This window comes from Bacillus sp. Root131, assembly GCF_001429475.1.
Taxonomy (GTDB): domain Bacteria; phylum Bacillota; class Bacilli; order Bacillales; family Bacillaceae_G; genus Bacillus_A; species Bacillus_A thuringiensis_S.
In genome coordinates, this window is record NZ_LMJQ01000006.1 from 115,824 (window position 1) to 173,494 (window position 57,671).

Here is a 57,671-nt window from a genome sequence, read left to right on the forward strand (position 1 = left end):
GAGAAGTTGCTCGTTCTATGTTCATGTCTTCTTATTGTATTTGTTTGTTCGGTGGGGCAATAGTGTTTATTCTGTTGATATGAAATTTCTTAAGAGAAACGATACGAAAATGAAAACTTCTCTAATGAGAGGGGGTTCCAGGTTAGGGAGAAAGTCTTCTTCCTAGCCTGTTTTTGTGTCAATACGGATAGAGAAAGATCTTTGGAACGAACGATAATTGCAACTATATTAATTTTATATTACATTAAAAATTAGAGAATACTCTTATACTAATATAGTGCTAAATAGTAGGTGGGAAAATGGAATTTTACGATTTGGGTATTACCATTAAAGAGCTTAGAATTAAAAAAAATATATCACAATCCGAATTATGTCATGGAATATGTTCGCAAAGTCAAATTAGCAAAATAGAAAAAGGTATGATTTATCCATCTAGTATATTGTTATATCAATTATCAGAAAGACTTGGTATTGACCCGAATAATATATTTGCATTAACTCAAAACAAAAAATTTAAATATGTAGAAAATGTAAAATACGTAATAAAAGATTGCTTAAAGCAAAAACAATATAAAGAACTTTATGAAATAGTGAAAAAAGAGAAAGATGAAAAAAATTTCCAAGCAAAAGAAGATAAACAATTTCTCCTATGGCATGAAGCAATTGCTGTATTTGAGGTGAACAGATCCATAAAAACTGCTTTAAAACTTTTAAATAATGCATTAAAACTAACTTTAACCAATGTTGATTTTTTATCAGAAAGAGAAATAGATATTATGCAGACAATGTCTATATTTTATGCGGAAAATAAAGAATATGATAAAAGTATTACTATATTAGGAAGATGTTTAACTAATTTTAATAAGTTAGATTTTCCGAGAGATAAAGCGATTAAATTAAAAATCATTTTTAATTTAGCGAAATGTTTAGGTATGACCTATCAATATGAAGAAGCGGTAAAATACGTTGATAAGGGCATCAAATTAGCTATTAATCTAAATACTTTATACTTATTAGGTGAACTGTACTATTTAAAAGGATGGAATTTATTAAGATTTAAACAACAGAATGAAGAAGATATTGCAAATAACATGAAAAAAGCATTATTTATATTTGAACTAACAGAAAAAGAAACTCTGATAAAAATGGTTAAAGAAAAATATTTTGAAAATCAAACTGAAAAAAGCCACTCATAATTCATTTGGAAATCACTTGAAATATAATAAAACCTACAGGGGAAATCCCTGTAGGTTTTATACTTATAAACTTGCTTCTAAAATATTAGTGTTTAATATAAGAGTGTCCTTAACGTACTTTTTTATTTTGAAGTCTGCATCTTTATTAACAATTTATGCTTCTTTTTAACTCCATCCAAATATGATTAAAATTAAGATGGTTCAAGTCGGAGGAAGGCACTTTGATGTGTCTTTTCTTATGACTTTTATCATTAACTATTTAATGTTTTTTAAATGATTACATGACATAGTTTTTTTGTACCAAGCTTTGTTGATACAGTTAGACTTATCCGTTAGTGTATTCGTATTATTAGAACATCCTACAGTATTTAGGGAGAATGTGGCCAATAAAAACCATAATATTAATTTCTTCATATAACCACTTCTAACTCTTTTTTAATTAACATTTTTTAAGATCCTTATTAATTTTACATTATATTAAAGGTTGGGAAATATTCTTATACTCATAAATTGTTACGTTTTGGCGGGAAGAGGAATTATAAGTTACAGCGATTTTTAAGATGACTTTGGCCTAGGATGTAATTACTAAGAAAAGTAATTCAAATCGAAGGGGAAACGTCTTAAATTGTCTTTTTTTTTATTTTCAATAAGGTCTGCTAAATGCATGTATGAAACAAATTCTACAATAAGGCCTAGTTTAATCATGCATTCACTTGTGAAGTATTCGTATAGTTAGACTCTGTTCACTTAGCAATTTTCACCGCAGATGCCTTTTTTCTATGGCTTGTTCTTGTAATATTGTCTCTACAAAACTAAAAAGAAAACTCCTCTAATTAAGAGGAGTTTTCTTTTTAGCGGTAGTTAATGAACTGTACGTCGATTGGTAAATCAGCGCTACGAACAGCTGCAATTACTGCTTGTAAGTCATCACGGCTTTTCGCTGTAACACGTACTTGATCGTCTTGTACTTGTGTTTTTACTTTTAATTTCATTTCTTTAATGATGTTGTTAATTTTTTTAGCGTTATCTTTATCGATACCTTGTTGAAGTGTTGCGCGTTGGCGAACAGTGTTGCCAGTTGCAGCTTCAACTTTTCCGTAATCTAAGTTCTTAATTGGAACGTTACGTTTTACAAGTTTAGAAATTAAAACGTCTTTTACTTGGTCTAATTTGAACTCGTCGTCAGAAGTTAAAACTAGTACTTCTTTTTCTAATTTAATATCACTTTTACTTCCTTTAAAGTCATATCGGTTTTGGATTTCTTTTAATGCGATATTAATTGCGTTTGTTACTTCAGGTAATTCTACTTTCGAAACGATGTCAAAAGAACTATCTTTTGCCATAGTTAGCACCTCCAAATAAATTTCTAATCTTGTTATGTACTGTACATACTAAAGTATAGCTGAAAACGAGTCTAGACTTAAGTGTTTTCATACTTATATTCATGTAACCTCACTTTATTATAGTGAATTTTGGGCAGTTGGACAAATACAGGAAAAATCATGTTATAATTAACTTTTGTTTGGAATGATAAAAAAGATAATTTTATATATATAGAAGGGAATTAAAAAATATGTATTTGCAAATAGGATCGATTGAACAGGTAACTGTTTTACGCGAAACGGAAATTGGATATATGGTTGGGAATGAAGAAGAAGAAATTTTCCTACATAAAAACGAAGTAGCTGGAGAAATTGAAGAAGGCGATACGATTGATGTATTCTTATACCTTGATCACCAAAATCGTATTTCAGCAACAATGAAGGAGCCAATTATTACAACGTATGATTGGAACTGGGTAAAGGTTGTAGAAGTCATTCCTAGTTTAGGTGTGTTTGTTGATATTGGTGTATCAAAAGATATACTAATTCCAGCTGATGAGTTCCCGATTTATATGCCGGTATGGCCAGAAGTAGGCGACGAATTATATTGTACGTTAAAATTAACGAATCGTGATCGTTTAATTGCTCTTCCGGCAAGAGACAGTGATATGCAAGAAATTATCGTAGATGCAACGCCATCTATGCGTAATAAAAACGTAAATGGACGTGTATATCGTTCTCTTCAAGTTGGTTCATTCGTACTAACTGATGAGCATTTCCGTGCTTTCTTACACCATACAGAAAGAAAAGAACAAGTCCGCATCGGGGAGCGTGTAACGGGCCGTATTATTGACGTGAAAGATGATGGTACAATTAACATTTCACTTCTTCCTCGTAAAGAAGAAGGAATGGAAGACGATGCGGCAGTAATTTATGCATATATGGAAGAACGAGGCGGAGCAATGCCGTTTTGGGATAAGAGCCATCCAGAAGATATTAAAGAACGCTTTAACATGAGTAAAGCTGCATTTAAGCGCGCACTTGGTAAGTTGATGAAAGAAGAAAAAGTTTACCAAGAAGAAGGTTGGACTTACTTTAAGAAATAAAGTAAATGAAAAAAGAACTATTCTTTCTCTGAATTTTTAAGAGAAGGGATAGTTCTTTTTTATTATAAAGTAGATAAAAAGTAAATAAGGTGTAATAAAACGTTTAATCTACAAATATTTTACTGTATTTATAAGGAAAAAGGAATATAAAATGGTAAATAGTCGGAAAATATACATTTTTAGAAAAAATGCCACAATATTGTCATTTTTATGTTGAAGCCCCTCGGAAAATTCTTTAAATTGTTAATTGTAAGAATAAAACCGATGCGAATTAGGGGTGAATGTATGGAAAAGAGGCAAGTTAAGAAAAAATGGTATAGGCAATTAATCCAACTTATCGTAGTTGCATTAATTGTTACTTCTATACCACTGAATGGGTTGGCAGAAACGGCACCACCGTTTACACCATCTCCAAATTCAGAACAAACTCCAGAAGTGGAAAAGAAAGAGGAGCAGGAATTACCAGCTCCACATCCAGATCAATTAAAGAAGGATAAGGCTAAAGCGCAGGCGAGTCCGACTGAGATTGTAGAAGAAAGAACGGAAACTGAAAAGGTTTTTGATAACAATGATGGTACTTTTACAAAGAGGGTATATACGGAACCGATTCATGCAGAGAAAGATGGAAAGCTAGAAGAGGTTTCACCAAAATTAGTAGAAGCACCAAATGAAAAAATTGTAACGGAAAATACAACATTAGAACCAGAGTTCGAGAAAGCGACACAAGATGGAAAGTACGTTCAATTTAAAGTAAAAGATCATACTATTCAGTATAAACTAATAAGTGCAAATGGTGAAAAAGGTGAAATAAAGCCATCGCCAGTAACCGCAACACATGAAAATAATACAGTATGGTATAAAGGAGTCTTCCCAAATATTGATTTAAAGAGTACGACATTCAATGAAAATGTAAAAGAAGATTTTGTATTACGTGAGTATACAGGGCACCACATTTTTACATTTGCATTAGAAACAGATTTAACACCTAGCTTACAGGAAGATGGTTCAATCGACTTCCAAGATGAGAAAAAAGAAAAAGTATTCACATTGCCGAAACCATATATGAATGATTCCAATGTGGACCAACAATCAGGTGAGGCTGTAACGTCAGATGCGGTTCGCTACAATATTGAGAAGAAAGATGAAAAAACATATACATTAACTGTTACTGCAGACCCGCAGTGGTTACAAGCACCAGAGCGAAAATATCCGGTATATGTAGACCCTTCGGTTCAGTTGAAGGATTTTGATAATGCATATGCTTCAAGTGCATATCCAACTGTCAATTATTCAGGAGGAAAGCTTTGGGATGCTGGTCAAAATGCTTATACGTTAAAAGTAGGATATTATGATGGATCATCTGGGACAAACTTTGCATTTATTAAACCAGACGTTTCGAGTTTTAAAGGTGCAAATATTGAAAGTGCAACATTCAATGTACATACCATTTGGCATTATTATGCGAATCAACCAAATGGTGTTTGGTTAGATGAAGTAACGAGTGCCTGGAATGAAGGCAGTTTAAATTGGAATAATAAACCTGGTTCAAATAATATTGCACATGCTGATGTAACAAGAGGACAATTGGCGAAGTTTAATGTAACTAACACAGTAAAAGCATGGGTAGAAGGCGCGAGACAAAACAATGGCTTTAAGCTACATGCAAATGGTAATGGTCAAAACCATTGGAAGAAATTCATTGCAGCTGAAAATGGAACGAATGCACCATTCTTGGAAGTGAAATATTCCTACGCAAAACCGAATAAGCCAAGAGTACAAGCTTACTCAAATGGCAGTGGGAGTGGTTCAGGTCACTTCAATGTACAATGGGACGCAGTTCCAGGAGCAACAGGTTATAAAGTTGCCATTTTTAATGGATATGACTATGAATATATTCCTGTTGGGAATGTGACAAGCTGGACGACGAAAGATAAAAAAATATTCCCGACGCCAGAAGAAATTGCACAAGGGCGTTACTGGATACATGATGATGGAAAAGGTGCAGAAGCGCCTACTAACCCAGGACAAATATATAAAAATGCTTACGAGTCAGGAGGTCCGTACGGGGATTATAGCGGAAGAAGTAGCTACTGGATTCGTATTGTAGCAGAGTATCCGTTTGAGGATAGTCCACTTTCAGATGAAATAGTTCCATTTATTCCATTAGAACAAGTGAAAAAGCCAGACGGATCGGCCTATATTAATGCGACAGATAAGGAAACGGGATATGTCACATTAAAGTGGGATGCAGTTCCAGCGGCTGCAGGCTATAAAGTTTGGATTTATAACGGAAAAGATTACGAAGCGTTCGATGTAGGAAATAAAACAAATTGGACAACGCAAAATGAGAAAATTTGGCCAACGAAAGATGAAATTGCAAAAGGCCAATATTTACTTCATCATGATAAAAAAGGTGCAGAATTAGCAGTTGATCCATCACCTGTGTATAAAAATTCTGGCGGAATCTATGCTGGCTTTAAAAATTATTGGTTCCGTGTAACAGCGTATAGTAAAGCCGGACATGCTGAAAGTGAAATTTCGCATGAGTTTGTACCTAAATTTGCTCAAGACTTTGGGTTTATAGGGATGTTTGATTACTGGGCATCAGTTCCGGTACTAAATGGTACAGTGAATGCTACAAATGGTAACTTTATCATGAGTGAAAAAGATATTACGTTATCAGGGCGCGGACCGGATGTATCAGTGGAAAGAACGTATAATAGCCAAAGTAAAAAAGTAGGTTTATTTGGTACAGGTTGGTCTAGTGGATTAGAAGAAAGAATTTTGGCTGAAGGAAATGGAAACTTACTATTAATTTCTGCCGATGGCGCAAATATTACTTTTACTAGAACGGGAGATAATACGTATCAAGCCCCTACTGGTATATATTTAGAAATTAAACAAGTATCAGGCGGATATGAAATAAAAGATAAAGACCAAACGGTTACTTTCTATAAATCTGGAGATGCACAAGGTCGTATCCAGTATACAAAAGATAAATACGGAAATACGACGACATATGAGTATGATGGGGAATCACGTTTATCAAAAGTAAAGAACGCTTCTGGTAAAGAGTTAGTCGTACAATATGATGGAAATAATAAAAAAGCAGCAAGAGTAATCGGCCCAGATAGCAAGACGATTACATTTAAATATGATGGAGATTTACTCGTTTCTTCTACAACTCCAGAAGGAAAAGTATATAAATACGGATATGATAATGGATTACTAACATCTATTTATGATCCGCAACATACAGATGCCAAACCATATAAAACATCGTATGCATACGAGAATAATAGGTTAGTAAAAGTAACGGACCCATTAGGAAAAGCTACGACATTAGCATATAATACAGATGCGAAAGAAGTTACGTTAACGAATCCTAAAGGACGTAAAACTGTTTATACGTATAACGATGCTGGAAACCCAGTCAAAACAGTTGAAGATTCCGGACGTCTAAATTTAACAACAACATATGAATATAATGCAAATAACCTAGTAAAAACAACAACTCCTAAAAATCAAACAGAAACAGCGACCTATGATGGTAATGGGAATGTAACTTCTGTTACTGATGAAATGGGAACAGAAAAGTTCGAGTACAATAAAGACAACGGGCTTATAAAAGCGACAGATAACGAAAATCGTGAAACAACAGTTGCTTATAAAGCAGCAAATACAGAAGTGTCTGAAACTGACCAAGAAGCAAATACATCATCTTTCATGCAGTATGATCAGTTTGGAAATCCAATTGCAACAACTAGAGAGCTAGGAACAGGAGAAAACCTGATTCAAAATCCAAGCTTTGAAATGAATAACACTGAGAGATGGAATGAAGAGAAGACTAATAGTCATGGATCATTGAAAAAAGATGCAACATTCGCGCCAGGTGGATTGGGTGGATCTTCATCTTTACAAATGATAGTAAAGGCGCAAAACGCTGGTTGGGGATACCATAGTGCGATTCAAGATGTGGTAGTAGAACCAAATACAACATACACATTAAGTGGGATGATGAAAACATCATTAACTCACGCTGGTGCATTTTTTAATGTTCAGTTATTAAAAGAAGATGGAACCCCTCTTGGAAGTGGGAATAACTGGTTTGATACACGTCATAATAGGATAGAGGGCGAGAAAGATTGGACGAATCGTCAAGTAACCTTTAAGACAACAGATCAAACAAAAAAAGTTAGAATATATCTACAAGTTGATTATAATCGAGCAGATTCAAGTGGTTCCGCATGGTTTGATAAGATTCAATTGGAAAGAGGAGAAGTGTCTTCCAGCTTTAACCCAATTGAAAATAGTAGTTTAGAAAATATGGCGGGAAATGGCTGTATGCCAGGTTGGATTCGAGGAGATGGAACAAGCTGTGATCCGAAAGATGTTTCTCAGCAAGAGAGCTTTACGGGACATTCATCTATTGTATTAGAGCGTAGTCAATATGGTGGTTCAAATGTAGGCTATGGTAAGCATGTAACTGTAAATCAGAAAAAAGCAGAGCCAATTACACTAACAGGAATGTCTAAATCTGAAAATGTAGAGAATGATGCGCCAGATAAACTTTCTCGAGACTATGCGATTTGGGCGGATGTGCATTATCAAGATGGTAGTGGTACCAATTACCAAGCGAAATTCCCAAGCGGTACAAATGATTGGAATCGTAGTGCGGTTGTAATCCCAGCAACGAAACCAATTAAACGTATGGAAATCTATCTTCTTTTCAGACATAACAACAAAGGGAAAGTTTGGTTTGATGATATACGTCTATTAGAAGGGAACGCTCTTATAAAAAATGAGTACGACAACGATGGAAATGTTGTTGCTGCGTATGATGAAGAAGGACAGAAAAATACTTTCACATATGATGCATCAGGAAATAAAAAGAGCGAAACAGATGAAAAAGGAAATACAAAACTATATGATTACAACAAAGATAATCTATTAACAAAGGTTACATTGAAAAATGGTACCTCTGTCAATTATCGTTATGATCATAATGGAAATACAACAGAGAAATCTGTCATGTTTGGTGGGAAAACACAAACACACAAATATGAATATGATGTAGATAATAAAAATACAGTGTATATCGATGCGTTAAACCGTCGTATTGAACATACGTATGATGAAAATGCAAACAAGATTAAAACAAAAATGCCAAACGGTTCTATTTTAGAATCTGTATATGATACAGCAGATCGTGTCGTCGGTGAAAAGCGTAACGGAAAAGATTCATTTACATTCGAACGTGATCAAAATGGACAAGTTACGAAAGTGAAAGATCTTGTCAACGGCGTAGAACGCACGAAAACATACGACAAGGCTGACCGCGTTACAAGTGCAACGGATAGCCGAGGCGGAAAAGTTGACTGGGCATACCATGACAAAGCAAACAGTAAGACAGAAAAACTAAAAGAACAAACAATTACGCAAGGTGGATACACAAATAAAGTATCGTATGACTACAACACGTTAGATCAAAACATACGTGTAACAGATGGTTCGCAAACATATCGATTTGATTATGATGATCAAGGAAATGTTCGTACGTATACAGCTGGAAATGGTTCAGGTTCTACTTTCAACTATGATCATGCGAACAAAATTAAAGATTTAGTAGTAGGTACGTCAAATAGTATTCTACTTTCTGAACGATATGAATATGACCAAGCAGGCAACCGTACGAAGATTAAACATGAAGGTGCGGGCGGAAAAGTAACAGAAACAAACTTTGTCTATGACCCGATTAACCAATTATTAAATGAAGCACTACCAAACGGAACAACTAAATCATACACATATGATGGATTTGGAAACCGTACAAGTGTGAAAGTTGTAGAGAATGGAAAAGAAACAAAATCTATAGCGGCAACATTCAATGAAGGAAATCAGCTTGTANTATGATGGATTTGGAAACCGTACAAGTGTGAAAGTTGTAGAGAATGGAAAAGAAACAAAATCTATAGCGGCAACATTCAATGAAGGAAATCAGCTTGTCAAATTCGGAAATGAATCATTAACATATGATGCGAATGGAAATCGTACATCTGATGGAAAGTACAAGTATACATGGAATGAAGATGACCAACTTGTAGCTATCACAAAACAAGGTGAGAGCAATGCATTCGCAACTTATAAGTATGACGAGGATAATCGTCGTATTGAAAAGAGTGTAAATGGTCAAGTAACACGTTATTTCTATGATGGAGACAGNAGCAATGCATTCGCAACTTATAAGTATGACGAGGATAATCGTCGTATTGAAAAGAGTGTAAATGGTCAAGTAACACGTTATTTCTATGATGGAGACAGCATTAACCCATTATATGAGACAGATGGTAGTGGAAATGTTCTTCGTCAATATGTATATTCCACAAGTGGTACACGCTTAGCTATGAAATCAAAAGGGCAAACGCTATACTATCACTATAACCCACGTGGTGATGTAGTCGCGATGACAGATCAAAATAGAGAAGTTGTAGCAACGTATGAATATGATTCGTGGGGTAACATATTAAAGACTGACGCAAAAGGTATCGCAGCAGATAATCCATTTGGATATGCGGGATACATGTATGATAAAGAGATTGGTATGTATTATCTAATTGCGCGTTATTATAATCCGGAGCATGGTGTGTTCTTATCGATTGATCCGGATCCGGGTGATGCAGATGATCCTGTGACGCAGAATGGGTATACCTATGTAGATAACAATCCAGTATTAAAAATAGATCCTGATGGAAAAATCCCTATTTTTGCAGTTGCAGCTGCACCTTTACTTTGGCTAGGTGTAGCAGCCGCAGGAGCTGGTGCTGCCTATTATGGATATAAAGCTTATAAATCAGTAAGTCGAATAGAGGCTAATGCTAAACAACAGGCTCGTAATACTGCCTTCAGGTTAGCGATTAGGACTGCAGGATGGGGGAAAAATAATTATAATAATTACAAATCGAAAAAACAGTATTATTATAACCCAGGATCAAGACATCCATATGGACAACAAAGTCGACAGGTTCGCCCTACTTGGGAAACCAGAAGTTTTGCTAATAAGGGAGGATCTGGTGTAAGAGTTGCTCAAGATAAATGGGGGCATAAATTTGCAGATGGCAGAACTGTTAAACCACATTTTAATGTATACGTTAAAGTGAAAGGAACTGTAGTTGTAAATAAACATATTTTCTACCGCAGTAATTGGGATCCAAGACGGAATAAATAAAAAATTGCTTTTAAGGAGAAAATATGGACAAATATATTGAAATACACAAACCTGCAACAGAAAAAAACGAATATTTTCTAGTGTTGGATGAACATGATAATTTTGAAAATGATAAAATCTTGAATTTGTTATCAAAAATTAATAGATATATAGTTGATGTTGATACAAGCATGGAACAATTTATGAAAACAATGATGTCGAAATTTCATTTATATATTTTAGTGAATTGTGAAGGGATTCAAGAGGAGTTAACAAAGGTGCAAAATTACATTTTGGAAAAAGAATTAAAAGAGTTAAACTGGAAAAAGTCGATTGTGAAGAGCACAATTTTAATAAACCAGTATGATCCTGCAACTGATATTTTCGATGTGATCTCTCCTGTATGTATGGAAGGGAGCCTCATGTTCCTTTTCTCTGAAAAAGAAGCAAACGATAATGAGTTAGAGAGTATCATAAAACATATAAATTTTGATCGGACAAGAGTATATTTTAATAAAGAAACAATTGAACTGGCGGGGGAGATGGGGTATATAGTAGGGCATTTTGAAGATGAGTATTATTTAGTATCTTTACGTTCGGAAAAGCAAGTATTTGTTTGTTATGCGGAAGAACGTATTATGGATTAGAATGAAGCCGCAAAACATGAAGTTTCTATATTGAGAATGAAAATGCACCTGAATTTTTGGGTGCATTTTTTACAACCTTTATGTGTAGAATCAATGAGAGGGTTTTATTATTAGAAGAAAATGGTTTCAATGAAAAACAGTTAGGGTGTTATAGGGGAGAATAGATGAAATCAGTACTGTTTAATAAATTAAATTATATGTTACAGGTCGGGAAAAGTCGTATGTTTATACCGGATTTTAGTTCAAAAGAATATATCATTTTTGAGGATTTAGCTGGGCTTTTAGATTTAGAGACAAATCAAAGGCGATCTTACATACAGTTAGGTCAGGTAAAAGAGGGCTATACAAAAAGATCGTGGAACTATTAAATATACTAGTAAACAAGCTGTAGTCGTTTTAAATAAGAAGGGAAAAGTCGTAACGACATTTGCTAGAGGAACGAAATATACACGGAAAGGAAAAAAATAAGCGTGGGTAAATTTAATAGTGATGTGAAAGGGGTATTATTGCAAAGGATATTAAAGGAAAATTGGCCTGAGTTATTGTGGATTGCAAATTGTAAGGACTTTAGTCTATCAGAAATTGAAACAATACATGAGTTGAGAGATATATTAGCAGATGAATTAATTGAAAAAGGCTTTGATGAACAGGATAATATTAATGATTTTGGTAGGAATTTAGAGAAATTGATTGATGTATTTGGGGATTTACTTCCTTAATAGTTCGGGTGCATAATAAATTTGTAGGAGGAAGGGCCGATATCGGTTCTTCTTTCTTTTTGGATCTTAATCCAATGAATTCAATTTTAAATGAGATATTACCAAACGGAACAAGTAAATCATACACATATGATGGATTTGGAAACCGTACGAGTGTGAAAGTTGTAGAGAATGGAAAAGAAACAAAATCTATAGCGGCAACATTTAATGACGGAAATCAGCTTGTGAAATTCGGAAACGAATCGTTAACGTATGATGCGAATGGAAATCGTACGTCTGATGGAAAGTACAAGTATACATGGAATGAAAATGACCAAATTGTAGCGATTACAAAACAAGGTGAAAGCAATGCATTCGCAACGTATAAATATGATGAGGATAATCGTCGTATTGAAAAGAATGTCAATGGTCAAGTAACACGTTACTTCTATGATGGAGATAGTATCAATCCATTGTATGAAACAGATGGAAGTGGAACTGTACTTCGTCAATATGTATACTCAACAAGTGGCGCGCGTCTAGCGACGAAATCAAAAGGACAAACGTTATACTACCATTACAACCCTCGTGGTAATGTCGTTGCGATGACAGATCAAAATAGAGAAGTTGTAGCAACGTATGAATATGATTCGTGGGGTAACGTACTAAAGAGCGACGTAAAAGGTATCGCCGCAGACAATCCATTTGGATATGCGGGATACATGTATGATAAAGAAATTGGGATGTATTATCTGATTGCGCGTTATTATAATCCAGAGCATGGTGTGTTCTTATCGGTGGATCCAGATCCGGGTGATGAAGATGATCCGATTACCATGAATGGGTATACGTATGGTGATAATAATCCGGTGATGAAGATTGATCCAGATGGGCATGTCGCTTGGTGGATAGCTGGTGCGTTAGGTGGAGCTGCTTGGGATGTTGGTACTTACTTATGGAATAATCGGAAAAAAGGGTATTCTTGGAAAGGAGTAGGGAAATCAGCACTAAGAGGAGCGGTGGCAGGAGTTGCACTAGGTGGAGTTGGAAGAGTTGGCTATTTCGCAGCAAAATTAAAATATAGTATTCATGCGACAGAGCACTTAGCGAACCCAGCGCGTCAAATGTCTAAATCTGCTACAGTATTAGTTCGAAGTTTTGGTAGAAAGCATATAGATAAAAGAAATCCACATGACCGATTTGTGCAAACGTTAGGTAAAAAACATATTGTTGTATCAAAAACTAAAAAAAATAACATTATTAGTCTAGGGCATCGCTCGAAGAAGGATAAAAATTGGAAGAAGGTGGAATGGTGGAAATAAAAAAAGAAATTGAGTTGGTGTTTTTAGGGGATGAAAAAAAGATAACCATTGTATCATTTGGGTCTATGTATCCAAATGATGATGAGCTGTATTTACGTGATTTACAACTGAATTTCTTAGCTGTATCCTCGAATAATATTCATTATGAGTGTAAAGGGCCAATGTTTTTGAGGAGTGAAATAATTAAATTTGGGGAAGAACTAGAAGCATTACTACGAAAAGATATTAAGGAAGCTGTATTAAGTGCTGATGAAGAGGAAATAGAATTTAAAGTGAAGCTAAAAAAAAATCGATTTTTAGTATACTTTACTTTTGTTAAAAATGATTTGATTAATGAAAAATGGGAGTATGAAACATCATTCGGGATGGAAGTAAAAGTTGTAGAAGAGATGTGTTGTAAAATAAAAAAAATATATAGTTAATTAGGAGGTCATTGAAAAAGTCCACTTAAAAAGAAAAAGAAAAAGGAGTTCATCACCTACTATTTACAGGGGATGAACTCCTTTTTTCGAAATAATCACTTTTTTGGTGGAGGGTTTGATAAAATGATTTCTTATGTTATTTATTACAAAGGCTATGAATCTAATAAAAGGGTATAGTTATTAAAGACTGCTTGTATTTATTGATAGCAAGGAGGGGATGATAATGAAATTCCTAAAATATGAAGATGGACAAGTATTAAATATGTTATATAAACAAGGTATAGACTTTAATAAAACACACATAGTGGATTTCTTTATTGTAATTCCTGATCAAGACAATAGGGAAAAGTAATTGGCAGATTACAAGCATTGGATTTAAAGTGTGAATTAGTTTTAATGAAGAATTTGAAGATAGGGATTGCGCGTTATTATAATCCAGATCATGGTGTGTTCTTATCGGTGGATCCTGATCCAGGTGATGAAGATGATCCTGTGACGCAGAATGGGTATACTTATGGATGGAAATCATCTAGAAGTAACTCGAAAAAACAAATCGCAAATTTATCGCCGGGACAGCGCGTTCAAACGCAGCAAATACTAAAAAATGCAGTGAAGTCAGCGACTAAAGGAGCGTTATTCACTGGTAGTAAAGCTGTTGGAGGGATAGGGCTGATTCCGGACGCGGCGGTTTTTATAGATGGAGATTATAAGGGATATAAAAAAGGATATAAAGATTATAAGCCGAAAAAAACTAATTCTAAGAAAAGAAGAAGATAGATTAGTAAAATGGAGACGACACATACAATGATTGGTATATATAATGTTGTTTTTATTGTAGCATTATTGGTGATTATGTTAAAAAGGAAAAACTATCGAGCTACAATGGTGTTAGTAGTAAGTCTCATATATACAATTCTAGTAAGTTTTACTTCGTATATGTCGTTCTTGGGTTATACAATTAACGTGATAATTGTAATTTTTCTGGGGAGTAGTTTTATCTTGGCTGGTATTTTTGAAAAAGAAAAGTAAAGTCTATTCGGTGTATTTCAAACCCTAAACAAATAGTTTGATTTTGAGATACACTTTTTTATTTTAAATTACTTATTCTTCTATGACGGTAATAGAACCAATCCATGAGGAGAAGGGAGTTATGATAATGCAAGATAATGTACTGGAACAATTAATAAAGAGTCTCTCAGTATTATCCTCTGAAAAAGAACGTGAAATAGCAGCAGTTGATTTACATGATATATATGAGAGCACTGAAAGATTCGAACGATTGCTTGAAAATATTATAAACTCTCAGCAATCTAAAGAAGACTTAATAGATGCGCTAATTGAAGTGGAGATAGAATTAAATCACATCAATTGGCATTATAAAAGCTTGAAGAAAAAGTTGAAAATATTGATGAAAGATTAAAAAGCACAACCTTATTTTTTAAAAAATAAGGTTGTGCTTTTTTAATTTCCTTGTGGAGAAACAAGAGTAAATGTATCTTTCAAATCACTATCGTTTATTTTAATATTTGCCTTTTTTAATTCCTCTTGTAACAATTTTTTGCTGAATATAGGGTCAGCGATACGTTCTTCTTCTAAGTTTTTGCGAATAGATTTTTTTACTTCATCGTAAGGTTTTAAATCTTTTTTATCAGTTAATTTAATAACGTGATAACCGTTTGATGATTTTACGGGGTTGCTAATTTGTCCAACATTTAGTTTGTAGGCAGCCGTTTCAAATTCAGGAGCCATTGTACCTGAATTGAAGTATCCAAGGTCTCCGCCTTTATCTTTTGATAGTAGATCTTGTGATTCTTGTTTTGCTAATTCTTCAAATGAAGCACCAGCATCTAGTTTACTCTTTATTTCTTTCGCTTCATTTTCGTCACTTACTAAAATGTGACTCGCTTTAATTTCTGGCTTATAGTGGTCTTTTACGTCTTTCTCTGTAATGCTTTTCTTAATCGCTTCATTCATAGCAAGTTTGAACTTAATTTGATTTTTGAAATCCTCTTCATCTTTTAAACCATTATTTTCTAATACTTTTTTGAATTGATCTCCATATTGTTTTTTTACTTTTTCTACTTCTTTATTTACCTCTTCATCAGATACTTTATATTTTTTTGTGATGACGTCTTGTGCCATCATTTCGTATAGCATGTCTTTTCCGTAACGATCTTTCAACTGTTTTTCGAAGTCGTCCTTCGTAACGGTTGAGTCTGTTGCTGTGGCGACTGTAGCTGATTCGTTTTTTTGTCCGCAAGCAGATAGCATCAATATACTTATTAGTGCAGTAATAATGAAAATTTGTTTCCCTCTCATGCCAACACCTCATCCGAATATGTTATCGCTATTGTAGAATATAGAAGTGAACATGAAGTGAATTTTTAATGTTTTTTCCTGTGAAATGTAAAAAAAGTACATCAACATAATTGCTGATGTACGGTGGAATCAAAGGTGATCGGTCTTTTTAGAGTATGCACGTTTACCTTGCTCTATATTTTTTTGTTCTTGCTCATTTTTTTGTGCGCGTTTTGCATTATTATCGCGTGCTTTTTTGTCGTTATCACTCGTATGTGGCATATGTATCAACTCCATTCCTAAACGTTGTACGTTTATCATTTCCTTTTTCGTAAAGACTATGTATAGCGGTGCATTTATGAAGGGTAAAGGTGGATTCGAAATGGATTTGAAGTTGAATTATACTGAACTTATAAAGAAGTTAATCGTTGTAATCATCGCAGGTTTATTAAACGCGATTGGGATGAATTTATTTTTAACACCAGCAAAAGTGTATGCGAGCGGCTTTGCTGGATTGTCTCAATTATTATCACAAATATTAGGTGATTTTTTATCGATTCACATATCTACGGGAGTATTGTTTAGCTTATTTAATATTCCTGTCGTTATTTTAGCGTGGAAAAAGGTTGGAAAGGCCTTCACCTTTTTTAGTTTTCTTTGTGTTATATTTATGACTCTGTTTCTAGAAATCATCCCTGTTAGAGCGGTTTCGAATGATATTATATTAAATGCGATTTTTGGCGGGATTATTTCGGCAATTGGAGTAGGGATTGCTTTAAAGTGGGGTGCTTCTACAGGTGGATTAGATATTATCGCCATGATTTTATCAAAAATAAAAGATAAGCCTGTCGGTACATACTTTTTCTTTTTTAATGCAATTATCATTATCGCTGCTGGCTATGTATATGGATGGGAAAAAGCGTTATATACGTTAGTGACTTTATATGTATCAACGAGAATTATTGATGCAATTCATACTCGTCATGTAAAGATTACAGCATTAATTGTTACGAAGAATGGGGCGGACGTAAGAAAGGCGATTCACTCGCGATTAGTAAGAGGAATTACAACGATACCAGCAACAGGTGCTTATACGAATGAAAATAAAGAAATGTTAATGATGGTTATTACCCGTTACGAGTTATACGAATTGGAGAGGATTATTAAACAAGTGGACCCAGGTGCATTTACAAATATACTGCAAACAGTTGGGGTGTTCGGATTGTTTCGGAAAGATTAAAGAGGACCAAAGTTGGTCCTCTTTTTTAATGTACATTCGTAATGTTTTGCAATTGCTCTTGCATTTCACGGAGCTGAACTTTTTCAGCAGTTGAAGAGTTTGCGTAAGCGGATTGCAAAGCATTTTTTGCTCTATATACGAGATCTCGTTGCTCAGTACCGCTTGAACAAGATACGGCATTTTCAACAGCATCTCTAGCTTGTTGGAATAGTAAGTTCCCCATTTAAACCCCTCCAAAAGAAGAGTTACTTCTTGCCTTTTCTGCCTCAGCTAATGTACCTCTGTACGGGAATCTTGCATCATGCTTCATAACAGCATCGGCTCCTTGTTGGATAAAACGTTTTGATTTGTTCTTTTTACCCATTCGAAAAACCCCCTTTATTTAGCTGAAAACAATCGACGCGATGTCTTATGCGCCTACTTATAGTATGGGCATTTGGCAGGAAACTATAAGTAGGGAATTTTTAGATTACAACCCAAGAACCTCTTCTAAATATAAAGCAATACCATCTTCTTCGTTCGTTAACGTAGTATGGTTTGCGAGTGATTTTAATTCAGGGATGGCATTACCCATTGCGATGCCGTGACCAGCAAATTCAATCATTTCAAAATCATTATCTTCGTCACCGAAAGCGATAATTCGCTCTTGTGGAATGTTGTAATGACTAGAAATTTTTTGTAATCCGACCGCTTTATTTAATCCGCTTTTTACAATTTCAATAATCGGCCAAGGTGCACCCCATTTTCTATGGTCGATTACTTCCGCATGCATATCAGTTAAATGTTGACGAATTGCAGTAGAATGCTCGTCATGTGCGTCAATTAATAAGCAAGTTGGATGGTCATTTAAAATATTTAATAAGTCTCCTGTAAAAATCTTAGGAGAACCGAATTCGAAAATGTGTTTTTTATCTTCATCAATTTCACGAACATACACATCATCCATAACTTCAGCGTATATATTTTTTACGCCGAAATCAAAACAAGCTCGTACAATTTCTTGCGCTGTTGCTAGCTCAAGAGGAGAGTGATGTATACCCCAGTTTGAATCAAGAGGATGGTGCACGTACGCACCGTTAAAGTTTACGATAGGTGTATTCAGACCTAGTTCTTTATAGTAATCATAACTAGCGCGGAATGGACGTCCTGTTGAAATAACGACAACGTGTCCTTGTTCCTTTGCTTTTGCAATTGTATGTTTCGTTCGAGTGGAAATTATTTTGTTGTCTGTTAATAAAGTGCCGTCTAAGTCTAATGCGATTAAATGTTGTTTGTTCATAATTTCACCTCTTATAATAATTTTTTTGTTTCTATCTGTATTTCCGTTTTTAATATGCAGAAATAAGAGGTTAGACTGGGTGAGACCACCATAGATGGAGGTTTCACTATATATCCATCTTACGTCGCGAAGTACTATGGTGTCTACTATTTCTCGTTGGAAATTAAGAAAAGTCAACATCTTTTTAGAAAGTTCAAATAATGTTTCTTTCATTATGTACAAAATGTGAAAAGGGTTACATTGCTCGTATGATGAGGCATATAATGAACATGTAATCTTCTCGTATATGTTTGACTCTCCTTTGAAACTAGCCTAGAGTAGGTTGGTTTCTTTTTTTCTACAGATAGGAAAGGAATTCCTTCCTAAGCTTGTGTCATTCATGTATATGTACAAGAATGAGATGTAGTACTTGTTTCCTAAACATGACAGAAAACCTTTCTTTTAAAATGGATATACTAATGAGGCAAGACGTCATGGAAGGAGAATGAAGATGGGACAAAATCGCAGGTTTCGTTCTGGACAAAAAGCGCCAAATGATGGCATTTACGTAGAAATTGGTGAAACGGGAAGTATGGTAAAAAATCCGCAAATGGTACAATTAACTGCCGGTGAAAAGTTTCCAGATAACACGAATCATAACCGCCAGTGGACATATAAAAGAAAACCGTAACAGAAGCCGCAATCTTTATTGCGGCTTTTTTGTTGTTACATAATGTAGTTTCATTTATCGTACTTTTTTTAATAGCATAATGAATGCTCCTTTTTTCTTTTTCCAATAATAAGTTTGAAAATGCATAGGCGAATTTATTGTATAAAAAAGTCAGTTGGCGTATAATTAAATCAAAGGTCAAAGAAAGTCAAACGTTTGGAGGGCTGTAAAGATGGACTTAAATCAAATGACAACAAAAACACAAGAGGCGATTATGAGTGCCCAATCTTTAGCGGTATCTCATCATCATCAAGAAGTAGATACTGTTCATCTCTTGTTTACATTATTAGAAGAGCAAGATGGGTTAGCAGTGCGTATTTTTCAAAAAATGAATGTCGATATAGAAGCGTTAAAGCAAGGCGCCGAAAGTTTAATTAAGAAAAAGCCTTCTGTAACGGGAAGCGGTGCAGAAGTAGGCAAATTATATATAACAGGTGCTCTGCAACAACTATTTGTAAGAGCAGGAAAAGAAGCAGAGAAATTGCAAGATGACTACATTTCAGTGGAACATGTATTGCTTGCTTTTTCTGAAGAAAAAGGCGATATCAATCAATTATTTACAAGATTTCATATTACGAAAGATAACTTATTACAGTCTTTAATGACAGTTCGGGGGAATCAAAGAGTGACTAGTCAAAATCCAGAAGCAACTTATGAAGCGTTAGAAAAATATGGCCGTGATTTAGTGGCAGAAGTGAGAGCAGGGAAAATTGATCCTGTTATTGGCCGGGATAGTGAAATTCGACGTGTCATTCGCATTCTTTCACGTAAAACGAAAAACAACCCTGTTTTAATTGGTGAGCCAGGTGTTGGTAAAACAGCAATCGTTGAAGGGTTAGCGCAGCGTATTGTGAAAAAAGATGTACCTGAAGGGCTAAAAGATAGAACGATCTTCGCGTTAGATATGAGTGCGCTCGTAGCTGGTGCGAAATTCCGTGGTGAGTTCGAAGAGCGTCTGCAAGCTGTATTAAATGAAATTAAAAAGAGTGAAGGGCGTATTTTATTATTTATTGATGAACTTCATACAATCGTTGGCGCCGGTAAAACAGAAGGTGCGATGGATGCAGGGAATATGTTAAAACCGATGCTTGCTCGCGGTGAACTACACTGTATTGGGGCGACGACATTAGATGAATATCGTAAATATATTGAGAAAGACCCGGCGTTAGAAAGACGTTTCCAACAAGTATTAGCAGAAGAACCAACTGTTGAAGATACAATTTCCATTTTACGTGGTTTAAAAGAGCGTTTTGAAATTTATCATGGTGTAAATATTCATGACCGCGCGATTGTAGCAGCATCAGTTTTATCAGATCGATATATTTCGGACCGTTTCTTACCAGATAAAGCAATTGATCTTGTCGATGAAGCGTGTGCAACAATTCGTACAGAAATCGATTCTATGCCGACAGAATTAGATGAAGTAACGCGTCGTATTATGCAGTTAGAAATTGAGGAAGCAGCTCTTGGAAAAGAAACAGATCGTGGTAGCCAAGAACGTCTTAAAACGTTGCAACGTGAACTATCAGATTTAAAAGAAGTTGCAAGTGGTATGAGAGCGAAATGGGAGAAAGAAAAAGAAGACATTCACAAAGTTCGTGACTTACGTGAACATTTAGAACGTCTGCGCCGTGAATTAGAAGAAGCAGAAGGTAATTACGATTTAAATAAAGCAGCCGAACTTCGTCACGGGAAAATTCCAGCAATTGAAAAAGAGTTAAAAGAAGCGGAAGAAATGGGCGCGCATAATAAACAAGAAAATCGTTTATTACGTGAGGAAGTAAGTGAAGAAGAAATTGCAGATATTGTTTCACGCTGGACTGGTATTCCTGTTGCTAAACTCGTTGAAGGTGAACGCGAGAAATTACTACGCTTAGAGCAAATCTTATCAGAGCGTGTCATCGGACAAGAGGAAGCAGTAAGCTTAGTATCAGACGCGGTTCTTCGTGCTCGCGCCGGTATTAAAGATCCGAACCGCCCGATTGGTTCCTTCATTTTCTTAGGCCCTACGGGTGTTGGTAAAACAGAACTTGCAAAAACGTTAGCGCAGTCTTTATTCGATAGTGAAGAGCAAATGATTCGTATTGATATGTCTGAGTATATGGAGAAACACGCAGTGTCACGCTTAATTGGTGCACCTCCTGGATATGTAGGATATGAAGAAGGCGGTCAATTAACAGAAGCGGTAAGACGTAAACCATATTCCGTTATTTTATTAGATGAAATTGAAAAAGCACATCCAGAAGTATTCAACATTTTATTACAAATGTTAGATGATGGACGCATTACAGATTCGCAAGGACGTACAGTGGACTTTAAAAACACAGTTATTATTATGACTTCAAATATTGGATCTGCTCATTTACTAGATGGATTAGAAGAAGATGGCTCGATTAAAGAGGAATCAAGAGACCTTGTAATGGGGCAATTAAGAGGACATTTCCGCCCTGAATTTTTAAACCGTGTTGATGAAATTATTTTATTTAAACCTCTTACAACGAATGAAATTAAAGGTATTGTTGATAAAATTGTAAAAGAATTACAAGGGCGTTTAGCTGACCGTCACATTACAGTAGAATTAACAGACGCAGCAAAAGAATTTGTTGTAGAAGCTGGCTTTGATCCGATGTATGGAGCTCGTCCATTAAAACGATACGTACAACGTCAAGTGGAAACGAAATTAGCGCGAGAATTAATTGCAGGAACAATTACTGACAATAGTCACGTAGTTGTCGATGTAGAAAATAACGAATTAGTTGTTCATGTGAAATAAAAATAAAAAAGAGTTCGGATAAAATCCGGACTCTTTTTTTAGTGTTGTTCTACTGGCTCGTTTGGAATTGCAGCTGAAATCGCTAGTACTAATACAGCAAGAACAACTGAGAAAATAGACGCTTGGTTAAAGTCGTATGTACCGCCAGTCATAGAGCCGATTACATAGCTCATCATATGTACAAGTAAGAACGACCAAATTAATGCCCACATGAAACGCATATTTTACACCTCTATTCGTTCAATCTGTCCTTATTGTAACACAATTGAAAAAAGAATATAGAAAAATATTTGTAGATTTTTCAACGCAAATTTGCATTCCGTTCATACATTATAAAAGAGTGGTTTTATATGTTTAGAAAATAAGGCGGGGGAAAAATGAGTATTACGGAACGTTTTTTTTACTTAGAAAAAGAACCATGTGTCATTTATTTACCGGAGAAGCCAAATGGATTTTCGGTTATGCTCCTCGGTGATTACAACTACTTTATTGAGAATGGTACAAGTTTATGGACACAGCATGCGGGAAGATCTTATTTTTTACATGGCCTTATTGAGGAAGGCTACACAGTCTTTTCTTCTAATTTATACGGAAGGCACTGGGGAAACGACCAATCTGTTCGTCTAGCAAAACGTTTATATGATGTTGTTTTGAGAAAAGAGACGTTAAATGCGAAAATGCACATAATGGCAGATGGTATGGGTGCGCTTGTAGCACTTGAAATGATGAACAAATACCCTGAATGTATTCGTTCTGTCATTATGTTGAATCCATGTTTAGATTTACCAGAATATGTGGAATTTGAGAAAGAGCATAAGTTTTTTTACAAAAGATTAGTGAAGGAATTAAGTTTGGCGTATGATGCCAAAGAAGAAGAGTTAGATTTAAAAATAAATAAGAAATCATTTACGCTTCTGCCATCTTGTGTACCTGTCAAAGTTTTCGTATCAACACAAGAAAAAAGAGGAAGAAAACAACAGTTGCGTAAATATGAGAAAATGAGGCAATTAAATCAATGCGATACTTCTGTCTTGTTCCATCTGCAAGATGTGAAATATAAAATGGTTAGGCAAACGACTGATTTCTTTAAAAAATATGAAGAAGAATTGTGAAGCTCCCATATACATAAATGAGGAGCTATTTGTTTCAAGGAGAAAGGGTTGGTGGTATGGAACGCGTGCTGATAATAGGTGCACTTACGTTTGTAGGTTATCACCTTGTGAATAAAATGATCGCAGAAGAAGTAGAAGTGTATGGTCTTGATTTTGATGAATTCAATAGTATGACCAAAATTAATGAAGAGAAGTTATTGTTAATTGGGCGAAATGCGTTATTTACGTATTATTCGATAAGAGATGAAGATGGATGGAGATTAGTAGAGGAAGAGAGATTCGATACTGTTTACTTTTGCTTATATGAGCCAAATCAGCAATGTGGATTTCGGAATGAAAGAGTCATATTACAATATTTAAAGCGAATTATAAGAATGTGTGAAGAACAAAAATTGAAGTTAAATTTAATTTCTTCTATTGAAGTAGGTAGTACAGATGAATCGGAAAATAAGCGCATATTTTTGAAAGTAGAAGAAGGATTGAAAAAAGGGGATTTACAATATAGTGTATTTCGAGTTCCTACATTATATGGACCGTGGCAACCGTCTTTTATGATGTATCATCAGCTCATTTTATCAGAACTGGATGAGAAAGAGTGCTATTATGCGAGTGAGGAAAACGGAAGTGATCTACTGTACGTGGAAGATGTATGTGAATACTTATGGGAAAATGGAATGAACGAGCAGCATCTCGGTATATACAATTTGCTTAGTGGTAAAAAGTCATTATGGAAAAAAGGTATGAACCTTTTACGCGCGGATGATAAAGTAAATAAAAATAATAACGAAGTAAGAGATGAGGCTATCGAGGTAATTTCGATAAAAAGAAATACTCCGTTAGAATACGGTTTAAATAAGCAACTGGCACACATGAAAAAATATAAAGAGTTATACGAAGGGTAGCACGCGTGTTACACTATTGTATGTGAAAGTTTTAATGGAGAGGAAGAGTATAATATGAACGAAAAAAGCATGCAGTTTTTACAAATCGCAATGAAGCATTTACCAGAAGCAAAGGCCATTTTAGATGATAATGGAATTGCGCTTGATATGGAGAAAGCACAACCAGTATTAGAGTTATTGATGAAAGTTATGAACGAAGCATATGAGCTTGGGAAAGCAGATCAACAATAAAACCCTTTCTTTTTGAGGAGAAAGAGGCTCGAACCGTCGAGAGAAGCGGTTCGAGCCTTTTTATATTTCAAAAGAAACAGGGAAGGTATGTTTCTGTTTCTTTTAATAAACAATAAAGTGAATAATGCCTAGCTTTATGTTTTAGCTGAAATATATTCTAGACAAAAATACATTTATGTTTTAAAATTAGTACCAAGTCATAATAATTGATATAAAACGGAGGGCTGCGATGTGAACGTGGGCATTTTAGGGATCGGAAGATATGTGCCGGAAAAAGTAGTCACAAATCACGATTTAGAGAAGATAATGGATACATCCGATGAATGGATTCGTACGAGAACGGGAATTGCCGAAAGACGCATTGCCGATGATACAATAGATACTTCGTATATGGCCGTAGAGGCTGCTAAAAAAGCACTTGAAGATGCAGGGGTTAGCGGAGAAGATATCGATCTTATTTTGGTGGCGACAGTAACACCAGATCGTGCGTTTCCAGCAGTAGCTTGTGTCATTCAAGAAGCGATTGGAGCGAAACATGCAGCTGCAATGGATGTAGGTGCAGCATGTGCTGGTTTTATGTACGGAATGATTACAGCGCAGCAATTTATTCAAACGGGAACTTATAAAAATGTATTAGTAGTTGGTAGTGATAAACTATCTAAAATTGTAGACTGGAATGATCGAAATACAGCGGTACTATTTGGAGACGGAGCCGGTGCTATCGTAATGGGAGCTGTTTCAGAAGGAAGAGGCGTTCTATCTTTCGAATTAGGAGCAGACGGAAGTGGCGGTAAGCATCTTTATCAAGACGAGTATGTTATGATGAATGGCAGAGAAGTGTTTAAATTTGCCGTTCGTCAACTTGGTGAATCTTGTCTTCGCGTGCTGGATAAAGCTGGTCTTACGAAAGAGGATGTGGATTTCTTAGTACCGCATCAAGCGAACATTCGTATTATGGAATCTGCAAGAGAGAGATTAAATTTACCACAAGAAAAAATGAGTATGACAATTGAAAAGTTTGGTAATACATCAGCTTCTTCAATTCCAATTGCAATGGTAGAGGAATTGCAAAATGGACGTATTCAAGATGGTGATTTAATTATACTTGTTGGTTTTGGCGGCGGATTAACATGGGGAGCAGTTGCTCTTCGTTGGGGTAAATAAGGACTGAGAGAAAAAAAGGAGTGTATTTTGTATGGAAAAAAAGAGGGTCGTAATTACAGGGCTAGGAGCTGTTACACCGATCGGTACAGATGTTGAAACAGCGTGGGAAAACATTAAAAAAGGTGTATCTGGAATCGGACGACTTACAAGAATTGATCCGGAACTATTTCCAGCAAAAGTAGCAGCAGAAATTAACGACTTTGAAGTCGAGAAATATATTGATAAAAAAGAAGCGCGCCGTATGGATCGCTTTACACAATATGCAGTAGCAGCAGCGAAAATGGCAGTTGCAGATGCAAAGCTTGAAATTACAGAAGAAAACGGACCTCGAATTGGTGTATGGATTGGATCTGGTATTGGCGGTATGGAGACATACGAAGAACAATTTAAGATTTTTACTGAGAAAGGTCCGCGCCGTGTGAGCCCATTCTTCGTGCCGATGATGATCCCAGATATGGCAGCAGGTCAAGTATCAATCGCAACAGGAGCGAAAGGAATTAACACTTGCTCTGTAACGGCTTGTGCATCTGGTGCAAACTCAATTGGTGATGCATTTAAAGCAATTCAGCGTGGTGATGCTGATGCAATGATAACAGGCGGAGCTGAAGCGCCGTTAACAAGTATGGCATTCGCAGGATTTAGCTCAGCGAAAGCATTAACATTTAATGAAGACCCAGCAACGGCTTGCCGTCCATTTGATAAAAACCGTAGCGGTTTCGTAATGGGTGAAGGTTCAGGTATTTTAATTCTTGAAGAATTAGAGCACGCATTAGCTCGTGGTGCTCACATTTATGCGGAAATCGCTGGTTACGGTGCAACTGGTGATGCATTCCATATTACAATGCCGGCTCCTGGTGGTGAAGGCGGCGTGCGTGCAATGCGTCAAGCTTTAGCAGATGCAGGTCTACAGCCAGAAGATATTGATTACATTAATGCGCACGGTACAAGTACGGATGCGAATGAAAAGTATGAAACGATGGCAATTAAAGAAACGTTCGGTGAGCACGCGTACAAAGTAGCAATTAGCTCAACGAAATCAATGACAGGTCACTTATTAGGAGCAGCTGGTGCTGTTGAAGCGATCTTCTCAATTAAATCAATTACAGACGGAGTAATCCCTCCAACAATTAACTATGAAACACCAGATCCAGAATGTGACTTAGATTACGTACCGAATCAAGCGAGACAACAAGAAGTAAATGCAGTATTAAGTAACTCACTAGGATTCGGTGGTCATAACGCAGTATTAGTATTTAAATCGTATAAATAATAGATGAAATAAGGAGTTTTTTCGTAGCATATTACGAAAAAACTCCTTATTTATTTTTACGTCTTTTTCTCTTGTAGCATATACATAAGAAAAAAGGAGGGATAAAGATGGGGGTTATTGAAACAGCTGAATGGCTACATTTATATTATGGACGGCCAGAAAAACTTTGTGAGAAATTTACGAAGTATATTCCGTTGCCAAAAGAAAGGTTGTATCGCTTTTTAATTTCAAAAGGGATGTATCGTCCGGTCATGCATGGGGAAAAGGAAATTAAAGAATTAGAGGAAAAGGAAATTTGGAAAGAGTTGAGCTTGGAGTATGATAAATTGAAAAATTGGTTGAAAGGTCCGGATGTCCCTGTCTTTATTTTATTATCAGATTCCTATAATCGAACTGTACAAGAAGAGTATAACGGTAGGGCTGGATTATCTATGCGTCATGTTATTTTCTTATTTGTATGTGGACGGAATTCGGTGGAAGAATTAAAGGTGTTATTGGCGCATGAATATCATCACATATGCAGGTTACATCAAATTGAGACGAAAGAAACAGAATATACATTACTTGATACGATGATTATGGAAGGGCTAGCTGAGCAAGCGGTAACGGAAAGATATTCAGAAAAAAACAATGCACCGTGGACGATGTATCTTTCAAAAGAAGAGGCTATTTATTATTGGAAAAATGTTGTACATGAAAGAATAAGTATAAAACGAGGAACAAGGGAGCACGACATCTTATTAAATGGATTTCACTCTTATCCAAAGATGCTTGGCTATGCGCTTGGATTTCATATTGTCAAAGATTGTGTAACATTGGAAGGAGAAGATACACTTTCTTTATTATCTATAGATGCAAAAGAAATATTGAATAAAGCAAATACATTTCATATATAAAAAAACAGGAGCTCTATTTCCTGTTTTTTTAGTATTAATAGAAGAAAAAATAATAATTAGAATATATTTCCTTAGGTGGAATAAAGTTAAGAAAAATTGAACATAATGATTGATACAAACAGTAGTGAAGTGAGGGGTAGTGAATGTTATATCTACATGATGTATGGGTAAATTGGTTTGAAGGTGAAGAGAATGGGTATAACGTTTGTCATTTTTACGAATGGCGGAAAGATGATACGATTGAGCTATTAGATCAAGTGCCATTATTAAAAGTAGATGCCACATTATATCATTACATCGAGGACGAATTGTTAGAGCTTCCGCAAAAATTGTTGGAAGACGTACATCATAAGGCTTATATTCGTAAAAATCATGAACGTTTGCAGCAAGAGTATTGCTTTGTTGTTACAGATGGAAAAGGAATTATTGCGATTGATACAATTGGTTACAATGTACCTATTCGTAAAAGCAGACTTATACCACGGCAAGAGCAGATGGTATATGAGATGGTAGAAAACGTACAAGCAGAAAAGTATGAGTTCCAAGTAGAAGAAACAGAAAAAGAACACCACATTTTATCACCATCGCCTTTCATTATGAATGGCTTGACTCGTAAAGAAAGACAACTAAAACAATTATTATTTATGGCGTTAGATCAATTACATACAACGAAAAATACAGCGGAAATTCGCTATTGGTACACAGAGTGGGATCCGTCAGCATATGGAACGGTCCAACATATGGAATTTGAAGATATTTGGGCAAGACTATATGATGAAGCGAAATCAGGCTGGTCTGAGAAGCACGAACAATTATGCGAGCGCCTTGTAAAAGGACAGCCGTTTTTTGAAAAGTTATGGGAAATGGAAAATGAGCAAAAGGTAAATTAAAAAACCGCCAATTGGCGGTTTTTTAATTTGGTGAAATCCAGCTCCAGCGGCAAGAATGTTCGGTGGCTTCGCGCCTTCCTGCGAGGCAAAAAGCGCCTTTACGTCAGGAGCTCCATCCCCCTCACATTCTAAACGAGCCGCTTCCACTTTATATGTAATTTAGCTCCGGCTCCTAGCCCTTCGCGTCTAAGAACCTTCCCCACGAGAAGGTAAAAAGCACCTTCTGTGGGAAAGAACTTTAGCCGTCAGGGCTAAGCAGTCGCCTCCGCTTTTTATGTTACCTACGTTTTCTGCTTAGTCCCATTGCGTTTTCTACTTTGCGTAGTTGTTTGAATGCAACGCGGTTTGCTTTTTCGGCACCTTTGTCTAGAATTTCGTCTAGTTCTGGGGAGCTGATTAGTTCGTTATATTTGTCTTGGATTGGGCGAATTGCTTCTACGACTACTTGTGCTAAGTCGCCTTTGAAGTCGCCGTATCCTTTTCCTTCGTACATTGCTTCTATCTCTTCAACTGTTTTTCCTGAGAATGAAGAGTAAATTGTTAATAGGTTAGAGATTCCAGGTTTATTTTCTTTATCGAATTTCACGATACCTTCTGAATCTGTTACAGCACTTTTAATTTTCTTATCAATTGTTTTTGGTTCATCAAGCATACTGATCATTGATTTTGGATTCGGATCAGATTTACTCATTTTTTTCGTAGGTTCGGTTAATGACATAACGCGAGCTCCTACTTTTGGAATACGAATTTCAGGAACTATGAACACTTCACGGAAGCGTTTGTTGAAACGCTCTGCTAGATCACGTGTTAATTCCATATGTTGTTTTTGGTCATCACCAACAGGTACGATTTCTGTGTTATAAAGTAAAATATCAGCAGCCATTAATGGTGGATACGTAAGTAATCCAGCTGGAACTGAATCTCTACCTGAAGCTTTATCTTTATATTGTGTCATACGCTCTAATTCTCCAACGTAAGCAACAGATTGCATGATCCATCCTAGTTGAGCGTGTGCAGGTACTTCTGATTGTACAAATAAAGTAGCTTTTTCAGGATCGATGCCGCATGCTACATAAAGTGCAGCAAGACTACGAATGTTTTTGCGAAGTTGTATAGGATCTTGAGGTACTGTAATGGCATGTTGGTTTACAATACAGAAATAGCAATCGTGTTCGTTTTGAAGCTCTGTAAATTGCTTCATAGCCCCTAAATAGTTTCCAAGTGTAATCGTTCCGCTTGGCTGAATACCAGAAAAGATAACTGACATAATTATTTCCTCCTAAATTTGAATGCGTGATAGGGAAGAGAAGGCAAACAAAAAAGCCCATTCATCCCAAAAAACTATAGGGACGAATGGACCGCGGTACCACCCTAATTATTTCACTACTGTGAAATCTCTCTAATCCATAGTAACGTCTGGATATAACGCCAAGGCCTACTACTTTCGGTTCGGTTTGGTGCTCAAAAGCCCATTCCATACTGTACAATTACTTGTTCACACCGACCACAAGCTCTCTGAAATTGCATCAATATGTACTCTTCTTTATCATCGCATACATATAAATTTATTTATTGTTACTTGAGCTCTTTTAATATGAAAGAACTAAAGTTTTATAACAAAATGTTTTGCTAATTATTATATCATATGGGATAGTGTTTGCAAACTACATCAAAATAGTAAAGCTAATGAGGGTCGAGAACAACCCAAGAACGATACCTGTAATACAAATTGGATATGTCCATTTGAATGAATATGTTTTATAAATACGTTCTTTCTTATCTGTAGGTTCCTCGACTTCTTCAATTAAAGAGTCAATCTTTTTGTTCGTGCCAAATACTCTCTGGAAAGCGTAAAGAGTTACATTGAAAAATCCATTTTGAAATATGAATAAAAAACCACCTATCAGAATAAAAAATAGCGCGATATAAAACGAGATGTTGACAAAGTTCAACAAAAATTGAGATGAAATGAGGAATGCACCAATACTAGAAGCAATCATCGCTATAAAAATTAGTATACAAGTATGAAAAAAAACTTTATTCAAAATATTCCCCTCCGTCAAAATATTACTAGAATTATTATACTATAAAAGCTATAATAAGTACTAGAAATAATTTTTTGAAAATTATACACAATTAAAGGTCTGATTTTAAGATGATGGTAGCAATGTTAACGTATCCCTTTACGAAAAATTAAAAATATAAACATTTTATTAAAAATTTTAACAAAAAAACAAAAAACTATATTCACAATCGTCGTATTATATGTATAATGAAAATTGTAGAAACTTGGAGATTATTCTTTCAATTCTACTTTTTAACAAGTGAGGGTACAGGAAGTGCAATTAGGGGAGGCAACACAACATGAAGAAAAAGATACCGTTATTACTTGCATCAACTTTAACTGCAAGTATGTTGCTTGGCGCGTGTAGCTACCAAAAAGATGATGCAAAAGCAAAAGGGAAAGAGAACGCTATGAGTAGTAGTAACGGAAAACAGATTCTTAATTTAACAGAGTTATCTGAAATTCCGTCAATGGATGCATCATTAGCATCTGACTCTTCATCTTCTACAGCATTAAATAATACGATGGAAGGTTTATATCGTATTGGCAAAGATCAAAAGAGAATGCCTGGCGTTGCAGAAGATGTCGAAAAGCTAGATGATGGGAAGAAATACATATTTAAATTAAGAAAAGATGCGAAATGGTCAAATGGGGAACCTGTAACAGCTAAAGACTTTGTGTATTCATGGAAAAGAGCCGTAAATCCAGATACAAAAGCAACGTATTCGTACATTATGTTCGATATTAAAAATGCAGAGAAAATTCATAAAAAAGAATTACCTGCTGACCAATTAGGTGTAAAAGCGATTGACGATTATACATTAGAAGTGGAATTAGACAATCCCGTTCCTTACTTTATCGATTTAACAGTTTATCCAGTATTTTACCCGCTAAATGAAAACTTTGTAAAAGCACAAGGTGATAAGTTTGGTTTAGAGGCAAATACAACATTATATAACGGTCCATTCGTTATGAGTGATTGGAAACATGAACAAAGTTTCCAATTCAAGAAGAATCCTTCATATTGGGATAATAAAACGGTTAAAATCGAAGAAATCAACTTTAATATTGTAAAAAATACAGCAACTGATGTAAATTTATATGAGACAAACGCGATTGATCGTGCGGCTTTAACGTCTGAATTTGTTGATAAGTTTAGACAAAGCCCAGAGTTCCAAACAAGAAAAGAAGCAGGGGTTGCTTACTTAAGATTTAATCAAAGTAATCAGTACTTAAGTAATAAAAACTTAAGAAAAGCAATTTCAATGTCCTTTGACCGTGATAACATTGCGAAAGTTATTTTAAATAACGGTGCAATTGGAGCTTACGGATTTGTTGGAAAAGATTTCGCTGAAGGTCCGAATAAAAAAGATTTCCGAGCTGAAAATGGAAAGCTAGTTGAAACAAATCCAAAAGAAGCGAAAAAGCTTTGGGAAACAGCGAAGAAAGAGCTTGGAACTGATAAAATCGAACTAGAATTCTTAAACTTTGATAATGAAGATGCTAAAAAAGTTGGTGAATTCTTAAAAGGTGAGATAGAAAAGAACTTACCAGGTTTATCAATTAAAATTAAACAGCAACCATTCGCACAAAAAAATAAATTAGAAGATTCTCAGCAATATGATATTGCGTTTGGTATTTGGGGACCAGATTTCCCAGATCCAATCTCATATTTAGATATGTTTGTTACGAATGGTTCTCAAAATAAAACAGGGTATTCTAATCAGAAGTATGATGAGTTAATCCTAAAAGCTAAAACAGATACAAAAGATTTACAAGCTCGCTGGAACAACCTTCTAGAAGTAGAGAAGATGTTAATTAAAGAAGATGCAGTTATCACTCCAATCTTCCAAAAAGGTTCAGCGTATGTAGTAAAAGGTGCCGTAAAAGATATTATCCCAATTAACTATGGTGGTAAATTAACTTACAAATGGGCATCTGTTGAACAAAAATAATCTTTTTTTTCCATCGTTTACAAGGGTATATGCCTATGATGGGCATATGCTCTTATTTTAAAAAAATAAAAGTAAGAATATTTTAAACTATCTTATTGCTTTTGAGAAAAACGGGGAGGTGCTTGACTATGGGACGTTATGTATTAAAACGTTTCGTGTACATGGCTTTGACATTATTTTTAATTACTACACTGACTTTCTTTTTGATGAAATTACTTCCGGGTTCTCCGCTTAAAAACCAGGAGAAGCTATCACCGGCACAAAAAGAAATCATTCTTGAAAAATACGGATTAAATGATCCGGTACCAGTTCAATACGCACGTTACTTAGGTAACTTAGCAAAAGGTGATTTAGGGGTATCATTCCAATATGATAACCGCCCAGTAACAGACATGATTGTGGATCGTATTGGACCATCAGCCCAATTAGGTTTACAAGCGATTATATTAGGGACATTTATCGGTTTAATTTTAGGTATTGTTGCCGCACTTCGTAATAATACGTGGGTGGATTATAGTGCAACAGTTATTTCGGTACTCGGAATGTCGGTACCATCATTCGTATTCGCCGCATTACTACAATATTTCGTAGGGGTAAAACTTGGTTGGTTCCCGGTAGCATTCTGGAAAGGACCAGAGTTTACTGTAATGCCTACAATTGCATTATCGATGGGAGTTATCGCAACAATCGCACGTTTCTCTCGTGCAGAATTAATTGAAGTTATGCAGTCAGACTATATTTTAACAGCGAAAGCAAAAGGAATTAGTCAAGGCGTTATCATTGTAAAACACGCACTTCGTAACGCGTTAATTCCAGTTGTAACAATTTTAGGACCAATGGTTGCGGCATTAATTACAGGAACACTTGTTATCGAGCAAATTTATGCTGTACCAGGACTTGGGGAACAATTCGTTAAATCGATTACTTTAAATGACTATACAGTTATTATGGGAACTACGATTTTCTATAGTGCAATCTTCATTTTAGTTATTTTCATTGTCGATATTTTATACGGAATTATTGATCCTCGTATTCGTTTAGCGGGAGGGAAAAAATGATGAAAGATGTACAAAAATTATCTCCAGATTTATTTCAACAAGCCAATCAAAATAATGTTGATAATGAAGTCATTGCCCGTCCAAGCTTAACGTTTTGGCAAGATGTAAGAAGACGTTTGTTCCAACATAAAGGTGCGATGCTTGGCCTTGTATTATTAGTAATCATTGCGCTATTAGCGATTTTTGGACCGATGGTAAGTAAACACTCGTATAAAGAGCAAGATTTAGGTCGTGCGAAATTACCACCAAAAATTCCAGTTATTGAAAATGTTCATTGGTTACCATTTGACGGTACAGATCAATATGGTGTTGACCAATATGAAAAACGTGATATTAAAGAGTACTTCTGGTTTGGTACAGATGATCTTGGCCGTGACTTATGGACAAGAACATGGGAAGGTACACGCGTATCATTATATATCGCTCTTTTAGCAGCAGCAATTGACTTAGTAATTGGGGTTGCATACGGAGGTATTTCAGCATTCTACGGCGGTAGAGTAGATAATATTATGCAACGTATTATGGAGATTATTAACGGTATTCCATACTTAATCATCGTTATTTTAATGGTAATCATTATGGGATCTGGTATTTGGTCAATTACACTCGCGATGGCGATTACGGGTTGGATAGGGATGTCGCGGATTGTTCGTGGACAAATCCTAAAGTTAAAAAACCAAGAATATGTATTAGCATCTCGTACATTAGGTGCAACAAATACACAATTAATTGTGAAACATTTAATTCCAAACGTAATGGGACCTATTATCGTAATGACAATGTTCACAATTCCATCAGCGGTGTTTGGTGAAGCGTTCTTAAGTTTCATTGGTTTAGGAATTCAGCCACCATTCGCGTCACTTGGTTCTCTTGTAAATGATGGTTATAAATCTATTCAAACGTATCCACACATGATGTTCATCCCTGCGGTTGTCATCAGTATGTTAATTCTAGCATTCAACTTAATGGCAGATGGATTACGCGATGCGTTAGATCCAAAAATGCGTAAGTAAATGAGGAGGGAGAAGTAAAAATGAAAACATTGTTAGAGGTAAAAGATTTACAAGTCTCCTTTGATACACATGCAGGTGAAGTACAAGCAGTGCGCGGAGTTACTTTTGATTTGAAAAAAGGGGAAACATTAGCGATTGTAGGAGAGTCTGGTTCTGGGAAATCAGTTACTTCTAAAGCGCTAATGGGGTTAATCCCAAATCCTCCAGGCCGTATTAAAAATGGAGAGATTGTATTTGACGGTCGTGATTTAACGAAATTAACGGAAAAAGAAATGCAGCAAGTTCGTGGTAAAGATATCGCGATGATTTTCCAAGATCCAATGACATCATTAAATCCAACGATGACAATTGGGAATCAAATTATGGAAGGTCTTATTAAACACCAAGGGATGAGTAGAGGAGACGCACGTAAAGTTGCGTTAGAATTAATCGACCTTGTAGGTATTCCAAATCCAGAAGCACGTTTAAAACAATATCCTCACCAATTCTCAGGTGGTATGAGACAGCGTGTAGTTATTGCGATGGCGTTAGCTTGTAACCCGAAATTATTAATTGCCGATGAGCCGACAACAGCGCTAGACGTTACGATTCAGGCACAAATTTTAGAACTTATGAAAGACATTCAGCAAAAAACAGAAGCGGCAATTATTTTCATTACGCATGACTTAGGTGTAGTAGCAAACGTTGCTGACCGAGTGGCAGTTATGTATGCTGGTAAAGTTGTTGAAATTGGAACTGTAGATGAAATTTTCTATAATCCGAAACATCCATATACTTGGGGCTTAATCGCATCTATGCCAAGTTTAGATGGTTCAGAGGAAGAGTTATACGCAATTCCTGGAACGCCTCCGGATTTATTGAAGCCGCCAAAGGGTGATGCTTTTGCACCACGTAACCCACAGGCGCTGAAAATTGATTTTGAAATGGAACCGCCTTTATTTAAAGTAAGTGATACACACTATGCGGCAACTTGGTTACTTCACGAGCAAGCTCCAGAAGTAAAACCGCCGGCAGTTGTTGAAAAACGTATTCTTCAAATGAAAGCAGGTGAACAACATGACTAAACAACGTGAGAAATTAATTGAAGTAAAAAATGTAAAGCAGCACTTCGACGTGAGTGGTGGTGTTGTCAAAGCGGTTAATGATATTTCATTTGATATTTACCGCGGAGAAACATTTGGTCTTGTAGGAGAATCAGGTTGTGGTAAATCAACAACTGGAAGAACGATTATTCGTTTATATGATGCAACTGCTGGTGAAGTATTATTCGATGGTGAAAACGTACATGGTAAGAAATCACGCACAGAATTGAAGAAATTCAACCGTAAAATGCAAATGATTTTCCAAGATCCATACGCATCACTAAATCCTCGTATGACAGTAGGGGATATTATCGCAGAAGGTATTGATATTCACGGATTAGCGAAAAGTAAAAAAGAGCGCATGGACCGTGTTCATGAACTACTAAACACAGTTGGTTTAAATAAAGAGCACGCAAACCGTTTCCCACACGAATTCTCAGGTGGACAACGTCAGCGTATCGGTATCGCTCGAGCGCTTGCTGTAGAACCAGAATTTATCATTGCCGATGAGCCGATCTCAGCACTTGACGTATCGATTCAGGCGCAAGTTGTAAACTTACTGAAAAAGTTACAAAAAGAAAAAGGCTTAACATACTTATTCATTGCCCATGATTTATCGATGGTAAAATACATTAGTGACCGCATCGGCGTAATGTACCGTGGTCAAATTGTAGAACTGACAACAAGTGAAGAGTTATATGCGAATCCAGTTCATCCATATACGAAATCACTATTATCAGCAATTCCGCTACCAGATCCAGATTATGAGCGTAATCGTAAACGTATCGTATACGATCCATCGCAGCATGATTACGGTAGCGAAGTGCCAACAATGCGTGAAATTCGTCCAGGACATTTCGTACTATGTTCTGAAGCAGAGTATAAGAAATATAAAGAAATCTATCAATAAAAAAGAGCCATTCTTCCATTGCGGAAGGAGGGCTCTTTTTTCTACTATATAAAATTACTAAACTTGAACAGAAATACTCTCTTCTTGTTCTTCAGGTTTAACTAGTGCGTAACGTTCCCAAGCTCTACTTTTCCAGCGGAAGAACATAATAATGGCACGTGTCCATTCGTCGATGGCGATCGCTAGCCAAATACCCACGAGCCCCATATCTAAATGAAAGGCGAAAAAGTAACCTAGTGGTAAACTCATTAACACCATAGAAAATGCACCGATTAAAACAGGATATTTTGCATCACCAGCTGCACGAAGCGAATTAATGATGACGATGTTCATCGTACGTCCCGTTTCAAGTAGTACACTTAGTAAAAGAACACTTGCGCCTAACCCGATAATGTGCGGATTATCTGTAAACAGTCCCATTAATTGTGTACGGAATGTAATAACGAGAGCGACCATACATAAAGTTACACCTATCGCCCATTTTACACTTTTCCACAAACGTTCGTATGCTTCATCCTTTTCGCCACCACCAACAAGGCGGCCAATAATAATGGCTGTTCCCATACCAATCGCAATTGCAAATAAATAAGTGAACATGGAAATGTTAGTAGCGTATTGTCTAGCAGCTAATGATTCCGTTCCTAAGTACGTTGCGTAATAAAGGAAGACGATTTGACAAGCTTGATACATCACTTGTTCAAATGCAGATGGAATGCCGATTTTTAAAATTTTTCCAATGTATTCTTTGGATAAAGTGAAGTAATATTGTAATTTCACACGATATTCCATAACGCGATATAGTAACCAGAAGAAAACAATAAGTGCGATCAATCGACTGATAGCGGAAGAAATTGCAGCCCCTTGTACACCGAGCTCAGGGAAACCAAATTTCCCGAAAATGAGTACGTAGTTTCCAGCGATATGAATAATATTCATTCCGAGTGAAATAAACATCGCTTGCTTTGTAAAACCGTGTACACGGATAATTGCGGCTAATGAGTTAATGATAGCTTGCAGGAAGATTGCCCCTCCGACGATAGATAAGTAGTTTTGCGCATACGTTAGTACATCGCCTTGTAAGTTCATTGCGAGCATCATATGTTTCGAAAATAAAAGAAAACCAGCGCTTATAACGAGCCCAACTATTAAATTTAATGTGACGGCTAATGCTGATATTTTAGATGCTTCCATAAAGCGTCTGGAACCGAGGTATTGAGATACAACGATAGCAGCGCCGTTCCCGATGACTTCTAATACCAAAATCGCAATATGGAGATATTGATTCGCTGCACCAACCCCAGATACAGCATCGTCTGATAATGCACTTAACATGAAAGTATCAGCGATCCCCATCAACATAAAAAGAAAAACTTCTAGAAAAATAGGCCATGTTAATAAGAATAAACTTAATTTTTCTGTCGGCCCATTTTTTGCCTGAATTGCTGTCATGTCCGTCCCCTCTTTACCGATATCTATTTTTAGCAAAATGTATCGTAACATACTTTCTTATCCTTTGCACTCATTTTAGCCTATATATTTTTAATATGAAGGGCCTGCTATTTTATGTTGAAAAGGGTGGGATAATTATACATAAAATATTATAAAATATAAAATTTATTTTTCTCTGATAATTTAGAAAAATATAAAAATAATTATTTTTGGCACTTTAGTAAGGAAAATAGACAATATAAAACGTTTACAAAGATATATTTTTTAACAGAAAATTTTAATGAAATAGAAATATAAATATACAAAAAATATATTTGTGTGTATAATATGAATTATTAGAACATATATATATTTCTTTCTGTTTGAAAATGAAAGGGCTAACATTTTTTGGAGGGTGGAAGTATGAAAAAAAAGATACCAGTTTTTGTAGTATCAACAGTAGCAATGAGCATGATATTAGGGGCATGTAGCTACCAAAAAGATGAACCGCAAGCAAACGCAAAAGGGGATAGCGGGAAAAGCGGTGCGAAGCAAGTTCTTAATTTAATTGAAACACAAGAAATTCCAACGATGGACCCAGCATTATCAGCTGACGCAGTTTCTTCAAAAGTAATGAACAACACGATGGAAGGTCTATACCGCCTTGGAAAAGATGATAAGTTAGTTCCAGGTGTAGCAAAAGAATTTAAAAAGTCAGAAGACGGTAAAAAATATACATTTAAATTACGTGAAGACGCGAAATGGTCAAACGGTGAGCCTTTAACGGCGAAAGATTTTGTATACGCATGGCAAAGAGCAATCAACCCAGACACAGCTGCGAAATCAGCATACATTATGTATGATATAAAAAATGCAGAGAAAATTAATAAAAAAGAGATGAGTCCTGATCAATTAGGTGTAAAAGCAATTGATGATTACACATTAGAAGTAGAATTAGACAATTCTATTCCATATCTTGTAGATTTAATGGTATATCCAATCTTTTATCCTGTAAATGAGAAATTTGTGAAAGAGCAAGGTGCGAAGTTTGGTTTGGAAGCGAACACAACGCTTTACAACGGACCATTTACATTAAGTGATTGGCAACATGAACGCAGTTTTAAAATGACAAAGAGCTCATCATATTGGGACAATAAAGAAGTGAAGCTTGAAGAAGTAAACTTTAATATTGTAAAAGATACATCTACGCCAATTAACTTATATGAAACAAATGCAATCGATCGAGCGACGTTATTAGCAGAGTTCATCGATAAATATAAAGGAAAACCAGATTTCAAAACAGTAGAAGAGACATCTGTATTTTTCCTACGCTTAAATCAAAAAGATCCAGCTTTAGCAAATAAAAATATTCGTAAAGCAATTTCCCTTGCTTTTGATCGTAAGCCGTTCGTTGATACATTATTAAATAACGGTTCTAAGCCAGCAACAGGATTAATTCCTGATAACTTCATTAAAGGTCCGGATAAAAAGGATTTCCGTGCTGAAAATGGTGATATTGTAAAACCAAATGTGAAAGAAGCAAAAAAATATTGGGAAGCTGGTACAAAAGAGCTTGGAAAAAATGAAATTGAATTAGAGTTATTAAATGAAGATGTTGAATTATCTAAGAAAACTGGTGAATATTTAAAAGGTGAACTGGAAAAGAATTTACCAGGCTTAACAGTGAAAATTAAACAACAACCATTCGCACAAAAGTTGAAATTAGAAGATGCGGGTGATTATGTCATGTCATTCTCTGGATGGGGGGCAGACTTCCCAGATCCGATCACATATCTTGATATGTTTGTAACAGATGGGTCACAAAATAAGATGAAGTACTCTAATCCGAAATACGATGAAATCATTATGAAAGCGAAAAAAGATGGAAGCGATGTAAATGCTCGCTGGAAAAACTTACTTGAGGCAGAAAAAATGTTACTTGATGACGCTGCGATTGTTCCAGTATACCAACGTGGTAGAGCATACTTACAAAGAGAAACAATTAAAGATATGTACAACCATAAATATGGCCCTGATGTGAGCTTCAAATGGGCATCCGTAGGGAAATAAAAAAAGCAGGCTAACCACCTGCTTTTTTTAATACGTGCGTTTCTTATAAATGCCTTTTCCGCCAACTTGATTCCAGCCGGATTGTACATCCAAACTTTTGTTAACAAACTTCATTTTTTCTTTTCCGCCAAAGAGCTTTTCGCCAATGCTATTTGTAATGACACCAATCAATGCTGTTATTCCGATGATGAGGGCAGCAACCGTAATAAAATCAACAAAAAAAGCAATCATTTGCAAACTCCCCCTTTGCCTGTCTGTATGTTTATTGTATGAGATAAAAAATAAAAAAGAAAGAAATGTCAGAAAAAAATAATTTACTTTAGAAATCGTGTGGACAGGAGGGAGAATATTTGTTAAAATAAGAACAAATGTTCCTTTTCATTCTCATTTGTATAGTCTTACATTTCTTAATTGATTTATCAGGAAAAAGTAAGAAAACGTTCTCTTTTTCATAGGGAAGATTATAGATAAATAACTATATATTATATGAAAAATCTAGGGGAAATGAGTATTGAAAGGGTTGAAAGTTATTGTTCAAGTACAGATAAATTGAGCGTAATCATGTTACATAGCAGTGGAATACACGGAAGAGTTTTCTCAACTAGCAGGAAATTTACTGTATATTTCTTGCAAAATCTATTGTATAATGATTATAGAAGTTACTTATTAAAAGTAATTGTTGTTTATTATAAGTTGTTGCTTACATGAAATGCGATTTTTGTACTTTTCAATAAGACAAGTTATCGCGAAAAATTGCTGAAGTTAGAAATTAAAACTGTATTTAGTACAGAATTTGTACTCTTTAAGGAGAGTGAGCTTTGTATGGTAACATTATATAGTTCTCCAAGCTGTACGTCTTGTAGAAAGGCGAAATTATGGCTAGAGGAAAATCATATTCCCTATACAGAACGTAATATTTTCTCAGATCCATTAACAATTGAGGAAATTAAAGAGATTTTACGTATGACAGAAAGCGGAACGGATGAGATTATTTCTACTCGTTCGAAAGTTTTCCAAGAATTGAATGTAAACTTAGAATCTTTACCACTTCAAGATTTATATAAGATGATTCGTGACTATCCAGGGATTTTACGTCGTCCAATTATGATTGACGAGAAACGCCTTCAAGTTGGTTACAACGAAGACGAAATTCGCCGTTTCTTACCACGTACAGTAAGAACGTTCCAATTACGTGAAGCACAACGTCTTGTAAATTAATTATAATAATATGAAAACCTTCTACCTATTATATAGTAGAAGGTTTTTTTTAATGTTTCACATTGCGTAATCGAACTTGTTGTACGATAAAGCCGATGCATAAAATAGTGAAAATGAACAAATAAGGAATGCTTGCAGTGAAACTTGGGTTGTTATGAAAAAAGGTGGCAAGTCTGTCTTCATGTGTAACCATTTTTCCTGCAGTATAGGCAAGAATCGCTGCACCGCAATAAATGAGGAATGGAAATCGTTCCATAAGTATTAAAATAAGTTTGCTGCCCCAAATAATAATAGGGATAGAAATGAGTAAGCCAATTATGACGAGTAAAAATCTCCCGTGAGCTGCACCTGCAATGGCAATAACATTATCAAACCCCATAACGAGATCCGCGAAAACAATTGTCCGCACAGCTTGGAATAAAGTTGTTTTTCCTTGAATAGCAGAAAGATCGTTGTTATTATCAGTTAATAAATTGACTGCAATTAATGTAAGTAAAACCCCGCCAATCAGTTGTAGAAATGGAATGTCGAGTAAATAGACAGCTAATATAGTAAGGGCAATTCTTAGTACGATTGCTAAAAGAGTACCAATCAAAATAGCTTTATTTCGTTTCGATTCAGGTAAATTTCGGCTAGCTAGTGCGATGACAATTGCATTGTCACCACCTAATACAACATCGATACCGACAATCATTAGTACGGATGTTAAAAACTCTAAGTCCATTCGTCTGCCTCCATTTATGATGTTTTAATAAGCGAACTGTATGTATGTGATGAAGAAAGTTGTTGTTAAATAATCTCTTCCAATAGAAGTTTCACTTTATTAAAGTGTACGGGGGAATGTGGAAATGTATGTCCAAATTTTTTGTAAGTAAGAAATCGCTATAATAATATATTTATGTAGTTGATCGAGTAAAGATAGGCATATAACTATTTTTGTAAAATAAATCGATTTTATTTCCATTCTGGAGAATCTTATCATAAAATGAGAGTACAAGAATCTATTGATTTGTCATATGAGTGGGGAATCCCTTCATAACAATTCTAAGCAGGAAGGGAGAGTTGTATTTTGGATATTGAAAGAATTAATGATCATACGATGAAATTTTTTATTACGTACATTGATATAGAGGATAGAGGATTTAATCGTGAAGAAATTTGGTATGATCGCGAACGAAGTGAAGAGCTCTTTTGGGAGATGATGGACGAAGCTCGTGATCATGACGATTTCTTTATTGATGGGCCGTTATGGATTCAAGTGCAAGCAGTCGATAAAGGGATTGAAGTACTTGTCACGAAAGCAGAGCTTTCAAAGGACGGACAAAAGCTGGAACTACCGATAGGGGTAGACAAAATTATAGATATTCCTCTAGATGAAGGCATCGAATCATTATTCCAACAAGAGTTAGTCGAAGAGGTAGAAGAACAAACAGGAACAAACTTTAATGAAGATGGTACGTTTGGCTTTTTAATTAAATTTAATGATTTTGAAGATGTCATTTCATTAAGTCATCGTCTTATCTTTGAAGATATAAAAGATGAGCTGTATTCATTTGAGAACCGCTATTATGTATATGTGGAATTCGATGAAGTGCTACATGATGAAGAAGAAATCGATCGTATTTTAAGTATTATTTTAGAATATGGGGAAGAATCAACTTTAACAATTCATCGTGTAAGTGAGTATGGAAAACAAATTGTGAAAGAGCATGCGCTTGAAACGATTCGCAATAATTTTCCTGCTAAAACGTAGGCCGATTTCTGTAGTATGAAATCGGCTTTTTATATGAAGAATAGGAAAGCTTTCTTAGTTAGGAGGTAAGAGATGAAAAATACGTTAAAGCTGATTTTCTTTATCCTGCTATTGTTCGCATTATTTGTTTCGTTACGTATGTTTATTGATGTAGCATTTTATTCAGATGTGATTGGGATAAAAGATGTTTCGATTTTAGGTATTATTAGTATTTTATTTACAGTATCTGCGTTTTTAATTGGTTGCGTTATTTTCTTAGAAAATCGCCATCCATCTAAAACACTTACATGGTTAATTGTGTTAGGGATTTTTCCGGTATTTGGCTTCTTTGCTTATTTATTATTTGGACAAAATTTTCGGAGAAAAAGAATGTTTCAAAAGAAGGCGTTACTTGATGAACAGGCGTTTTTACAATATAAAGGGCATGAAGATTACGAAGAAAGAATTTTACGCAATCATAAGCATCAAGAGCTGTTATTTCGTTTAGCGGATCGCTTAGGCGCTTTAAATATTTCATTTCAAACTGAAACGAGGACATTAACAAATGGAGATGAAACGTTTCAGGCCATTTTAGATGGATTAAAACGAGCAAAACATCACATTCATATGGAATATTACATTGTGCGTGATGATAAATTAGGAACAGAAATTAAAGATATTTTAATACAAAAATCAAAAGAAGGCGTTGTTGTTCGTTTTTTATATGATGCGGTTGGAAGTTTTAAGTTATCAAAATCGTATATTGAAGAATTAAACGATGCAGGTGTTGAAATGATTCCGTTTTTTCCTGTGCGCTTTCCGATTTTAAACGATAAGATTAATTATCGAAATCATAGGAAAATTGTTGTGATTGATGGGAACGAAGGGTTTGTAGGCGGATTAAATATCGGTGATGAGTATTTAGGGAAAAGTAAATATTTTGGCTTTTGGCGAGACACGCATTTGTATTTACGTGGTGAAGCGGTTCAAAGTTTACAGCTTATTTTCCTTCAAGATTGGTTTTATATGACTGGAGAGGCTGTGCTAGCTCCTGAATATTTACAAGCAAAAGCAGTTGAGGGTGATCATTGGGGAGGCGTGCAGCTCGTTGCAGGCGGCCCTGATAATAAGTGGGAAACGATTAAGCATTTATATTTCGCAATGATCGCTTCTGCTCGGAAATCTATTTGGATTGCAACGCCGTATTTCATTCCGGATGATGATATTTTATCCGCATTAAAGGTAGCTGCGCTTGCTGGTATTGATGTTCGTTTGTTAATGCCGAGTAAGCCTGATAAGCGTACTGTCTTTTACGCATCGAGATCGTACTTCCCAGAGCTTTTAGATGCAGGGGTAAAGATATATGAGTATGAAAAAGGTTTTCTCCATAGTAAAGTTGTCATTGTCGATTCTGATTTAGCTTCAATTGGGACAGCTAATATGGATATGAGAAGTTTTCATTTGAATTTTGAAGTAAATGCCTTTTTATATGATACAGATAGCATTAAAAGACTTGTTCAAGACTTTAAAGATGATTTAGAAGAATCAAGTGAAATTCATGTCGATCATTTTCATAAAAGGCGTCTTCATAGACGAATTGTTGAATCAACGTACCGGTTATTATCCCCTTTATTATAAAAAGAGATGTCCGAAATTGGGACATCTCTTTTTTTAAAGGAATTTGTAATAAATTGTAGAATGTAAAGAGCTGAAAGGATGTGATTACGATATTTATAGCTAAAAGAGAAAACGGAGAAAAAATTCATTTACTCTACAATTGTAATGAAGAGCTTTTGCGCCGTATGCGTCAACAGGAACGATTCTTTTGTGTAGCTTGTGGAAAGGAAGTACAAATGAAATTAGGGAAACAAAAAAGTTGGCATTTTGCTCATAAAAAAGTGGATTCATGTCTTGCCTTTTATGAAGCGGAATCTATGTATCATAGGCACGGTAAAGAATTGTTATATAGATGGTTCGAACGTCAAAACTTTCATGTAGATATAGAGCATTATCTGCCCCAGATTCAGCAACGACCAGATATTTTTATAGAGAGAGCAGGGAGAAAAATTGCGATTGAATACCAATGCGCAAATCTTTCTATAGAGCAGCTGTACAAACGAACCTATTCGTATTGGCGAGTGGGTATACAGGTCATTTGGATCATTGGTGGAAATCAATTGAAAAAGCAATCTGCATATTGGATGAAATTTTCCTCACTTATGGCTTTCTCCTTACAATCTTATCCTCAACCATTTCTTATTTTCTTCTGTTCCAAACAAAAAGCATTTATGAAATGCGCGTTTCTCACTTCTTTTTCTACAAGCGTCTCTTTCTCACATACTATATATTTACCAACTGAAACTACTACTTTTGAACTACTCTTTTCCCCTGTTCCTTTCCAAAAAGAAATATTAGACCGAGAATGGAAGCAACGAAAGGACTATTTTCGAAAAAATGCTTTGCCTATTTGGAATTATAATTATAAGTCACTATTACGCCTCTTATATCAATTTAAATGTACCCCAGCGAGCTTTCCTTCTGAAATTGGTGTTCCACTTCCTTCTGGATTTGCTTTTCAAACAAACCCATTTATATGGCAAGCTTTTCTATATATGAAGTGTATAGGGGAGCTTGCAGTAGGAGAGTGTATTACTCTTCAATATGTGTGTAGTTATGTAAAAAAGTATACGAAAAGGCGTATGCTCCCGTACTTTTCAAAGCATATATGGAAAGTAGCAGTTACTGAATATATGACATTCTTATGTTATACAGGTGTATTACGTAAAGTGGAGACTTATAAGTACCGGAAAATAAGGGGGATCGTTATGTTAAAAACAGAGGAGGAGGTTATGAAATATGATGAAACTTGTTTAGCGTATGCCTTATCTTTATTTGAGGCAAAGTACAACATGAGAGAAGGAAAAGGGGATATAATAAAGACTGATTGTGAAGGAATTACATAAGAAAAAAACGAATTGTACTTAAGTAGAGATAATTAAAGGAGGGCTTAAAGAATGTCTGAACAAAACAAAGCGAAAACATTACCAGATCGCAATGAGATTGAAGAAGCAAGTACGTGGCGATTAGAAGATATTTTCCAAACAGATGCAGAATGGGAAAAAGAATTCCAAGCTATTAAAGAGCTATTACCGAAGTTAACTGAATTTAAAGGGAAACTTGGTGACTCTGCGGACAATTTGCTTGAGGCATTGCAATATGAAGACGAAATTTCAATGCGATTAGGTAAGCTATATACATATGCTCATATGCGTTACGATCAAGATACAACAAACTCTGTATATCAAGCATTAAATGATCGCGCAACAAATTTATATTCACAAGTATCTAGTAGCACAGCGTATATTGTACCTGAAATTTTGTCGGTTTCAGAAGATACACTGCAAACATTCTTGAAGGAAAATAGAGATTTAAGTGTATATGAACATGCATTAGAAGAAATTACACGTCAACGCCCGCACGTATTATCAGAAGCTGAGGAGGCTTTATTAGCGGAAGCATCTGAAGTAATGAGTTCATCAAGCAATACATTTGGTATGTTGAATAACGCGGATTTAAAATTCCCATCTATTAAAGGTGAAGACGGAGAAGAAATAGAAATTACACATGGTCGTTACATTCAGTTTTTAGAAAGTGATGATGGCCGTGTTCGCGAAGATGCATTTAAAGCTGTATATGAAACGTACGGGAAATTTAAAAATACATTCGCAAGTACGTTAAGCGGAGCAGTAAAACGTAATAATTTCAATGCGCGTGTTCGTAAATATGATTCTGCTCGCCAAGCTGCACTAAGCAATAATAATATTCCGGAAGCAGTATATGATCAACTTGTTGAAACGGTAAATGACAACTTACATTTATTACACCGTTACATCGATATTCGTAAGCGTGCATTAGGACTTGATGAGCTTCACATGTATGATTTATATACACCACTTGTACCAGAAGTGAAAATGAATGTGAAATACGAAGAAGCGCAAGACCTTTTATTAAAATCTTTAAACGTACTTGGTGATGAATATGTTGATATTTTGAAAGAAGCATATGAAAATCGCTGGGTAGATGTGTATGAGAATAAAGGAAAACGAAGCGGGGCATATTCATCTGGTGCATATGGAACAAATCCGTATATTTTAATGAACTGGCATGATAATGTAAATAATTTATTTACACTTGCTCATGAATTTGGTCATTCGGTGCATAGTTACTATACAAGAAAAACACAACCGCACGTATATGGTGATTATTCCATCTTCGTAGCAGAAGTGGCATCAACTTGTAATGAAGCGCTTCTAAATGATTATTTATTAAAAACGACAGAAGATAAGAAAGAGCGTCTATATTTATTAAATCATTATTTAGAAGGGTTCCGTGGTACTGTATTCCGTCAAACGATGTTTGCAGAGTTTGAACATATTATTCATAAGAAAGTACAAGAAGGACATGCTGTTACGCCAGACATGCTAACGGAAATCTACTACGATTTAAATAAGAAATATTTCGGTGACGCTTTAGTAATCGACGAAGAGATTGGTTTAGAATGGTCTCGTATTCCGCACTTCTACTACAACTATTACGTATATCAATACGCAACAGGATTTAGTGCAGCGACAGCTCTATCTAAACAGATTTTAGAAGAAGGACAACCAGCAGTAGAACGTTATATTAACGAATTCTTAAAAGCAGGAAGCTCTGATTATCCAATTGAAGTGCTGAAAAAAGCAGGAGTAGATATGGCATCTCCTGAACCAGTAAAAGAGGCACTACAAGTATTTGAAGAGAAATTAAATGAATTAGAAGCATTATTATTTGAAGAAAAGTAATGAAAAAAGACGAGAGATTGTATCCTCGTCTTTTTTGTTGAATAAATTCAATGTCGATATTTGTCGAAAAAATAAGGTGAATTTCTTTGTTTTTCTAACTGAAAGGATAGTTTTACAGCTGATTTTTGAAATTAAAACCCTTTGAATCTTTTTTTATGATTGAAATAAGAGAGAGTGATAACGATGATTCCAAATAAAAGAGGTAAGGCAATAATTTTAGGAAAAGCTTGTAGTAGAGAGAGGATGTACAAGAAAAAAGAAACGATGACAGCTAGAAAGAGAAGAGCAATATAAGATTTTTTCATAAATAACCCCCCTAAATGACCTTTTTTATAGCTTATTCAAAAATGAAAACGTTTAGAATGTGACAAAAGTGTGAATTTCGACAAAAGGGGTTGTCATCTGGCGTCGAATCTTGTAATATAATAAGCGTGAACGAATTCACATACAAACATATACCCCTTTGTTTGAACGTGAAAATTTCTCCCATCCCCTTTAATATTTTTATAAGCCGTAAAGAAAAAGACCTGGTGTTTACACCAGGTCTTTTTCTTTTGCTATCCATTTCCAATAACGTTCGCATTTTACTTCAATCATTTGTACTTTTCGTTTCAGTTGTAATTTTTTAAGTTCGCGCTCAATTTCTTGCTGCGGACAGTCATAAATAAATGCTACTTCTTTTGAAGATATAAATTGTGTTGCTTCTAGTAATGCTTCTAAAGGTGGTAATGGTTCTGGCTCAATTTCACATTTTACAAGTTCTTTCAATAATTGTACGTATACATCGTAGGAATAATTTCCAGCGATTTTAATACCTTCTTCATCTGAGTTCGCATGAAAAAAGACGAGGGAGGGTATTTCTGTAATATGCATTTCATTCGTGAATTTCAAGTCACATTGGAAAGCTTTTTTTGCACTAGCAGAATGTAGATCTTTTTTAAATTCTTCTACATCAATATTGCTATCTTTCGCACATGCAAGTAATAGTTCGCAGTCAGGGGTTGATACATTTTCAAGGAAAATGTATTCTTGGAGTTTTCGCAAAAACTTCGAACCTGCTTTTCGGCCCTGTAACTCCGCTGCCTTAATCGCCATCGAAACTAAATATGGTGTTGACGATGCTTCTTGCATATGTACCTTTCCATCACATGAAAAACCTTGTAAACTTGTTGTCTTTTCCCACACAAATCGAATATTAGCAGGTTTATTCCATTTGTGTGAGGAAGCGTTCGTTCCATCCACTTTTCCTGTTACGATATGACGAATAGAGAAGTATTTCCCGTATTCAAGCCATAGTTTAATAATAAAAGGCTCAATTTCCCAGCAATCTTTACAAAGTGGATCAATAAATAAATATGCTTCTACAGACTTATGCTCGCATGCGGAAGGAGATGGCATATTTATATGCTTTGCTTCCTGCTTATCCATTACACTTCACCTGTTTCGTTTGGAGTATTAACCATATGCTGAGCAGTTAATGCTAAACGTTCAAAAACAAACTCTCTTATATGACCATGCACTCCAGTATCATCCATTGCTTGCTCCATACATGATAGCCAAGCCTCTGCTCGTTTTGGAGTAATCTCAAACGGAAGATGGCGTGCTCTTAACATAGGATGACCATGTTCTTCAGTGTACAAATTAGGACCACCTAAATATTGTGTTAAAAATTGCTTCTGCTTCCTAGCGGTTTCTGTTAAATCTTCCGGGAAGATGGGAGATAAGTCAGGGTGTTTACTGACATAGGAATAAAATGTATCTACTAATATTGCAATGCATTGTTCACCGCCAATTGCTTCAAATGGTGTCATCGGTTGCTTGCTCATCCTTTATAAACTCCTTTTTCCATGAAATGTATATCTATTGTAGCAATGGAATGTTCGAGAGGGCAAATAAACAGCCTTCTCAAAGATTCTTTGCTTATTCTACGGATGTAAATTTTTTTAGTGAGGTATATCCACTAGCGAAACATATTCACTAGTGGAATTTTCACTTTAGCGTGCTTTGTTTTGTTTGGCAAGGAAAAAGCGTTTTACTTTGTTATTTGTATGACGAACAGGTATGTTATGTTGCGTTAATAAATGAATAAATGCAGCTTTTCCTGTTTCTTCATCTTGCACTTCAAATTCAATTTCATAATCATCGTGATTGTAATAGAAACTATGATCAAAGACAAGCGTTCCGCCTTTAAATAATGCTTCGGCTCTTTCAGTTGTTAAACTACCCATATAAGTTAAAGTGGAAACAGGAATTTGTAATTTGTGTAGTTGATCCATTACAGCCCCTGGAATGATTACGTTTGTTTCCATCATCATTCTTGCTGCGTCTTCTGTTACGACTTGATGCGTTTCTAACAAGCCGACTTCTGCAGGTTGTTTCAATGTTAATGTATAAATTTCTCCTTTATGACGAATACGAAGTGCAGAGCCGGCTTCTTTTAACGAGAAGCCCGGTGTTTCAAAGTAGTGATTCACCTGTTTCGTAAATGCTTCAATAGAGAATGATTTACATAATGTATCGAATTCTTCTTCTGTAACAATATTTTTAAATTCAATTTCAATTTCTTGTGTCATTGTATGCGCGCTCCTTTTAAAAAATAATTCTTTACACATTATCGCTTTTTCATAAATTTGGTTCAATGTTTTATTTGTTTGCGTCCATGTTATGATACAATAATACTGTTAAGTAAGACAGGAAGTTGAGATGGAGGAGTTAGAGCATGCAAAATAAAATTCAAGTTAAGAGCGTAGAAAAGAGAGAGAATGCGCTTATTTTTTGTGCGGAAAATAATGAAATAGAGGTAAAGGAGTTAAGTGCGCGTAATCACGTACTTGTAGACTCAGACAATTTATCATTTTTATATATTTTAGAAAACGAATCATCTTTCATTTATGTAAGTATTCCGCACACATGCTGGGAAGCAATGCATGAAGCGATGAATAACGATATAGTAATGTTCGTTCGTGTGAATGACGTTGAAATGGAATTAGAAAATTTAAAAGAAGAAGTAGAATATTTAGTTGAAAATATTGAAGGTAATGCAAATTACGGAGAAGAACTAGTAACTGCTGTAGAAAAAGTATTTCTATAAGCAAATGGATTGATTTTGGTGGTGGTTGAAATGAATCGAAATTGGGAAGAATTTTTAGCACCTTACCATCAAGCGGTGGCAGAGCTGAAAGTGAAACTAAAAGGAATGCGTACTCAATTTGCAATGTTGACAGAGCATTCTCCAATTGAGTTTGTAACAGGAAGGGTAAAGTCGGTTGCTAGTATTATTGATAAAGCGGAGAAGAGAAATGTACCGCTAGATCGGCTGAGAGAAGATATGCAAGACATCGCGGGCCTTCGAATGATGTGTCAATTTGTTGATGAGATTAAGCCTGTTGTAGAATATCTTCGAAAACGAAATGACTTTGAAATCGTGGAAGAACGTGATTATGTCACGCAAAAGAAAGATAGCGGCTATCGCTCTTATCACGTTGTCATTAGTTACCCCGTTCAAACGATTCAGGGAGAAAAAAAAGTATTGGTAGAAATCCAAATACGCACGTTAGCAATGAACTTTTGGGCAACAATTGAGCATTCTTTAAATTATAAATATAGTGGACGTTTTCCTGAAGATATTAAAATACGCTTGCAACGTGCAGCGGAAGCGGCGTTTTTATTAGATGAAGAAATGTCTTCTATTCGTCTTGAGATTCAAGAAGCGCAGAAGGCTTTTTCAAGAAAGCAAGAAACGAAAGATTCCGAATCATAAACTAAAGGGTGTTGGGCGATGAAATTTACAATTATGTCAAAGGGAGATCAATCATCAGATACACTGGCAAGCACGATGAAAGAGTACTTGTTAGATTTTGGATTTACAATGGATGAAAAGGAACCCGATATTGTAATTTCTGTTGGGGGAGATGGAACGCTTTTATATGCGTTTCATCGTTATTATAATCGATTGGATGAAACAGCATTTGTTGGTGTACATACAGGACATTTAGGTTTCTATGCAGATTGGTTACCGACAGAAGTAGAGAAATTAGTAATTGCGATTGCGAAAACACCATTCCAAGTGGTGGAATATCCGCTTTTAGAAGTGATTATTCGCTATGTGAATGGAAGTAAAGAGTCACAGTATTTGGCGATGAATGAGGCGACTGTAAAAAGTGCAGAAGGTACATTAGTAACAGAAGTAGAAATACGCGGAGAATATTTTGAAACATTCCGCGGGGACGGCCTTTGTATTTCTACTCCTTCAGGAAGTACTGCATATAATAAAGCGCTTGGCGGAGCAATTATTCACCCTTCTATTGAAGCGATTCAAATTGCAGAAATGGCGTCCATTAACAATCGTGTGTTTCGTACTGTGGGATCGCCACTCGTATTGCCGAAGCACCATACATGTGTGTTAAAGCCAGCTGCAGGAATGAACTTACAAATTACAGTGGATCATTTAACGATGGTTCATCAAGATGTGAAATCAATCCAGTATCGCGTCGCAAACGAGAAAGTACGATTTGTTCGTTTCCGCCCGTTCCCGTTCTGGAAACGAGTTCGTGACTCGTTTGTTGCAGATAAATAGAAAGGGTTATAAATTTGAACAGATTTACATTGAAATGGGATATAGGACTGGCTGAAGAGAGTACTTTAGTTAGGGAATTTTTGAAAACGAAAGGTATTTCTAAAGCCGCTTTAACGGATATAAAGTTTCACGGCGGGGCAATTGAAGTAAATGGTCAACATGCGAGTGTTCGTCATCAGTTGCGCGCTAGTGAAGAATTACGCATCTTTTTTCCAGTGGAGGAAAGAAGTGAAGGGATGATTGCAGAAGATATCCCTTTATGCATTGTATATGAAGATGATGCGGTTCTTATCATTAATAAAGAGGCGAACATGTCAACGATTCCATCTAGGGAACATCCGACAGGGAGTGTTGCCAATGCGCTTTTATCTCATTATGATAAGCAGCATCTTGCAAGTACAGTACACATTGTAACACGGTTAGATCGTGATACTTCAGGGCTTATGCTTATTGCAAAAAATCGTTTCGTGCATCATCTTTTATCGAAGCAGCATCAACAAAAAGCTGTGAAACGAACGTATGAAGCAATTGTTCACGGTGAGATGGTAGAACGAGAAGGAATGATTGATGCACCAATTGGTCGGAAATCTGATAGCATTATTGAGCGAACGGTTTGTGAGGATGGACAAAGGGCAGTTACTCATTTTAAAGTAATTGATAGTACATATCATAAGACACATGTAGCGCTGGAGCTTGAGACAGGAAGAACGCATCAAATTCGTGTGCATATGGCTCATATAGGACATCCATTACTTGGTGATAACTTATATGGAGGAAGAAGGGATGAAATGAAACGGCAAGCACTTCATAGTAAATCTTTGACGTTTTATCATCCTATTTTAGAGAAAGAAATGTCTTTCACTATAAAGATTCCAAGCGATATGCAAGAGTTACTTAGGAATGCTTAAAAAGGGAACAAAATTCTTATGTTATAAAGAATTTTGTTCCCTTTTTTCTTAGCGGAATAATATTAAAATTTGGTTCTCACCCGTACGCTTTATAACAAAAAATCCACTTTCGGCTTTTGTAGCAATGCCATTGTCATTTGGACGACAATATCCATGCGTTTCGCAAGTGCCGTCATCACGTACTAACATTTGCCCAATTAATCCGACAGGAAGCCACTCGGCGCGATCTTTTCTTGCTACATATTTGCAAGCTGGATCCCATTCTGTATTTAAAAGAGGTTGTATTTCTTCTGATTCCGTCCATACATATTGGCGTTTTCCAAAGTTGTCTGTTTTATAGCGTTTTTGCCAACTTAAAGCCCCGCTATTTCCTATAAGTGCAGGGGTTGCACTAGATATTCCTAAAATGAACGAATCGTGTGAAGTAGCTATCCGAATTTTTTCTTCGCTACTAAATGTAACGAAATAACCGACATCAATAGGTTTATGACCTTCTGTTTCAAACATTTGTGCAAAATCCGTTCCGCTTGCATTGTAAGACGCGCCCTCAATATACATTTCTCCATTATGGGCAAGCCATTTAGCACCGATATTATGGTCGGTGTCGTTTGCACCATTTGCAATAAACCAGGAATAAGCTTCTTCTGCAGTGCCGAAGCGCCCCATAATATGGCTACCTGCAAAATGAGCTGTTGATGTATGATGACCTTCCGCATGAGAAGAGAAGCCGTTAGCGATAGTTGCGGTTCCTTCTGCGTGTGCTGCTTCGCCTAAAGCAGTCGTCTGTTTACCCTCCGCATGAGAATAAGCACCGCCTGCTGTCGTTTCACTTCCCTCACTATGCGAACTATGTCCAGTTGCTTTTGAGTTGGATCCTTCTGCATGAGAGAAAGAACCTTTTGCGTGTGTTAATAAGCCTTCCGCATGTGCTGCCATGCCCTCCGCATGAGAGTGAAGCCCCTCCGCATATGCATATCGGCCGCCCCTTTTAACTTTTGTATTTTCAGGTGTAGGTGTCTCAATTATGAGTGGTTTTTCAGTTTGTATATCATTCGATGAAGCTAATGCTTCTTTTATTTTTTTTACTTTGTTTATAATAGCAGCTGGAATTTCTGGTTCCACTTTTTTATTTATTGCTACAGAATTATTTTCTTCCACCGTTTCTTCTGTTTGGTTAGAACGTAGTACCTGTTCATCTTGATTTGAGAGCTGTTTATTTTTTTGTTGCATCTTTATTTTTCTGCGATCGATTATGTGGTTCATCACAGCATTTTCTAAAGAGACATATGTTGGTTTTACTTTGCTTTTTTTTGATGACTCTTGTTCTTCTAGTTCTTCTATGGCTGCAGCCCGAATGCTACACCAGTTGTTAATTCCGTACATGGGCAGATATAAAGGGGGAAATTTTCTTTTTTGTTTAGAAGATTTTTTCTTCATTCTGTCACCTCCTGCGACATTATATGTAAAGTAATTAAAAAAAGATGCACTTTATTGCATCTTTTTTTAATTACTTTACCTAGTTTTATATGAGATCTGCCTAAATAATACGGTAATCTCTCGCTAAGTAAGGTAGTTATGAAATTGGACGGAACTTCTCAGCGACAAAAGGTAAAGAAGAAGGGACAGAGATAGTCTCCATTTCAGGATAACGTAATCCGGTTAATTTGCCACCAAATACAGCACCAGTATCAATATTGACTGTCTGATTGACGAATCGAGGTTCTTTTACTGGTGTATGTCCATATACAATCCAAGCTTGCCCCTTGTATTCTTGCGCCCAATCGCGACGGACAGGTGAGCCATCGGCATGCTTTTCTCCTGTAATATCACCATATAATACAAAGGTTTGTACTTTTTTATCTCGTCTTCCTATGTAATCTTGCCGAATCCCAGCGTGACATACGATTACTTTTTTTTCATCTAGTATGTGGTAGAGTGGTGATTGTTCATAAAGAGTGATAAACTTTTCTTTTATAATGTTTTGCTTATGAGAAGGAAGTGCCTCATATTCAGCGACAGTTGTTTCAAGTCCGTGAGCGATTGTTACATTACGTCCAAGGAAAAATCGATATAGTTTATTACAGTGATTTCCAGGAGCGTAATAAGCTTCTTTTTTATGTATGACAAGTTCCCATACAATTTCGATCATACGTAATGAATGAGGACCACGGTCTGTAATATCACCAACGAATGCAAGTTTACGTTGTTCAGGGTGGATCGGTAGACCGCTACTCCAGTTATACCCTAGCTTCTCTGTTAAATTTTGAAACTCTTGGAAGCATCCATGAATATCTCCTATAATGTCATATTTCATATTTAAACCTCCATCGTATTTTTCATTAGTATATCTAAAAAAGGATAGAGATAAAAATATAGCGTTTTTGTGTTGTTCATTTAAACATAAAGCTTTTCGTTCTTGAGCGAATATTTAAAATGAATCCAATCGCAATCATGTATGTAAGCAGTGAACTTCCTCCGTAGCTCATAAGAGGTAATGTTATCCCTGTAATGGGAAGTAATCCGATTGTCATCCCGATATTTTGGAATACTTGGAAAGTAAACATTCCGATTGTACCAGCGCAAATGTAACTACCGAAAGGGTCATTACTTTCTAAAGCGATATGAATCATTCGAAAAATGAGTAAGAAAAAAAGTGAAATAATGACACTTGCACCTAGAAATCCAAATTGTTCAGCGACATTAGTGAAAATAAAATCTGTATGTGGTTCTGGAAAATATACTTGTCCATTTTCCCACCCCTTTCCTTGCATTTCTCCGGATCCAGTCGCTAAGAATGCTTGTCTTAATTGATAGCCTTGCGCATCATATTTGTAAGGTGCCAACCATCCGTAGAAGCGATTTAATTGATATTCTTTTAAAATGTGTGCTTTAAAGAAATCTGTGTGAGTAAAAAATATATATATTAATGTAGATCCAGCCACGAAAGTACCTGAAACTAATCCGAAAATAAAACGCCATCGTATGCCAGAAACTAGTATCATTGCTGCAAGCATCGCTGAAATGACCATTGTGTTTCCTAAATCTGGTTCTTTTGCAATAAGTAGTAGTGGTGGCAAGCTTGTCGCAAATATTTTTCCAAGTAATAAAAAATCGTCACGCATTGTTTGGGAAAAATATTTCTCATTATGATTTGCTATAATTCGTCCAATGACGATAATTAAAAACAATTTCATAATTTCAGAAGGCTGAAAATTTCCGATGCCTGGGAGCCTGTACCAAGCGGTAGCGCCTTTAATTGTAACGGCACCCGGTACTTGAAGTTCTAGTCCAATAAGTAGTACCATTGCAAAGCTATACAAATACCAAGCAATTTTTTGATAACGATCGAAATCGATAATCATAATAACACCAATGGCTATAAATCCAATGAAGTACCATTGGATTTGCTTGAGTACAAAATTGACGTTTTGTAAAAATGGCGGTAAGGAGGCTTGCGCACTTGCAATAGCACAACAACTAACAATCCCAATGGCAAATAAAATAAATAGTAATACGTAGTCTATTTGATATTGAGAATTTGAATCTTTCAATGTAGGTATTCCTTTCTACTGCTCTTTATAGTAATGGATTTTATAGTATGAGAAAGAATGTATGAACTATACGAATGATTCACATATAGTCCATACACTTTTGATTTTGCAGAGTAGTTTAATTGTTTAACTCTTTAATAATTATATCCAAACAATGGGCAAGACGTACATGTGCGTCAGGAAAAATATCTAGTTGATGAAGGTAGTATTTTAAGGAACTTTTACACCATTTGTAAGCACTAAGTAGAGCTGTTCTATAGTCTATAGTATTTTGTAAAAATCCATATTCTTTTGCTGTTATAACGAGGTGTGTGAAATCTTCGCAACCTTGAAGTAGTTTATTGTGTATTTGTTGTCCAGCATGGTAGCGAAATTGACTTAAAGGCTCAGAAATGTATATTGCATTTCCTTTAGAAAGTAAAGAAATCCATGAGGCCATATCAACACTACAAGAATATTGTCGCTCTTTAAGGGTGCCAAAAGGTTCAGTGAGCAAGTTCTTTCGAAACAAAGTAGTTGTAGGTTCGCCGATAATGTTGTGGCCGGCCTTTAGCATCCAGTCGCCTAAAAATATTCCGTTTAA

The 57,671-nt window shown here is 35.7% G+C and carries 54 protein-coding genes, 5 pseudogenes and 1 other annotated feature (2 of these 60 cut by a window edge); of the genes and pseudogenes, 39 read left to right on the forward strand and 20 right to left on the reverse strand.

What is annotated here, in order from left to right; all coding sequences use genetic code 11:
• Together ASE54_RS17955 and ASE54_RS17960 are read left to right on the forward strand one after the other, a co-directional pair.
• Positions 1-2: a 2-nt sliver of an alpha-amylase family glycosyl hydrolase gene (locus ASE54_RS17955; protein ID WP_003309197.1), read on the forward strand. Its footprint begins 1,354 nt before the window's first position; just 2 of its 1,356 coding nucleotides fall inside the window; its start codon lies off the left edge, out of view; its stop codon straddles the left edge of the window (only 2 of its three bases are visible, at positions 1-2).
• 297 nt (positions 3-299) lie between these two features.
• Positions 300-1,196: a helix-turn-helix domain-containing protein gene (locus ASE54_RS17960; protein ID WP_000397874.1), complete on the forward strand. Its 897-nt coding sequence runs from the start codon at positions 300-302 to the stop codon at positions 1,194-1,196.
• Between the two features lie 851 nt (positions 1,197-2,047).
• On the opposite strand, the gene ASE54_RS17965 is transcribed toward ASE54_RS17960, so the two are convergent.
• A complete protein-coding gene (locus ASE54_RS17965) occupies positions 2,048-2,539 on the reverse strand; it encodes a YajQ family cyclic di-GMP-binding protein (RefSeq protein ID WP_001040146.1) in 492 nt (163 codons plus the stop codon).
• Positions 2,540-2,769: 230 nt separating this feature from the next.
• On the opposite strand from ASE54_RS17965, the gene ASE54_RS17970 reads away from it, so the two are divergent.
• The 12 genes and pseudogenes from ASE54_RS17970 to ASE54_RS18015 all read left to right on the forward strand — a co-directional run bounded on the left by ASE54_RS17970 (position 2,770) and on the right by ASE54_RS18015 (position 15,337).
• Positions 2,770-3,624 (forward strand): S1-like domain-containing RNA-binding protein, encoded by an 855-nt coding sequence (locus ASE54_RS17970; RefSeq protein WP_000281261.1) that lies wholly within the window; start codon positions 2,770-2,772, stop codon positions 3,622-3,624.
• A 285-nt stretch (positions 3,625-3,909) separates the two neighbouring features.
• Positions 3,910-9,531 (forward strand): DNRLRE domain-containing protein (locus ASE54_RS17975; protein WP_157464881.1); only part of this gene is annotated, 5,622 nt, incomplete at its 3' end.
• Position 9,532: 1 nt separating this feature from the next.
• Positions 9,533-9,846, forward strand: a pseudogene (locus tag ASE54_RS37125) (hypothetical protein); the annotation flags it as partial.
• Position 9,847: 1 nt separating this feature from the next.
• A pseudogene (locus ASE54_RS37130) lies at positions 9,848-10,849 on the forward strand (RHS repeat-associated core domain-containing protein); the annotation flags it as partial.
• A 23-nt stretch (positions 10,850-10,872) separates the two neighbouring features.
• The gene (locus tag ASE54_RS17980) at positions 10,873-11,475 is read left to right on the forward strand and encodes a hypothetical protein (protein ID WP_000362166.1); all 603 of its coding nucleotides are present in this window, start codon (positions 10,873-10,875) and stop codon (positions 11,473-11,475) included.
• Between the two features lie 301 nt (positions 11,476-11,776).
• Positions 11,777-11,943, forward strand: a pseudogene (locus ASE54_RS37600) (RHS repeat-associated core domain-containing protein); the annotation flags it as partial.
• 2 nt (positions 11,944-11,945) lie between these two features.
• The gene (locus ASE54_RS17990) at positions 11,946-12,194 is read left to right on the forward strand and encodes a hypothetical protein (RefSeq protein ID WP_000514486.1); all 249 of its coding nucleotides are present in this window, start codon (positions 11,946-11,948) and stop codon (positions 12,192-12,194) included.
• A gap of 5 nt (positions 12,195-12,199) precedes the next feature.
• Positions 12,200-13,495 (forward strand): annotated as a pseudogene (locus ASE54_RS17995) (RHS repeat-associated core domain-containing protein); the annotation flags it as partial.
• Positions 13,483-13,917 (forward strand): hypothetical protein, encoded by a 435-nt coding sequence (locus ASE54_RS18000; protein WP_225987758.1) that lies wholly within the window; start codon positions 13,483-13,485, stop codon positions 13,915-13,917. The pseudogene ASE54_RS17995 and the gene ASE54_RS18000, both read left to right, overlap by 13 nt.
• Before the next feature lie 223 nt (positions 13,918-14,140).
• Positions 14,141-14,330: pseudogene (locus ASE54_RS35855) on the forward strand (ribonuclease E inhibitor RraB); the annotation flags it as partial.
• Positions 14,314-14,694, forward strand: a complete 381-nt coding sequence (locus ASE54_RS34710; RefSeq protein ID WP_002162888.1) for a hypothetical protein — start codon at positions 14,314-14,316, stop codon at positions 14,692-14,694. The pseudogene ASE54_RS35855 and the gene ASE54_RS34710, both read left to right, overlap by 17 nt.
• A 379-nt stretch (positions 14,695-15,073) precedes the next feature.
• Entirely contained in the window at positions 15,074-15,337 is a 264-nt protein-coding gene (locus ASE54_RS18015) for a hypothetical protein (protein ID WP_003260911.1), read from the forward strand.
• 41 nt (positions 15,338-15,378) lie between these two features.
• Here the strand turns inward: ASE54_RS18015 and prsA are convergent, their stop codons facing one another.
• Both prsA and ASE54_RS34715 read right to left on the reverse strand, forming a co-directional pair.
• On the reverse strand, positions 15,379-16,236 hold the full coding sequence (gene prsA, locus ASE54_RS18020) for a peptidylprolyl isomerase PrsA (RefSeq protein ID WP_001214385.1): 858 nt from the start codon (positions 16,234-16,236) through the stop codon (positions 15,379-15,381).
• 129 nt (positions 16,237-16,365) lie between these two features.
• Complete coding sequence (locus ASE54_RS34715; RefSeq protein WP_001120845.1) at positions 16,366-16,497, reverse strand: DUF3941 domain-containing protein; 132 nt, start codon at positions 16,495-16,497, stop codon at positions 16,366-16,368.
• Between the two features lie 100 nt (positions 16,498-16,597).
• Here ASE54_RS34715 and ASE54_RS18025 point away from each other — a divergent pair, with 100 nt between their 5' ends.
• Entirely contained in the window at positions 16,598-17,455 is an 858-nt protein-coding gene (locus tag ASE54_RS18025) for a YitT family protein (protein ID WP_000364431.1), read from the forward strand.
• Between the two features lie 25 nt (positions 17,456-17,480).
• Here the strand turns inward: ASE54_RS18025 and ASE54_RS18030 are convergent, their stop codons facing one another.
• The 3 genes from ASE54_RS18030 to ASE54_RS18040 all read right to left on the reverse strand — a co-directional run bounded on the left by ASE54_RS18030 (position 17,481) and on the right by ASE54_RS18040 (position 18,734).
• Positions 17,481-17,678 (reverse strand): DUF3813 domain-containing protein, encoded by a 198-nt coding sequence (locus ASE54_RS18030; RefSeq protein ID WP_000527409.1) that lies wholly within the window; start codon positions 17,676-17,678, stop codon positions 17,481-17,483.
• Positions 17,679-17,819, reverse strand: a complete 141-nt coding sequence (locus ASE54_RS18035; protein ID WP_000516816.1) for a hypothetical protein — start codon at positions 17,817-17,819, stop codon at positions 17,679-17,681.
• A gap of 105 nt (positions 17,820-17,924) precedes the next feature.
• Complete coding sequence (locus tag ASE54_RS18040) at positions 17,925-18,734, reverse strand: Cof-type HAD-IIB family hydrolase (RefSeq protein WP_001041241.1); 810 nt, start codon at positions 18,732-18,734, stop codon at positions 17,925-17,927.
• 490 nt (positions 18,735-19,224) lie between these two features.
• Between ASE54_RS18040 and ASE54_RS18045 the strand changes: the two genes are divergently transcribed.
• Both ASE54_RS18045 and clpB read left to right on the forward strand, forming a co-directional pair.
• The gene (locus ASE54_RS18045) at positions 19,225-19,404 is read left to right on the forward strand and encodes a YjzC family protein (protein WP_000531422.1); all 180 of its coding nucleotides are present in this window, start codon (positions 19,225-19,227) and stop codon (positions 19,402-19,404) included.
• Positions 19,405-19,615: 211 nt separating this feature from the next.
• Positions 19,616-22,216 carry an ATP-dependent chaperone ClpB gene (gene clpB / locus ASE54_RS18050; protein ID WP_000365378.1) on the forward strand — a complete coding sequence of 867 codons (2,601 nt, stop codon included), beginning with the start codon at positions 19,616-19,618 and terminating at the stop codon, positions 22,214-22,216.
• Between the two features lie 38 nt (positions 22,217-22,254).
• Here the strand turns inward: clpB and ASE54_RS18055 are convergent, their stop codons facing one another.
• On the reverse strand, positions 22,255-22,437 hold the full coding sequence (locus tag ASE54_RS18055; protein WP_001211948.1) for a YjzD family protein: 183 nt from the start codon (positions 22,435-22,437) through the stop codon (positions 22,255-22,257).
• 156 nt (positions 22,438-22,593) lie between these two features.
• On the opposite strand from ASE54_RS18055, the gene ASE54_RS18060 reads away from it, so the two are divergent.
• The 7 genes from ASE54_RS18060 (at position 22,594) to ASE54_RS18090 (ending at position 28,681) form a co-directional block, all read left to right on the forward strand.
• Positions 22,594-23,328 carry a hypothetical protein gene (locus tag ASE54_RS18060; protein ID WP_000028706.1) on the forward strand — a complete coding sequence of 245 codons (735 nt, stop codon included), beginning with the start codon at positions 22,594-22,596 and terminating at the stop codon, positions 23,326-23,328.
• Between the two features lie 29 nt (positions 23,329-23,357).
• Positions 23,358-24,230: an NAD(P)-dependent oxidoreductase gene (locus ASE54_RS18065; RefSeq protein ID WP_000486171.1), complete on the forward strand. Its 873-nt coding sequence runs from the start codon at positions 23,358-23,360 to the stop codon at positions 24,228-24,230.
• Between the two features lie 54 nt (positions 24,231-24,284).
• Entirely contained in the window at positions 24,285-24,461 is a 177-nt protein-coding gene (locus tag ASE54_RS18070; protein ID WP_001003335.1) for a ComZ family protein, read from the forward strand.
• Positions 24,462-24,692: 231 nt separating this feature from the next.
• Positions 24,693-25,625, forward strand: coding sequence for a beta-ketoacyl-ACP synthase III (fabH, locus tag ASE54_RS18075; RefSeq protein WP_001100533.1), 933 nt, complete (start codon positions 24,693-24,695; stop codon positions 25,623-25,625).
• Between the two features lie 31 nt (positions 25,626-25,656).
• Positions 25,657-26,895, forward strand: coding sequence for a beta-ketoacyl-ACP synthase II (gene fabF / locus ASE54_RS18080; RefSeq protein WP_000412645.1), 1,239 nt, complete (start codon positions 25,657-25,659; stop codon positions 26,893-26,895).
• 107 nt (positions 26,896-27,002) lie between these two features.
• Positions 27,003-27,791, forward strand: a complete 789-nt coding sequence (locus ASE54_RS18085) for a DUF2268 domain-containing putative Zn-dependent protease (protein WP_000538198.1) — start codon at positions 27,003-27,005, stop codon at positions 27,789-27,791.
• Positions 27,792-27,934: 143 nt separating this feature from the next.
• The gene (locus ASE54_RS18090) at positions 27,935-28,681 is read left to right on the forward strand and encodes a YjbA family protein (protein WP_000966119.1); all 747 of its coding nucleotides are present in this window, start codon (positions 27,935-27,937) and stop codon (positions 28,679-28,681) included.
• Positions 28,682-28,958: 277 nt separating this feature from the next.
• On the opposite strand, the gene trpS is transcribed toward ASE54_RS18090, so the two are convergent.
• Both trpS and ASE54_RS18105 read right to left on the reverse strand, forming a co-directional pair.
• Positions 28,959-29,948, reverse strand: a complete 990-nt coding sequence (trpS, locus tag ASE54_RS18100; RefSeq protein WP_000110977.1) for a tryptophan--tRNA ligase — start codon at positions 29,946-29,948, stop codon at positions 28,959-28,961.
• Between the two features lie 75 nt (positions 29,949-30,023).
• Positions 30,024-30,240: a binding site (T-box leader), on the reverse strand.
• Positions 30,241-30,345: 105 nt separating this feature from the next.
• Positions 30,346-30,726 carry a DUF3899 domain-containing protein gene (locus ASE54_RS18105; RefSeq protein WP_001045002.1) on the reverse strand — a complete coding sequence of 127 codons (381 nt, stop codon included), beginning with the start codon at positions 30,724-30,726 and terminating at the stop codon, positions 30,346-30,348.
• 319 nt (positions 30,727-31,045) lie between these two features.
• Here ASE54_RS18105 and ASE54_RS18110 point away from each other — a divergent pair, with 319 nt between their 5' ends.
• The 5 genes from ASE54_RS18110 to ASE54_RS18130 all read left to right on the forward strand — a co-directional run bounded on the left by ASE54_RS18110 (position 31,046) and on the right by ASE54_RS18130 (position 36,764).
• Positions 31,046-32,701 (forward strand): peptide ABC transporter substrate-binding protein, encoded by a 1,656-nt coding sequence (locus tag ASE54_RS18110; protein ID WP_000727206.1) that lies wholly within the window; start codon positions 31,046-31,048, stop codon positions 32,699-32,701.
• A 128-nt stretch (positions 32,702-32,829) separates the two neighbouring features.
• A complete protein-coding gene (gene opp3b, locus ASE54_RS18115; protein ID WP_000534168.1) occupies positions 32,830-33,759 on the forward strand; it encodes an oligopeptide ABC transporter permease in 930 nt (309 codons plus the stop codon).
• Positions 33,756-34,772: an oligopeptide ABC transporter permease gene (gene opp3C / locus ASE54_RS18120; protein WP_000974107.1), complete on the forward strand. Its 1,017-nt coding sequence runs from the start codon at positions 33,756-33,758 to the stop codon at positions 34,770-34,772. The genes opp3b and opp3C overlap by 4 nt, the downstream gene beginning before the upstream one ends.
• A 20-nt stretch (positions 34,773-34,792) precedes the next feature.
• Positions 34,793-35,836, forward strand: coding sequence for an ABC transporter ATP-binding protein (locus tag ASE54_RS18125; protein WP_000854341.1), 1,044 nt, complete (start codon positions 34,793-34,795; stop codon positions 35,834-35,836).
• Positions 35,829-36,764: an ATP-binding cassette domain-containing protein gene (locus ASE54_RS18130; protein WP_000166354.1), complete on the forward strand. Its 936-nt coding sequence runs from the start codon at positions 35,829-35,831 to the stop codon at positions 36,762-36,764. Before ASE54_RS18125 ends, ASE54_RS18130 begins: the two co-directional genes overlap by 8 nt.
• A 57-nt stretch (positions 36,765-36,821) precedes the next feature.
• On the opposite strand, the gene ASE54_RS18135 is transcribed toward ASE54_RS18130, so the two are convergent.
• A complete protein-coding gene (locus ASE54_RS18135; RefSeq protein WP_003309213.1) occupies positions 36,822-38,264 on the reverse strand; it encodes an MATE family efflux transporter in 1,443 nt (480 codons plus the stop codon).
• 351 nt (positions 38,265-38,615) lie between these two features.
• On the opposite strand from ASE54_RS18135, the gene ASE54_RS18140 reads away from it, so the two are divergent.
• Positions 38,616-40,262 (forward strand): peptide ABC transporter substrate-binding protein, encoded by a 1,647-nt coding sequence (locus ASE54_RS18140; protein ID WP_000727253.1) that lies wholly within the window; start codon positions 38,616-38,618, stop codon positions 40,260-40,262.
• Positions 40,263-40,289: 27 nt separating this feature from the next.
• Here ASE54_RS18140 and ASE54_RS18145 read toward each other — a convergent pair whose 3' ends face one another.
• Positions 40,290-40,493, reverse strand: coding sequence for a hypothetical protein (locus tag ASE54_RS18145; protein ID WP_000559983.1), 204 nt, complete (start codon positions 40,491-40,493; stop codon positions 40,290-40,292).
• Positions 40,494-41,084: 591 nt separating this feature from the next.
• On the opposite strand from ASE54_RS18145, the gene spx reads away from it, so the two are divergent.
• Entirely contained in the window at positions 41,085-41,480 is a 396-nt protein-coding gene (gene spx / locus ASE54_RS18150; RefSeq protein WP_000258267.1) for a transcriptional regulator Spx, read from the forward strand.
• A gap of 49 nt (positions 41,481-41,529) precedes the next feature.
• On the opposite strand, the gene ASE54_RS18155 is transcribed toward spx, so the two are convergent.
• Positions 41,530-42,204 carry a TerC family protein gene (locus ASE54_RS18155; RefSeq protein ID WP_000362600.1) on the reverse strand — a complete coding sequence of 225 codons (675 nt, stop codon included), beginning with the start codon at positions 42,202-42,204 and terminating at the stop codon, positions 41,530-41,532.
• 345 nt (positions 42,205-42,549) lie between these two features.
• On the opposite strand from ASE54_RS18155, the gene mecA reads away from it, so the two are divergent.
• The 4 genes from mecA (at position 42,550) to pepF (ending at position 48,053) form a co-directional block, all read left to right on the forward strand.
• Positions 42,550-43,233, forward strand: a complete 684-nt coding sequence (gene mecA / locus ASE54_RS18160) for an adaptor protein MecA (protein WP_000350716.1) — start codon at positions 42,550-42,552, stop codon at positions 43,231-43,233.
• A 72-nt stretch (positions 43,234-43,305) separates the two neighbouring features.
• Positions 43,306-44,850: a cardiolipin synthase gene (locus tag ASE54_RS18165; RefSeq protein WP_000799189.1), complete on the forward strand. Its 1,545-nt coding sequence runs from the start codon at positions 43,306-43,308 to the stop codon at positions 44,848-44,850.
• Between the two features lie 80 nt (positions 44,851-44,930).
• The gene (locus tag ASE54_RS18170) at positions 44,931-46,175 is read left to right on the forward strand and encodes a competence protein CoiA family protein (protein WP_000628324.1); all 1,245 of its coding nucleotides are present in this window, start codon (positions 44,931-44,933) and stop codon (positions 46,173-46,175) included.
• Between the two features lie 51 nt (positions 46,176-46,226).
• Complete coding sequence (gene pepF / locus ASE54_RS18175; RefSeq protein ID WP_000003356.1) at positions 46,227-48,053, forward strand: oligoendopeptidase F; 1,827 nt, start codon at positions 46,227-46,229, stop codon at positions 48,051-48,053.
• A gap of 131 nt (positions 48,054-48,184) precedes the next feature.
• On the opposite strand, the gene ASE54_RS36410 is transcribed toward pepF, so the two are convergent.
• From ASE54_RS36410 to ASE54_RS18190, 4 genes are all read right to left on the reverse strand, one after another.
• Entirely contained in the window at positions 48,185-48,358 is a 174-nt protein-coding gene (locus ASE54_RS36410) for a hypothetical protein (protein WP_000750354.1), read from the reverse strand.
• A 229-nt stretch (positions 48,359-48,587) separates the two neighbouring features.
• Positions 48,588-49,481: a ClpXP adapter SpxH family protein gene (locus ASE54_RS18180; RefSeq protein WP_000360659.1), complete on the reverse strand. Its 894-nt coding sequence runs from the start codon at positions 49,479-49,481 to the stop codon at positions 48,588-48,590.
• Positions 49,481-49,879 carry a hypothetical protein gene (locus ASE54_RS18185; RefSeq protein ID WP_000043386.1) on the reverse strand — a complete coding sequence of 133 codons (399 nt, stop codon included), beginning with the start codon at positions 49,877-49,879 and terminating at the stop codon, positions 49,481-49,483. The genes ASE54_RS18180 and ASE54_RS18185 overlap by 1 nt, the downstream gene beginning before the upstream one ends.
• Positions 49,880-50,047: 168 nt before the next feature.
• The gene (locus ASE54_RS18190; RefSeq protein WP_000191101.1) at positions 50,048-50,626 is read right to left on the reverse strand and encodes a CYTH domain-containing protein; all 579 of its coding nucleotides are present in this window, start codon (positions 50,624-50,626) and stop codon (positions 50,048-50,050) included.
• Between the two features lie 146 nt (positions 50,627-50,772).
• Here ASE54_RS18190 and ASE54_RS18195 point away from each other — a divergent pair, with 146 nt between their 5' ends.
• From ASE54_RS18195 to ASE54_RS18210, 4 genes are read left to right on the forward strand one after another with little or no spacing between them, the layout of a single operon-like run.
• Positions 50,773-51,144 (forward strand): hypothetical protein, encoded by a 372-nt coding sequence (locus ASE54_RS18195; protein ID WP_001179996.1) that lies wholly within the window; start codon positions 50,773-50,775, stop codon positions 51,142-51,144.
• Positions 51,145-51,174: 30 nt separating this feature from the next.
• Positions 51,175-51,813, forward strand: a complete 639-nt coding sequence (locus ASE54_RS18200) for a GTP pyrophosphokinase family protein (RefSeq protein WP_001081480.1) — start codon at positions 51,175-51,177, stop codon at positions 51,811-51,813.
• Between the two features lie 18 nt (positions 51,814-51,831).
• Positions 51,832-52,629: an NAD kinase gene (locus ASE54_RS18205; protein ID WP_000673196.1), complete on the forward strand. Its 798-nt coding sequence runs from the start codon at positions 51,832-51,834 to the stop codon at positions 52,627-52,629.
• A 14-nt stretch (positions 52,630-52,643) separates the two neighbouring features.
• Positions 52,644-53,537 carry an RluA family pseudouridine synthase gene (locus ASE54_RS18210; RefSeq protein ID WP_001079127.1) on the forward strand — a complete coding sequence of 298 codons (894 nt, stop codon included), beginning with the start codon at positions 52,644-52,646 and terminating at the stop codon, positions 53,535-53,537.
• 48 nt (positions 53,538-53,585) lie between these two features.
• On the opposite strand, the gene ASE54_RS18215 is transcribed toward ASE54_RS18210, so the two are convergent.
• The 4 genes from ASE54_RS18215 to ASE54_RS18230 all read right to left on the reverse strand — a co-directional run.
• A complete protein-coding gene (locus tag ASE54_RS18215; protein WP_000730508.1) occupies positions 53,586-54,974 on the reverse strand; it encodes a peptidase G2 autoproteolytic cleavage domain-containing protein in 1,389 nt (462 codons plus the stop codon).
• Between the two features lie 136 nt (positions 54,975-55,110).
• Positions 55,111-55,851: a bis(5'-nucleosyl)-tetraphosphatase PrpE gene (prpE, locus tag ASE54_RS18220; protein ID WP_000872690.1), complete on the reverse strand. Its 741-nt coding sequence runs from the start codon at positions 55,849-55,851 to the stop codon at positions 55,111-55,113.
• Between the two features lie 76 nt (positions 55,852-55,927).
• Complete coding sequence (locus ASE54_RS18225) at positions 55,928-57,088, reverse strand: FtsW/RodA/SpoVE family cell cycle protein (RefSeq protein ID WP_000655325.1); 1,161 nt, start codon at positions 57,086-57,088, stop codon at positions 55,928-55,930.
• A 118-nt stretch (positions 57,089-57,206) separates the two neighbouring features.
• Positions 57,207-57,671, reverse strand: partial view of a glycosyltransferase family 2 protein gene (locus ASE54_RS18230; protein WP_000135606.1) — the 3' portion only. 462 nt of this gene lie beyond the right edge of the window; the window shows 465 of its 927 coding nt (coding positions 463-927); its start codon lies beyond the right edge, outside the window; the stop codon is at positions 57,207-57,209.

Coding starts and splice junctions, on each gene's coding strand:
- ASE54_RS17960 (WP_000397874.1), top strand. CDS start 300: ATGGAATTTTACGATTTGGGTATTACCATTAAAGAGCTTAGAATTAAA.
- ASE54_RS17965 (WP_001040146.1), bottom strand. CDS start 2,539: ATGGCAAAAGATAGTTCTTTTGACATCGTTTCGAAAGTAGAATTACCT.
- ASE54_RS17970 (WP_000281261.1), top strand. CDS start 2,770: ATGTATTTGCAAATAGGATCGATTGAACAGGTAACTGTTTTACGCGAA.
- ASE54_RS17980 (WP_000362166.1), top strand. CDS start 10,873: ATGGACAAATATATTGAAATACACAAACCTGCAACAGAAAAAAACGAA.
- ASE54_RS18000 (WP_225987758.1), top strand. CDS start 13,483: ATGGTGGAAATAAAAAAAGAAATTGAGTTGGTGTTTTTAGGGGATGAA.
- ASE54_RS34710 (WP_002162888.1), top strand. CDS start 14,314: ATGAAGAATTTGAAGATAGGGATTGCGCGTTATTATAATCCAGATCAT.
- ASE54_RS18015 (WP_003260911.1), top strand. CDS start 15,074: ATGCAAGATAATGTACTGGAACAATTAATAAAGAGTCTCTCAGTATTA.
- prsA (WP_001214385.1), bottom strand. CDS start 16,236: ATGAGAGGGAAACAAATTTTCATTATTACTGCACTAATAAGTATATTG.
- ASE54_RS34715 (WP_001120845.1), bottom strand. CDS start 16,497: ATGCCACATACGAGTGATAACGACAAAAAAGCACGCGATAATAATGCA.
- ASE54_RS18025 (WP_000364431.1), top strand. CDS start 16,598: ATGGATTTGAAGTTGAATTATACTGAACTTATAAAGAAGTTAATCGTT.
- ASE54_RS18030 (WP_000527409.1), bottom strand. CDS start 17,678: ATGGGGAACTTACTATTCCAACAAGCTAGAGATGCTGTTGAAAATGCC.
- ASE54_RS18035 (WP_000516816.1), bottom strand. CDS start 17,819: ATGGGTAAAAAGAACAAATCAAAACGTTTTATCCAACAAGGAGCCGAT.
- ASE54_RS18040 (WP_001041241.1), bottom strand. CDS start 18,734: ATGAACAAACAACATTTAATCGCATTAGACTTAGACGGCACTTTATTA.
- ASE54_RS18045 (WP_000531422.1), top strand. CDS start 19,225: ATGGGACAAAATCGCAGGTTTCGTTCTGGACAAAAAGCGCCAAATGAT.
- clpB (WP_000365378.1), top strand. CDS start 19,616: ATGGACTTAAATCAAATGACAACAAAAACACAAGAGGCGATTATGAGT.
- ASE54_RS18055 (WP_001211948.1), bottom strand. CDS start 22,437: ATGCGTTTCATGTGGGCATTAATTTGGTCGTTCTTACTTGTACATATG.
- ASE54_RS18060 (WP_000028706.1), top strand. CDS start 22,594: ATGAGTATTACGGAACGTTTTTTTTACTTAGAAAAAGAACCATGTGTC.
- ASE54_RS18070 (WP_001003335.1), top strand. CDS start 24,285: ATGAACGAAAAAAGCATGCAGTTTTTACAAATCGCAATGAAGCATTTA.
- fabF (WP_000412645.1), top strand. CDS start 25,657: ATGGAAAAAAAGAGGGTCGTAATTACAGGGCTAGGAGCTGTTACACCG.
- ASE54_RS18085 (WP_000538198.1), top strand. CDS start 27,003: ATGGGGGTTATTGAAACAGCTGAATGGCTACATTTATATTATGGACGG.
- ASE54_RS18090 (WP_000966119.1), top strand. CDS start 27,935: ATGTTATATCTACATGATGTATGGGTAAATTGGTTTGAAGGTGAAGAG.
- trpS (WP_000110977.1), bottom strand. CDS start 29,948: ATGTCAGTTATCTTTTCTGGTATTCAGCCAAGCGGAACGATTACACTT.
- ASE54_RS18110 (WP_000727206.1), top strand. CDS start 31,046: ATGAAGAAAAAGATACCGTTATTACTTGCATCAACTTTAACTGCAAGT.
- opp3b (WP_000534168.1), top strand. CDS start 32,830: ATGGGACGTTATGTATTAAAACGTTTCGTGTACATGGCTTTGACATTA.
- opp3C (WP_000974107.1), top strand. CDS start 33,756: ATGATGAAAGATGTACAAAAATTATCTCCAGATTTATTTCAACAAGCC.
- ASE54_RS18125 (WP_000854341.1), top strand. CDS start 34,793: ATGAAAACATTGTTAGAGGTAAAAGATTTACAAGTCTCCTTTGATACA.
- ASE54_RS18130 (WP_000166354.1), top strand. CDS start 35,829: ATGACTAAACAACGTGAGAAATTAATTGAAGTAAAAAATGTAAAGCAG.
- ASE54_RS18135 (WP_003309213.1), bottom strand. CDS start 38,264: ATGTTACGATACATTTTGCTAAAAATAGATATCGGTAAAGAGGGGACG.
- ASE54_RS18140 (WP_000727253.1), top strand. CDS start 38,616: ATGAAAAAAAAGATACCAGTTTTTGTAGTATCAACAGTAGCAATGAGC.
- ASE54_RS18145 (WP_000559983.1), bottom strand. CDS start 40,493: ATGATTGCTTTTTTTGTTGATTTTATTACGGTTGCTGCCCTCATCATC.
- spx (WP_000258267.1), top strand. CDS start 41,085: ATGGTAACATTATATAGTTCTCCAAGCTGTACGTCTTGTAGAAAGGCG.
- ASE54_RS18155 (WP_000362600.1), bottom strand. CDS start 42,204: ATGGACTTAGAGTTTTTAACATCCGTACTAATGATTGTCGGTATCGAT.
- ASE54_RS18165 (WP_000799189.1), top strand. CDS start 43,306: ATGAAAAATACGTTAAAGCTGATTTTCTTTATCCTGCTATTGTTCGCA.
- pepF (WP_000003356.1), top strand. CDS start 46,227: ATGTCTGAACAAAACAAAGCGAAAACATTACCAGATCGCAATGAGATT.
- ASE54_RS36410 (WP_000750354.1), bottom strand. CDS start 48,358: ATGAAAAAATCTTATATTGCTCTTCTCTTTCTAGCTGTCATCGTTTCT.
- ASE54_RS18180 (WP_000360659.1), bottom strand. CDS start 49,481: ATGGATAAGCAGGAAGCAAAGCATATAAATATGCCATCTCCTTCCGCA.
- ASE54_RS18185 (WP_000043386.1), bottom strand. CDS start 49,879: ATGAGCAAGCAACCGATGACACCATTTGAAGCAATTGGCGGTGAACAA.
- ASE54_RS18190 (WP_000191101.1), bottom strand. CDS start 50,626: ATGACACAAGAAATTGAAATTGAATTTAAAAATATTGTTACAGAAGAA.
- ASE54_RS18195 (WP_001179996.1), top strand. CDS start 50,773: ATGCAAAATAAAATTCAAGTTAAGAGCGTAGAAAAGAGAGAGAATGCG.
- ASE54_RS18200 (WP_001081480.1), top strand. CDS start 51,175: ATGAATCGAAATTGGGAAGAATTTTTAGCACCTTACCATCAAGCGGTG.
- ASE54_RS18205 (WP_000673196.1), top strand. CDS start 51,832: ATGAAATTTACAATTATGTCAAAGGGAGATCAATCATCAGATACACTG.
- ASE54_RS18215 (WP_000730508.1), bottom strand. CDS start 54,974: ATGAAGAAAAAATCTTCTAAACAAAAAAGAAAATTTCCCCCTTTATAT.
- prpE (WP_000872690.1), bottom strand. CDS start 55,851: ATGAAATATGACATTATAGGAGATATTCATGGATGCTTCCAAGAGTTT.